Genomic DNA, 55,534 nt, shown 5'->3' with positions numbered 1-55,534 from the left:
CCAGGCCCGATTTCATGGCGCATTCCCATTCCCACGGTCACGACCACTCCCATGGTCACGCGCAAGGCCATGGTCATACCCACAGCCACGGCCCGGCAAGCCCGCATCCGGCCCAGCCAGCGCCCTGGTCGATCCTGCGCATGACATTGCCGGCACGGCTCGGCGCCGCACTGGCGGTCTCCGCAGCGCTCTGGGCGGTGGTTCTGCTGGCAATGAGGCCGTCATGAGCGCGCAGCTGTCATTTCGCAACGTCACGCTGGGCTATGACCGGCATCCGGCGGTGCATCATCTCAATGGCGAGATCGCGGCCGGCAGCCTGCTGGCGGTGGTCGGGCCGAATGGCGCCGGCAAGTCCACGCTGTTTCGTGGGATCGTCGGCATTCTGAAGCCGCTGACGGGCGCGATCACGCTTGGCGGGCTGAAGCCGCGCGAGATCGCTTACCTGCCGCAGAGCGTCGATATCGATCGCACATTCCCTATCTCGGTATTCGATTTCGTCGGTACAGGCCTGTGGCGCACGACGGGCATATTCGGCGGCCTCGGCAAGAAGGCGCGTGAACAAATCGGACAGGCGCTCGCCTCCGTCGGCCTCAATGGATTCGAGAACCGCAATATCGGCACGCTGTCCGGCGGCCAGATGCAGCGCATGCTGTTCGCGCGCGTGCTGCTGCAGGATGCGCGGGTGATCGTGCTCGACGAACCGTTCAATGCGATCGACACCAAGACATCGGCGGACCTGATTACCCTGGTGCGCCACTGGCATGCCGAAAAGCGCACGGTGCTGGCGGCGCTGCACGATATGGACATGGTGCGCGCGCATTTTCCGGAAACGCTGCTGCTCGCCCGCGGCTCCGTGGCCTGGGGGCCAACCCAACAGGTGCTGACATCGGATAATCTGCTCGAAGCCCGGCGCATGTGCGAGGCCTTCGACGACGGCGCGGGCACCTGCGTTGTCGATGCCGCACAGTCGCGCGCGGCCTGATCGCCATGCTTTACGACGCGCTGATCGCGCCTTTCCTCGAATTTGAATTCATGCGTCGTGCACTGGCCGGTGTGGTCGCGCTTGCATTGGGCGGCGCGCCGATCGGCGTGTTCCTGATGCTGCGGCGGATGAGCCTTGTCGGTGATGCCATGGCGCATGCGATTTTGCCGGGCGCTGCAATCGGCTTCCTGTTCTCCGGGCTCAATCTGTTTGCGATGACGTTTGGTGGCCTGATTGCAGGCTTTTCCGTCGCACTGCTCGCTGGTCTCGTGTCGCGCGTGACGGTTATCAAGGAGGATGCGTCGCTGGCGGCGTTCTATCTCGTCTCGCTGGCAGTGGGCGTCACCATCGTCTCGATGCGCGGCACCAATATCGATCTGCTGCATGTGCTGTTCGGCAACATCCTCGCGCTCGACGATCAGACCCTGCTGGTGATCGCCTTCAATGCGACCATCACGCTGGTGGTGATGGCGGTGATCTATCGTCCGCTGGTGATCGAATGCGTCGATCCGGTGTTTTTGCGCACGGTCTCGCGCGCAGGTGCACCCGCGCATCTGGCGTTTCTCGCGCTGGTCGTCGTCAATCTCGTCAACGGCTTTCACGCCCTCGGCACGCTGCTCGCGGTGGGGCTGATGATCCTTCCGGCGGGCATCGCGCGGTTCTGGTCGCGCGATATCACGGGGATGATGATGATCTCCGTCGCGAGCGCGATGATCTCCGGTTACTTCGGTCTGGTGCTGTCATTCCAGACCAAGGTGCCGTCCGGCCCCGCGATCATTCTGGTCGCCGCGGTGCTCTATGTCTTTTCGGTTTTGTTCGGCAATGTCAGTGGCTTGGTGAGGCAGTTGTTCCCCGGCCGGCATCTTGAGGCGTAGCTGTGTCAGTCATGCGGAAATCTTGCGTTTTGCTCCTTTGCGCCGTGACGTCGCTGATCACTGCGATCCTTCCGGCGCGTGCACAGGACAGGATCGATGTGGTCGCCAGTTTCTCCATCCTGGGTGACTTCGTGCGCAATATCGGCGGCGAGCGAGTCGCTGTCACGACCCTGGTCGGTCCGAATGGCGATGCGCATGTCTACACGCCGACGCCGCGTGACGCGAAAAAGATCGCCGACGCCAAGCTCGTGGTGGTCAATGGCTTCGGCTTTGAAGGCTGGCTGCCGCGGCTGGTGAAGTCCTCCGGCGGCAAGGCGACGGTGGTCACCGCAACCCAGGGCATCGCACCGCGCAAGCTCGGCTCGCACGAAGACCCCCATGCCTGGCAGTCGGTGGCCAATGCCAAAGTCTATGTCGCAAACATTCGCGATGCACTGGCCAAGGCCGATCCGGCCGGGGCCGACATCTACAAGGCGAATGCCGAGACCTATCTCGTGAAGCTGACGGCCCTCGACAATGATGTAAAGGCCGCTGTCGCCACCATTCCCGCGGCCCACCGCAAGGTGATCTCGACCCATGACGCCTTCGGCTATTTCGCGGCGGCCTATGGCATCGAATTTATTGCGCCGCAGGGCGTTTCGACGGATTCCGAGCCCAGCGCGAAGGATATCGCCGTCATCATCACCCAGCTCAAGCTCTCGAAAATTCCGGCTGTTTTTCTGGAAAATATTGCCGATCCGCGGCTGATGCGCCGGATCGCTGCCGAGACCGGGGCAAAAATCGGCGGAACGCTGTTTTCGGACAGTCTGACGGCCGAAAACGGCGATGCACCCACTTACATTGATATGGTCAGGCACAATATAAAGGCGCTGACGAGCGCGCTGACCAGTTAGCGCAGGGGCACCCCTGCTGCCGGCGCTGCACAAGACCCCGCCGGAGTGATCATGTCTGAAGCGACTGCCAACAAAATTCCTGTGACCGTGCTGACCGGCTATCTCGGCGCCGGCAAGACCACGCTGCTCAACCGCATCCTGTCGGAAAATCACGGCAAGAAATACGCCGTGATCGTCAACGAATTCGGCGAGATCGGCATCGACAACGATCTCATCATCGGCGCGGACGAAGAAGTGTTCGAGATGAACAACGGCTGCGTCTGCTGCACAGTGCGCGGCGACCTCGTGCGCATCCTCGACGGCCTGATGAAGCGCAAGGGCAAGTTCGACGCCATCATCGTCGAGACCACGGGTCTCGCTGATCCGGCCCCGGTGGCGCAGACCTTCTTCGTCGACGAGGACGTGCAGGCCCATGCGCGGCTCGACGCGGTGGTGACCGTGGCCGATGCCAAGTGGTTGAGCGACCGTCTCAAGGATGCGCCGGAAGCCAAGAACCAGATCGCCTTCGCCGACGTCATCGTACTGAACAAGATCGACCTTGTGTCGAAGCCTGAACTGGCCGAAGTCGAGGCGCGCATCCGCGCGATCAACCCCTATGCCAAGCTGCACAAGACCGAGCGTGCGCAGGTCAAGCTGTCCGACGTGCTGGAGCGCGGCGCCTTCGATCTCGATCGCATTCTCGAGATCGAACCGGACTTCCTCGAGGCCGGCGACGGTCACGATCATCACGGCCATGATCACGATCACGGCCATCATCACCATGATCACGATCATGGCGGGCTGAAGCACTATCATGACGAGGACATGCACTCGATGTCGCTGCGCACCGACAAGGCGCTCGATGCCTCGACCTTCATGCCGTGGCTGCAGGACCTGATGGCCAAGGAGGGCGGCAAGATCCTGCGTTCCAAGGGCATCCTGTCTTTCTCCGGCGATGACGACCGCTACGTGTTCCAGGGCGTGCATATGATGCTGGAAGGCGATCATCAGCGGCCGTGGAAGGATGGCGAGAAGCGCGAAAGCCGTCTCGTCTTCATCGGTCGCGATCTGCCCGAGCAGCTGATTCGCGACGGCTTCGAACGCTGCATCCCGTCCTGATGTCCGACTTCAATCCACTGCAGGAGCAGGAATCCATCGTCTCGGTCACCGACCGCGTGTTGCCGGTGGCCATCGGTGCGTCGGTCACATCAGTGCATTTCCTCGGCGACAAGGCGGCCTTCGTCGGTGTCGAGGAAAAAGTCACGCTGGTCGATCCGGCAGGCGCCATGTCGCCGGTCGAGGTCGCCTTCGGCGGCATCCTGTGCTCGACCTCGGATGGCAAGCGCATCGTGATGGGCTGTGACGACGGCAAGGTCGTCGTGCTCGATCGCGACGGCGCAGTCTCGACCTTCGCGACCGACGCCAAGCGGCGCTGGATCGACAGCGTTGCGCTGCATCCCGACGGCGCGGTGGCGTGGTCGGCGGGCAAGACGGCTTTCGTGCAGGCGCCGAAGGGCGAGGTGAAATCCTTCGAGGTGCCATCGACCGTCGGCGGCCTCGCATTCGCGCCCAAGGGCCTGCGGCTTGCAATCGCCCACTACAACGGCGTGACCCTGTGGTTTCCCAACATGGCCGGCAATGCCGAAGTGCTGGAATGGGCCGGTTCGCATCTCGGTGTGACGTTCAGTCCTGACAACAAGTTTCTGGTCACCGCGATGCATGAGCCGGCATTGCATGGCTGGCGTCTCGTCGACGGCAAGCACATGCGCATGACCGGCTATCCGGCGCGCGTGCGCTCGATTTCCTGGAGCGCCGCCGGCAAGGGTCTGGCGACCTCGGGTGCCGATACGGTCATCATCTGGCCGTTTGCCAGCAAGGATGGCCCGATGGGCAAGGAGCCGGCCATGCTGGCGCCGCTCAAGGCCAAGGTCACCATGGTCGCCTGCCATCCCAAGCAGGATATTTTGGCCGCCGGTTACAGCGACGGCACCATTTTGATGGTGCGGATAACCGACGGCGCGGAAATCCTGGTGCGTGCCAACAAGGGGCAGCCGGTGACCGCCCTGGGCTGGAACGCCAAGGGTACGCTGCTGGCCTTTGCGGACCAGGACGGCGATGCCGGGCTGCTGGAGCTCTGATCCTCAGACCTCATCCTGAGGAGGCGCCCTTGCGCCGTCTCGAAGGACGGCCGCAGGCTCAGGCTGAGACACCTCGGCCTCATGGTTCGAGACGGCGCTGAAGAAGCGCCTCCTCACCATGAGGGGGTGGCTTGGTTGGTCGTTCCAATCCACATTGTCATCCGCCCGTCACTTCCTGTACGCATGCAGGTATCATGCGATTTTTGGCGACATTCCAGACCTACGACTTTCTCGACACGCTGCTCAGCCTGGCCACGGCCTTTGTGCTGGGCACGCTGATCGGTGCCGAGCGGCAATATCGCCAGCGCACGGCCGGCCTGCGCACCAATGTGCTGGTGGCGGTGGGCGCGGCCGCCTTCGTCGATCTGGCGATGCAGCTCGCCGGTGCGGACGGCGCGGTGCGTGTGATTGCCTATGTGGTGTCGGGCATCGGCTTCCTCGGCGCCGGTGTCATCATGAAGGAAGGCACCAATGTCCGCGGGCTCAACACGGCGGCCACACTGTGGAGTTCCGCTGCGGTGGGGTCCTGCGCCGGTGCGGATATGATCGCGCAGGCGGCCGCACTCACGATCTTCGTGCTCGCCGGCAATACGCTGCTGCGGCCGCTGGTCAATGCGATCAACCGGGCTCCGCTCGACGCGAGGTCGTCGGAAGTGACCTACTATGTGAGGCTAACGGTTTCGCCCGAGGTTGTCTCCGATATGCGAGAGCGGCTGCAGGACGCGCTGGAAGCGGCGAAATATCCGGTCGGCGATGTCGACGTCGTCGAATTGAGCGAGACCCAGCAGGAGATCGTGGCAACGCTGGTCTCGACCGCGGTCGATCCCAAGGAGCTGGATGCCGTCATGGCCCGGCTCGAAACGTATCCGGGCGTCCGCAACGCCACGTGGGACGTCAGCACCAAAGACTAGCGCATTCTGGCGAGGGAACCTTTGTGGCAGGGCTCCCGTTGGTCCCCCGAGCAATTTCAGGGTGGATCCGATGACCCCGGCCAGGAAGCCGCGTGTATTTCGAAAAGATATGTTGATCGCGGGTATGATGGTTGTGGGCGGTCTGGCGCTGTCCGCCGCCGCGGTGGTGCAGCTTGCCCCCACGCATCACCAGATGATGGTGCAGGCGACACCGCCGTTGCAATCCACGCCCGGCGCCGAAAGCAAGCCATCTGCACCGCTGGAGCCCTCGACCACGGGCCAGCGCCCGCAGGCTACCCCGCCGCAGCCGGCGCGTCCCGACGCGGAAGCGCAGGATTCAGGTGCGAAGCCCGCCTTGCCGCCGGCTCCGGCCGAGAAGGTCGCCCCGCCGATCCCGACGAAATAGCTGGGCTTTCCGGGCTGTTGCAGAAGTCCCTCATGGTGAGGAGGCCTTGCGGCGCCATTGCGCCGCTGGTTTGCGCAGTCTCGAACCTGAGGCTGGATTCGCCCGATGCGCCGCCATCTTTCGAGATGCGCGCGACGAGCGCGCTCCTCAGGATGAGGACGCTGTTTGTTGATGTTGCCCGCAATCTGGTCTCGCTCATTTCACATGCCGCGCCCATACTCCCTGGCAACGAGACCACAGGGGACTGCAGATGAAGATCGAAGACGTCCGACGCAACGCCTATTCGATGCCGCTGACCAATCCGTCGTTTCCGCCCGGCCCATATCGCTTCTACGACCGCGAATATTTCATCATCAGCTATCGCACCGACATGGAAGCGCTGCAGGCCGTGGTGCCGGAGCCTCTGGAAATCGTCGATAATATCGTCAAATACGAATTCATCCGTATGCCGGATTCAACCGGCTTCGGCGACTATACCGAAACCGGGCAGGCGATCCCGGTTCGCCTCAATGGCGTCGAGGGAGTTTACATCCACTCCATGTATCTCGACGACGATGCGCCGATTGCCGGCGGCCGCGAGCTCTGGGGTTTTCCGAAGAAGCGCGCGACGCCGAAGATCGTCGTGGAGAGCGATGTACTGGTCGGCACGCTGCATTACGGTTCGGTGCTCTGCGCGTCAGGCACCATGGGCTACAAGCACCGCCCGGTGGATCATGACACGGTGATGCATGCGCTCAAGGTGCCGAATTTTATTCTGAAGATCATCCCGCACGTGGACGGCACGCCGCGGATCTGCGAACTGGTGCGCTATCATCTGGAAGAGATCAATCTGAAGGAAGCCTGGACCGGCCCCGCCGCGCTCGGCCTGTTTCCGCATGCACTCGCGGACGTGGCGCGGCTGCCGGTCCGCGAGGTGGTCTCGGCACTGCACTTCAAGTGCGACCTGACGCTGGGGCTGGGCGAAGTGGCGTTTGATTATTTGGCGAAGTGACAGCAACTGCTTCCACACGCACTGTCGCCAGACCCTCATGGTGAGGAGGCGCCTTTTCTGGCGCCGTCTCGAACCATGAGGCCACGGTGTTGCAGTTTGCGGCCATCCTTCGAGACGCCGCGCAAGGGCGCGGGCTCCTCAGGATGAGGGTGGAGTGTGGGGCTTCGAGAAACTGGAAGATTTTCGTCTCGCCAAACTCTGCAGCAACGCGAAGTCACCGCGAATGAGCGCTTCTTTCTTCGCGCGACTCCAGCACTTGAGCTTGCGCTCGCTCTCGATAGCGTCCGTGATCCGCTGGAACCATTGCGAGTACACAAGCTCAACCGGTCTGCGTAAGAACGTGTAACCCGGGAAGGTCCCGGCGTTGTGCTGGGCTATTCTGATGTCGAGCGAGGTGCGTGTGATGCCGATATAATAACTCCCGTCGGCACACTTCACGATGTAGAGGAACGCACCGTCCAACACGGATCGGCTCCATTCTCGGAGAAACTGAAAGTTTCAACCTCGAGAATGGCGTAGTCGTTCGCACTGTCAAGCTGCCCTGCGGCCCAACCCTCGTGGTGAGGAGGCGCTTCTTCAGCGCCGTCTCGAACCATGAGGCCACGGTGTCGCAGTTTGCGGCCATCCTTCGAGACGCCGCACAAGGGTGCGGCTCCTCAGGATGAGGGCGCAGGCTGAGGAAAATACGGCGAATGCGCGACAGCCAGGCCCTCATGGTTAGGAGGCGCTTCTTCAGCGCTGTCTCGAACCATGAGGCCCAAAACGCCGCCGCCTGCTGCTATCCTTCGAGACGAAAATGGCGGCTGCGAAGATGCAGCCGCCATTTTCTCCTCAGGATGAGGGCTGAGTGCTAATTACCGCACCAGCACGTTCTTGAACTGCCACGGATCCGACGTGTCGAGGTCTTCCGGGAACAGGCCCGGGCGGCCTTCCAGCGGGGTCCAGTCGGTGTAATAGCCCTTCACCGGGCCGAGATAGGGCCCCTGGATTTCCAGCAGGCGATGGAAATCCATCTCGTCGGCCTCGACGATGCCTTCGGTCGGGTTTTCCAGCGCCCAGACCATGCCGCCGAGCACGGCGGAGGTTACCTGCAGGGCGGTGGCGTTCTGATAGGGCGCGAGTTCACGTGTCTCTTCGATGGAGAGCTGCGAGCCGAACCAGTAGGCATTCTTGCCGTGGCCATAAAGGAGGACGCCGAGTTCGTCGATGCCGTCGACGATTTCGTCCTCTTCAAGGATGTGGTGCTTTACCTGCATCTTGGCCGCGCGGCCGAACATTTCGTGCAGCGAGAGCACGGCGTCATCCGCGGGATGATAGGCATAGTGGCAGGTTGGCCGGTACACCGCCGTGCCCGATGCGTCGCGCACGGTGAAATAGTCGGAGATCGAGATCGACTCGTTATGGGTGACGAGAAAGCCGTATTGCGCGCCGCGCGTCGGGCACCAGGTGTGCACGCGCGTGTTGGCGCCGGGCTGCATCAGGTAGATCGCCGCACCGCAGCCGGTCTCGTGGGTGTGGGCGTTCGCCGGCATCCATTTTTCATGGGTGCCCCAGCCGAGCTCGGACGGCTGCACGCCTTCCGACAGGAAGCCCTCGACCGACCAGGTGTTGACGAACACGTCCGGCTCTTTCGGTTTCTTGGAACGCTGCGTGTCGCGCTCGGCGATGTGGATGCCCTTGACGCCGGTCTGCCGCATCAGGTCCGCCCATTCCGCCCTCGTCTTGGGCTCGGGAGCGTTGAGCTGCATGTCAGCGGCGACATTCAGCAGCGCCTGCTTGACGAAGAAGGAGACCATGCCGGGATTGGCACCGCAGCAGGAAACGGCCGTGGTCGAGCCGGGTTTACGCGCCTTCTTGGCAGCCAGCGTTGCCTCGCGCAGTGCGTAGTTGGAGCGCGCGGCCGCGCCCTTCGACGAGTCGAAATAGAAGCCGAGCCAGGGCTCGTTGACCGTGTCGATGTAGAGCGCGCCGAGTTCGTTGCACAGCTCCATGATGTCCTTCGAGCCCGTATCGACCGACAGGTTGACGCAGAAACCCTGGCCACCGCCCTCTGTAAGCAGCGGCATCAGCAGCTCGCGATAGTTCTCCTTGGTCAGTCCCTGCTGGATGAAGCGGACATTGTGCTTCTCGCAATGCGCCTTGCGGCCCTCATCCTTGGGATCGAGCACGGTGATGCGCGACTTGTCGTAGTCGAGATGCCGTTCGATCAGCGGCAGCGTGCCTTTGCCGATCGAGCCGAAGCCGACCATCACGATGGGGCCGGTGATTTTCGCATAGATTTGCGAGGGGGGGGATGACGGCATTAGTGAGACACTCCGGACAGGGATCGAGATGGACGCGCTGCTTCGCGCGCGGTTGAGAATGGACAGTGACGATGTGACATCGGAATGAATCCCGCGAATGAATCTTGGGGCCGAAATCTCGATGTCAGTATTATCTTACGCTCAAATCCGTGCGCTGACCTCGAGCACGGTCAGCGAACGCGGTTCCCCCGAGGGCGTCTCGAATGTGATGGACTGCCCTGCAGAAAGGCCGATAAGCGCGGCTCCGATCGGGGTCAATACCGAAATTCGGCCGGCGTCGACGTCAGCCGCAGTCGGATAGACCAGTGTGACATGCTTTTCCTGCCCGCTGATATCGTCGCGGAACGTCACGTCGGACTCCATGCCGACGATCCCCGGCAACGGGTCTGCGTCCGGCACAATCGTCGCGCGCTCAATCTCGCCGGCCAGAAAGTCGGCGGTCACAGGGTACTTCTCTGCAGCGGCCTCGGCCAGCACGCCGAGACGCTCACGGTCGCTGCGGCGGAGTGTGATGGGCGGCAGCTCAGTGCGAAGGGAATGAATCATGGGTTTCACAGCCAAATGACGCCCGGCGCGCAAAGCGCCCGAGCATGCAAAAATGATGAGGATGCTGAAATCGAACAAGCCCGGACGGCACGCACGCGTGCGCCCGGGTCACATTCCTGCTTGAAGGTGACCGGCGCGGAGCAGTAAGCGGTTGCGGGGCAGGTTCGTCATGATGAGCGAAACCTATGTATCCTGCGGTGAAAGTCAACCGGCGATAGTGCAGCACGGTATGCTGGAACGCCCGGCGGGGATGCGTGAGGCGTGCCTGACGATCAGTTGCGGCGCTTCGCGGTGACTTCGATTTCGATCTTCATTTCGGGTTTGTAGAGCCCGGCGACCACGAGGAGCGTGGCGGCGGGTCTGATCTCGCCGAGATGTTCGCCACAGACGGCGAACACGGCGTCGGCGTCCCGGGCGTCGGTGATGTAGTAGGTTGCGCGCACGATATCGGCCATGGCGAAGCCGGCTTCGGTCAGCGTCGCGCCGATGGTCTTGAAGCAGTTCTGTGCCTGCGCGGTGATATCGGCGGGCAGCGTCATCGTGGTGTAGTCGTAGCCGGTTGTGCCGGCGACGAACACGAAGTCGCCATCGACCACCGCGCGGCTATAGCCGGCGGTCTTCTCGAATGGCGATCCGGTGGAAATCAGGCGACGGGTCATCGTGAATGTCTCCCGGTCAGACAAAGCCGCGCGGACGGCCTTGTGGATGATCAGATCAGGCTGCGTGTGCCGCGTTGACTGCGGCTCCCCCGGCCGGTTTCGCGGATAGGGTCTTGCCGGTCGCCATGATCACACCGTTAGCGCCATCGAGCGCACCCGGGTGCAGCTCAAGGCCGAGCAGACGGTCCTTTTCAAATGGGCCGGGCAGCGCCAGCGCGGCCATGTTGTCGGGCATGAAGCCGAAGCGGGCATAATAGGGCGCATCACCGAGCAGGATGATAGCGCCGTGGCCGCGCGCCGAGGCCTCGGCGATCGCGTGATTCATCAACGCGGCGCCAAGGCCAAGGTCGCGGACTCCCGGATCGACCGCCAGGGGGCCGAGCATCAAAGCGGCTCGGCCCCCGGCATCGACATGCCAAAGCCTGATCGTGCCGACCAGCCGGCCCTGATGCACCACCGAGAAGGCAAGTCCTTCAGCGGGCAGTCGTCCGTCACGCAGTCGCTGGCAGGTGCGGGCATGGCGCGAAGCGCCGAAGCACACATCCAGCAGAGATTCACGGGCGGCGACGTCGGAGCCGCGTTCCGCACGGATCTCGTACGAAGGGGCTGCGATGGGCAGGGCAACAGTATTGTTAGTGGCGGTCTCGTGCAGATCGGTCATGGCATGTCGGTCCCCACTCCGTTTTTCACACGGAGTGTTGTCATCCAGAATTGGAAGGTGACGGGATGAGAGCCGGCGAGCCGGCTCTCCGATTAGTCATATCCGGGGCAGGGTCCGGATATAGTGAGCGAGCTCAGATATGCAACGCTCAGATATGGAAGGTGCGCAGCGGCGGGAAGCCGTTGAATGCCACCGCCGAATAGGTCGACGTATAGGCGCCGGTGCCCTCGATCAGCAGCTTGTCGCCGATCTCGAGAGTCACAGGCAGCGGATAAGGCAGCTTCTCATACATCACGTCGGCCGAATCGCAGGTCGGGCCGGCGAGCACGCAGGGCGTCATCTCGGCACCGTCATGCGGCGTCTTGATGGCGTAGCGGATCGACTCGTCCATGGTCTCGGCGAGACCGCCGAACTTGCCGATGTCCAGATACACCCAGCGTACCTCGTCCTCGTCGCTCTTCTTCGAGATCAGAACAACTTCGGCTTCGATGATGCCGGCATTGCCGACCATGCCGCGACCTGGCTCGATGATGGTCTCCGGAATCGCGTTACCGAAATGCTTACGCAGTGCGCGGAAGATCGAACGGCCGTACTGCACGACCGCCGGCACTTCCTTGAGGTACTTGGTGGGGAAGCCACCGCCCATATTGACCATGGACAGGTTGATCCCGCGCTCGGCGCAATCACGGAACACCGACGAGGCCATCGCCAGCGCACGGTCCCATGCCTTCACCTTGCGCTGCTGCGAGCCGACATGGAACGAGATGCCATAGGGCTCCAGGCCAAGACGCTTGGCGAGGTCCAGCACGTCGACAGCCATTTCCGGATCGCAGCCGAACTTGCGCGACAGCGGCCACTCGGCGCCGGCGCAATCGTAGAGGATGCGGCAGAACACCCGGGCGCCGGGAGCGGCGCGCGCGATCTTCTCGACCTCGGCGGCGCAATCGACCGAGAACAGGCCGATGCCCAGCGCGTGGGCGCGCGCGATGTCGCGCTCCTTCTTGATGGTGTTGCCGAACGAGATGCGGTCCGGGGTGGCGCCAGCGGCGAGCGCCATCTGGATTTCCTGCACCGACGCGCAGTCGAAGCACGAGCCCATCGAGGCCAGCAGCGACAGCACTTCCGGCGCCGGGTTTGCCTTCACCGCGTAGAACACGCGGCTGTCGGGCAAAGCCTTCGCAAAGCTCTGGAAGTTGTCGCGCACGACTTCGAGATCGACGACGAGACACGGCTCGACATCGGTGCCCTCGTTGCGGCGGGCGCGGAGGAATTCCTGAATACGTTCGGTCATAGCACTCTCCCAAACGGCCCGACTCGGGAACACGTTCAAAAAATGATGACGGTTCAGCGCTTTCGGACCCGGGCACGCGATGGAGGCGTGACAAAGCCAAAAGTACCGACCGTAAGTGCTGCCGTGGATTGGTTGGGGGTGACCCTACCGCACACCTGGCAATGAAGGACAAGCCTCTTCGGTATTCGCGCTGGCTGTTGGAAAGCCAGCAGAGACCAAAAAAGCCCGATCCGTCGTTGCTTTAAGTCGCGTCCCCCGTTGAGAGCGGGGTGCGCCGGTTCGCCTCCGGCTGCCAGTCACGGTTGCAAGGAGAGAAGTCACCTTCAACGGCATCCCTTGAGAGAGATGCTGGCCTCTTCAGTCTCACGACTTAAGCGACCCTCGGTTCTTCTTCCCCTTGGCGGCTGTCCGGCCTCTTGTCCGGATACCTACCGACTGACACACGACCACAGGCACGTGCGAAATTGGGCAAGACCGGAAATAGGTTCTTTGACCCTGCTACGCAACAATTTTTTTAGGCTGCAGGGCATTTTATTCAACACCTTCTCGCGGCGTTGCACACGAGACCCACCCAGCGCGCTCAACATGAACGGATGTTAAGTTCGGTTAAGGAATTGGAGCTGTCTGAAGCTGGCGCGGAGCGCTGAACTACACCAGCGTCATGGCTCTGTAGTCGTCCTCTCGTCCTGCTGTCATCTCCGCTCTCCTTGTCGTCCTCCGCGAAAGCGGAGAATCCGAAAAGCGCTGTCTTCAGCGACGAATCGCGAACCGTGCGTGTATCGGGGCGCCTGGCTCAAACTCGCAACGGCGCGTCTGGCAGGGCGATGACAGTTGAGGTGAAGACAGCCGGAAAGTGGAGCAGTTGCGCGCGCAGCGCTCAGCCGCGGCGGGTGAACGGCTCGACGCGTTGCGCAGTGCGCAGGAAGGCCACCATGATGGCGACGCCGCCCAGGAACAGGCAGACCTGCAGGATGTGCTCGCCAGTGGTGGAGAGGCCGAACAGGATCGACAGCGCCCAGCCGCCCGCAAAGGCGGCGCCGAACACTTCCGCGCCGATCAGGATCGCCGCCGAGATGACGGTGATGACGCTGGGCCAGTAGATGCGGCGGGGGGCGGTGGAGGTGGTCATAATCTCAAGGTCCTGTTTCGGGCCGCAATCTCTCCGAAAAAGCCTGCTGCGGCAAGCACTAAAGGGCCCAAAAAAGCCCTATCGCGTGGTATAGATCGACGCATTCTCTGGGCTTCAAAGCAGGATTTCTTATGTCAGGAACGTCGGTCTCGCCGGTTGCGTCGAAAGGTCTCGAAAATCCGCTTCTGAAGGCGAATCCTTTGTTGAAGGCATGGCAGACGCCGTTCGAGACCCCGCCGTTCGACGAGATCAAGCCCGAACACTTCATGCCGGCCTTCGAACAGGCGTTTTTCGACCATTCAGCGGAAATCGCGGCGATCGTGAACGATCCGGCCGTGCCCGACTTCGCCAATACGATCACGGCGCTGGAGCGTTCCGGCAAGCTGCTCAGCCGTGTGGCCTCGGTGTTCTACGATCTGGTGTCGGCGCATTCCAATCCGGCGATTCTGGAGATCGACAAGGATGTGTCGTCGCGGATGGCGCGGCACTGGAATCCGATCATGATGAATGCCGTGCTGTTCGGCCGCATCGTGGCGCTGCACGACAGGCGTGCCGAACTCGGCCTCACCACCGAGCAGATGCGCCTCCTGGAGCGGACCTATACCCGCTTCCATCGCTCCGGCGCCGGCCTCGATGAGGACGCCAAGGCCCGGATGGCCGAGATCAACGAGCGGCTGGCGCATCTAGGCACCACTTTCAGCCATCACCTGCTCGGTGACGAGCAGGAGTGGTTCATGGAGCTGGGCGAAGGTGATCTCGATGGGCTTGCCGAGAGCTTCGTTGCCTCGGCCAGGGCGTCGGCGGACGAGCGCGGCATGACCGGTAAGGCGATCATCACTACGTCGCGGTCCTCGATGGAGCCGTTCCTGAAAAGCGCGGCGCGGCGCGACCTGCGCGAGAAGGCGTACAAGGCCTTCATCCAGCGCGGCAACAACGGCAATGCCAATGACAACAACGACACCATCGTTGAAATCCTGAAGCTGCGCGAGGAGACAGCCAAGATCCTGGGCTTCCCGACCTTCGCGGCCTATCGCCTCGAGGACTCCATGGCGAAGACGCCGGAGGCCGTGCGCGGGCTCCTGGAGCGCGTCTGGAAGCCGGCACGCGCACGCGCGCTCGCCGACCGCGACGCCTTGCAAGAGCTGATCGCGGAAGAGGGCGGCAACTTCAAGCTCGCCGCCTGGGACTGGCGTTACTACGCCGAGAAACTGCGCCAGCGCCGCGCCAATTTCGATGATGCGGCGATCAAGCCGTATTTGACCCTCGACAACATGATTGCCGCGCAGTTCGACACCGCAACGCGGCTGTTCGGCATCACTTTTGCGGAGCGCAAGGATATCCCGGTCTGGCATCCGGATGTGCGCGTCTGGGAGGTCAAGGATGCCTCGGGCGCGCTCAAGGCCATCTTCTACGGCGACTATTTCGCGCGGCCGTCGAAGCGTTCCGGCGCCTGGATGACCTCGCTGCGCGACCAGCAGAAGCTCGATGGCGATGTGGCGCCGCTGGTGCTGAACATCTGCAATTTCGCCAAGGGCACAGACGGCCAGCCGTCATTGCTGTCGCCGGACGATGCGCGGACGCTGTTCCATGAATTCGGCCATGGCCTGCACGGCATGCTGTCCAACGTCACCTATCCCTCGCTGTCGGGCACCTCGGTGTTCACCGACTTTGTCGAACTGCCGTCGCAGCTCTATGAACACTGGCAGGAGCAGCCGCAGGTGCTGCAGACATTCGCCAGGCACTACCAGACCGGCGAGCCGCTGCCGGACGATCTGCTCAAGCGCTTCATCGCCGCTCGCAAGTTCAACCAGGGCTTTGCCACGGTGGAATTCGTTTCCTCGGCGCTGATCGATCTGGAATTCCATACCCAGCCTGCTTCGGCGAGCGCTGACGTGGCTGCCTTCGAGAAGAAGGAGCTGGAGAAGATCGGCATGCCCGAGGAGATCGCATTGCGACATCGCCCGACCCAGTTCGGCCATATCTTCTCTGGGGATCATTATGCCTCCGGCTACTACAGCTACATGTGGTCGGAAGTGATGGATGCCGACGCCTTCGGCGCCTTCGAGGAAGCCGGCAACATCTTCGATCCTGCGGTGGCCAAGCGGCTGCATGACGATATCTATTCGTCGGGGGGCTCGGTCGATCCGGAAGCCGCCTATATCGCGTTCCGCGGCCGTGCCCCGGCGCCGGATGCGCTGCTGCGGCGGCGTGGATTGCTGGAAGAGCCTGAGGCGGCGTGAGGTGATACTTCTGATGAACCGCTTTTTGGGTCTGATCGCGATCCTGGCTGCGCTGGCCGGCGGCATCACCGCTGCCTCTGCTCATCCCCACGTCTTCGTCACCGCATCGAGCGAGCTGATCTACGCGCCGGACGGCACCATCACCGGCGTGCGCCACGCCTGGGTGTTCGATGACATGTTCTCGACCTATGCGCTGCAGGGCATCGAGAGCAAGACCAAGGGCGTCTATACGCGCGAGGAGCTGGCGCCGCTGGCCCAGACCAATGTGGAGTCGCTGAAGGAATTTGCCTTCTTCACCTTCGCCAAGGTGGAGGGCAAGAAGCAGCGCTTCAACGATCCCGTCGATTACTATCTGGAGAAACGCGACGCGGCGCTGGTGCTGCACTTTACGCTGCCGTTCAAGACTCCGTTCAAGGCTAAAAAGATGGAGCTGGAGATCTTCGATCCGAGCTTCTTCGTTGATTTCGGTCTGGAGAAGAAAGACCCCATCAAGCTGGCGGGCGCACCCGCTACCTGCACCATGGCGATCCAGCGCCCGAGCGATGGTGCAGCCAAGGCGCAGACCATGAATGAAGACACCTTCATGAATGGCGAGAACAGTAATTACGGCGCCATGTTCGCCAACAAGATCACGGTCGATTGCCCATGATGTTCCGGAAAACGACGATTCGCCGCCTGCTGCTGGCTTGCGGTGTGCTGGCAGCCATGTCGGTGGTCGCCGATGGCGCGCTGCATGACGTGTTGGCGCAGAATCCGTTCGGCGCCCCGAAGGGCGTGCCGGACTCGCAGATCGGCGGCATCATCGGCTGGCTGCTCACCAAGCAATCCGAATTCTATCGGGCGATGTCCTCGACCATCCGCGCTGCAAAGTCCGACGGCAGCGCCGTGTGGACGCTGCTGGCGATCTCGTTCGCCTATGGCATTTTTCACGCTGCCGGCCCGGGCCACGGCAAGGCAGTGATCTCGTCCTATCTGGTTGCCAATGAAGAGACCGCCAGGCGCGGCATCGCGCTTTCCTTCGTCTCGGCGCTGATGCAGGCGCTCGTCGCGGTGCTGATCGTCGGTATCGGCGCATGGCTGCTGAATGTCACGGCCAAGACCATGTGCAGCACCGAACGCTGGGTGGAGATCGCCAGCTACGGCCTGATCGCGGCCTTTGGCGCCCGGCTGGTCTGGAGCAAGGGGCGCGGCTTTGTTCGTGCCTTGCGGCCGTCGCTGCCGGCTCCCGGGCCGCAGCTCGCAATAGCGCATGCCAGCGCGTCCGCGCATGCGCACGATGATGGGCACGCGCATACTCATGCCCATGCGACGCATGCCGAGGCGACGGCCTCAGCGCACGCGCATCACGATCATACCCACCATGATCATGGTCACGTCCATGACGAGCATTGCGGCCATTCCCACGGCCCGACGCCCGATCAACTCGCCGGTCCCGGCGGCTGGGCGCGCGGATTGTCGGCGGTGTTCACCGTAGGCATTCGCCCGTGTTCCGGCGCGATCCTGGTGCTGGTGTTTGCGCTGGCGCAGGGCATGTTCTGGGCCGGCATCGCCGCCACCTTCGTCATGGGCCTGGGAACCGCGATAACCGTGGCCACCATTGCGGTCATCGCCGTTTCCGCCAAGGGCCTCGCCGGTCGTCTGGCCGGCGGCCGCGACGGCAGCGGCGCGCTCGTGATGCGCGGGATCGAATTCGGTGCCGCAGCGCTGGTGCTGCTGTTCGGCGTCGGCCTGCTGCTGGGCTATGTCGCGGCTGAACGCGTCACCTGTTTCTGATCGCTGTCCTGCCCCTCATGGACAGTCCGTCGTATTGACAAGGTCCGGCCAAAGCGCGAAGCAACCGGCATCATGACAAATGTCGTTTCCCTTGAGCAGCCACCGACCTCCGTCGCGGAGACGCCGGAGCGCGTCGGCGTCCTGCTGGTCAATCTGGGAACTCCCGATACCGCGGACACCCGCGGTGTGCGGGTCTATCTTCGCGAGTTCCTGTCCGATCCGCGCGTGATCGAGAACCAGGGCCTGCTATGGAAGCTGATCCTCAACGGCATCATCCTGACCACGCGGCCGCGCCGCAAAGCCAAGGACTATCTCAAGATCTGGAACACGGAGAAAAACGAGTCTCCGTTGAAGACGATCACCCGCGCGCAGTCCGACAAACTTGCGGCGTCGCTCGATAGCCATACCCATCTCGTGGTGGACTGGGCGATGCGCTACGGCAATCCGTCCATTCGCTCGCGCATCGCTGAACTCACCGCAAAGGGCTGCGACCGGATTCTGGTGGTGCCGCTCTATCCGCAATATTCGGCGGCGACCTCTGCGACCGTCTGCGACGAAGTGTTCCGCGTGCTCGGCACCATGCGTGCGCAGCCGACGCTACGTGTCACGCCGCCTTATTATGACGAGCCGGATTATATCGGCGCGCTGGCGATCTCGATCGAGAAGCACTTGGCGACGCTGTCATTCGTGCCGGAAATGATCGTGGCCTCGTTCCACGGCATGCCGCAGAAATATATCGACAAGGGCGATCCCTATCAGGCGCAGTGCGTGGCCACGACCGAAGCGCTGCGCAAGCGGCTCGGACCGGACGCACCGAAGCTGCTGCTGACGTTCCAGTCGCGTTTCGGCTTCGATGCATGGTTGCAGCCCTATACCGACAAGACCATCGAGCAGCTGGCCAAGGACGGCGTGCGTCGCATTGCCGTCGTAATGCCAGGCTTCTCGGCCGATTGCCTGGAGACGCTGGAGGAAATCGCGCAGGAGAACTGCGAGATCTTCATGCACAATGGCGGCGAGCAGTTCTCTGCGATCCCCTGCCTCAATGACAGCGACGAGGGCATGGACACGATCCGCCAGCTGGTACTGCGCGAGCTGCAGGGCTGGATTTGACGGCCTGATTTAGAGAGCTTCCGGGCATCATTCCGGCGCGCTCTCGCTTTCCCCGATTTCGAACCTTAAAATCCTCCATGCCGACAAAACAACGAGGCGCCATGTGTTGCGCGTCCATTTTGCCGCAGGGAGACTTTGATGTCCGGTTACGACATTTTCGCCATCACCGTTGTGCTGCTGATCATTTTCACGCTGTTTGCCGGCGTGAAGACCGTGCCGCAGGGCTACGACTGGACCATCGAGCGCTTCGGCAAGTTCACGCGCACGCTGTCACCGGGGCTCAACCTCATCATTCCGTATTTCGATCGCGTCGGTCGCAAGATGAACATGATGGAGCAGGTGATCAGCATTCCCGAGCAGGAAGTGATCACCAAGGACAACGCCACCGTGACCGTGGACGGCGTCGCGTTCTATCAAGTGTTTGATGCGGCGAAGGCAAGCTACGAGGTCTCCGATCTCAATCAGGCGATCATCGTGCTGACCATGACCAATATCCGTTCGGTGATGGGCTCAATGGATCTCGACCAGGTGCTGTCGCATCGCGATGAGATTAATGAGCGTTTGCTGCGCGTCGTCGATGCCGCCGTCTCCCCATGGGGCCTCAAGGTCAACCGCATCGAGATCAAGGATATCGTGCCGCCGGCCGACCTCGTCGAAGCCATGGGCCGGCAGATGAAGGCCGAGCGCGTCAAGCGCGCCGACATTCTGCAGGCCGAGGGCCAGCGCCAGTCGGAGATTTTGCGTGCTGAAGGCGCCAAGCAAGGCCAGATCCTGCAGGCCGAAGGTCGCCGTGAGGCTGCGTTCCGTGACGCAGAGGCCCGCGAGCGTTCTGCAGAGGCCGAAGCGCGTGCGACGCAGATGGTCTCGGAGGCCATTGCCAAGGGCGACGTCGCGGCGCTGAACTACTTTATCGCCGACAAATACATCAAGGCGTTCGGTCAGCTCGCGGAATCGCCGAACCAGAAGGTCATCATGCTGCCGGTGGAAGCCATGAGCATGCTAGGCTCGCTGGCCGGTATCGGCGAGATTGCCAAGGCGACCTTCGGCGAGAACTCGACCTCGGCGCAGGCCGCTGCGGCACGCCGCGGCGGATCGGTGCCCCCGGCGGGTACAACGCCGCCGCGCAGCTAGGGATTCCGCAATGGCCGAGATGTTCGTCACCTTGGGTAGCTGGAACTGGCTGATCTTCGGCGTGCTGCTGATGGCGCTGGAGCTGCTGGCGCCCGGCGTCTTCATGTTCTGGCTCGGGTTGTCCGCATTTCTCGTTGGCGTGCTGTCCTTCGTCGTCACGCCGTCTTGGCAAGTACAGATGCTGCTGTTCGGAGTGTTCGCCGTCGCCGCCGTGCCGCTGTGGCGACGGATCGCGCGTCAGAAGCCCGGCGCCAATCCCAACCCGTTCCTCAACAAGCGCTCCGATGCGCTGGTGGGCCGCGTCTGCACGCTGGATCGGCCGATCATCGACGGCGAGGGCATCGTGCGCATCGACGACACGGTCTGGCGCGTCAGCGGGCCTGATACGGCTGCGGGGACAAAGGTGAAGATCGTGAAGGCCGATGGTGCGAGCCTGACGGTCGACGTGGCCTGATCAGCCAGCCGCCAGCGACTTGCTCCACCGCTCCGCAAAACGGTGCAACGGCAGGAAGGTGTCCTGCAACTCCCGGCCTGTATCCGTCAGCCCATAACCGTCCGGCCCCAGCGCAATCAGACCCGCGTCCCTGAGATCGCTCAGGCGTGCCTGGAGAACAGTAGGGGAGGCGTCGTCGCAGGCCTCGCGCAGCGCCCGCGAGGTCAGCGACCGCTCACGCAACTCCCAGAGAATGCGCAAGGTCCAGCGCCGGCCGAGCAAGTCGAGCAGCGCCATAATCGGGCGGCCGGAGGTCGAGCCGCGGACGGCGCGTTTGGGCGGCTTGGAAACGGACTTTGCCATCACATTCTCTCTTGCAGGTCGCTACATAATATGTAGCATATCGCTACGATTATTGTAGCGCAGGAGTTCGCTATGTCACGTATCGCGCCACTGCAGCCGCCTTATGATCCTGACATTCAGGCGCAATTCGATGCGATCATGCGCGGCGCGCCGCCGCTGACACTGTTTCGCGTGATAGCGGGTCATCCGAGGGCATGGAGCAAATTTCGCGCAGCGAGCCTGCTCGATCGTGGGCCGCTGTCGTTGCGGGAGCGCGAAATCGTCATCGATCGCACCTGCGCGCTGACCGGCTGCGAATACGAATGGGGCGTCCATGTTGCGGCCTTTGCAGACGCGGCGAAATTGACGGATGCAGAAGTGAGGGCGACCGTAGAAGGCGACGCAAAAGCGACATGCTGGTCGTCAGCCGAGCGGGCTCTGATCGCGACAGTCGATGCCCTGCATCACCGCGCCACGCTTAGCGATGGGGAATTCAAGACGCTGGCCGCTCATTACGACGACGCGAAGATCTTCGAGATCATCCTGCTGTGCGGATTCTATCGCACGGTGTCGTATATCGCGAACGGCCTGGCATTGCCGCTTGAGCCCGATGCGGTCCGATTCCCGCGGGCTCCTGGTTGACGTTGCTTAAGCCACGCCCGCCCGCAGCAGATCATGCAGATGCACGATGCCGACGGGCTTTCTGGCGTCCGTCACCAGCAGCGCGGTGATCTTCGACGAGTTGAGGATTTCCAGCGCTTCGCCGGCGAGCAGATCGCGGCTGATGGTCTTGGGATTCCTGGTCATGACCTCGTCAACCGAGACGGTCATCAGGTCGGCGCGCATGTGACGACGCAAATCGCCGTCGGTGACGATGCCGACCACATGGCCGTTGCCGTCGGTGATGCCGACGCAGCCAAAACCCTTCGACGACATTTCCACCAGCGCATCGGACATCTTGGTGCCGAGCGGCTTGAGCGGCACGGCGTCGCCCGAATGCATGAGGTCGCGTGTATATTTCAGCATCGCACCCAGCTTGCCGCCGGGATGCAGCACGCTGAAATCCACCGAGGTGAAGCCGCGCCCTTCCAGGAGCGCGATCGCCAGCGCATCGCCCATCGCCAGCATCATCAGCGACGAGGTCGTGGGGGCGAGATTGTGCGGACAGGCCTCGCGCGCCTTCGGTAGCGTCAGCGCGACATCGGCGGCCTCGGCCAGCGTCGAGGTGGCCTCGGAGGTGATCGCGACCACGCCGATCCTGAAGCGCTTGGCATAGGTAATGAGGTTCTTCATCTCCGGCTGCTCGCCGGACCACGACAGCGCCATGATGACATCGTCGGGTGTGATCATGCCGAGATCGCCATGGCTGGCTTCCGCGGCATGGACGAAAAAAGCTGGTGTTCCCGTCGAGGCGAAGGTCGCGGCGATCTTGCGGCCGATATGGCCGGACTTGCCGAGGCCGGTGATGATCAGGCGGCCCCGAGCCTTGAGGATCAGGTCGGCGGCGGCAACGAAGGCCGGGCCGAGATCGGATTGCAGCGCGGCGGCCAGCGCGGTGACGCCGCTGGCTTCAGCCTCCAGCGTACGGAGCGCCGAGGCAATCGCTTCAATGGCCTGATCGCTCATCGCTGCCGTCGTTTTCGTCGGAAGGCCGGGTGTCTTGGAGAGGGGCATCAATCGCATCCTGGGGCCGGAAATTGCCCGGCTGTATCGCCCTCCTCTTAGCACGGCAGGGCGGTCCTCGTGAAACCCCGCCGATGACGATCTCAACGGGCCATTAACCATAAGCGTTTTAACTCCCTTAACCATGAGTTGTCGTGCGCGCCTCCGGCGCAGTTTTGCTGACCGCTTTTAAGAGTTTGATGGCGTTGGAGTTTTTCTGATCGTGAGGACAGGTCGAGCACGCGACCGCCGGAACCGCGCCTGGGCCAACGGCGCGGTGTCGGCTTGCCTGTGCCTGTGCCTCCTCGCGCCTTCGCCGGTTTTCGCACAGGCGCTGACCTCCGACCTGCTGGCGCCGGTCCCCGGTGGTTTTGTGTCGCCGCAGAATCTGCCGACGCGCCGGACGACCGATGCGCCGCTCCAGCCAAATGGAACGCTGCAGACCAGTCAACTGTCGCCGGATCGCATCCCGCAGTCGATCATCACGCCGCCGGTGCCCGCTGCATCGGGCGCCGCCGGCACCGGTTTCGACGCGCTCAACCGCAAGCGCAAGCAGACCAAATATTATCCGGGCGCGAAGAAGCCGAAACGACCGGTGGGGCCCGGCAGTCCGCCGCCGCCGCTGGTGCCCGAAACTCGGCCGTCACCGCCGTCGGCCAAGGCTGCGAAGCCGCCTGTCGCGCCGTCGGTTGCCGGCACCGTGGTGGGGCAGCCGCCGCGTCGGCGATTGCCGGTCGATCCCGATCCATATGCCCCGACCGGCGTTCGCGTCGGCAGCTTCCTTGTGAAGTCGGCCGTGGAAATCTATGGCGGCTATGACAACAACCCGGCGCGCTTCGTGCAGCCGAAGGGGTCGTCGTTCTACAAGGTTGCGCCAGAGCTGCTGGCCGCAACCGACTGGACGCGGCACTCGATCATCGTTGATTTGCGTGGCTCCTTTACCGGTTACGAAAGGCGATTTCCCGCGGACTTCTCCCAGATTTCACCATCGCCGGAGAATGTCGATCGCGCCGAACTCAACGGCAAGATCGCCGGTCGGCTTGATGTCGCACGCGACCTGCGACTCAACAGCGAGGCGCGCATACGCGTGGGTTCCGACAATCCGGGCAGTCCAAACCTTCAGGCCGGGCTGAAGGATCTCCCGCTGTTCACCACCATTGGCGGTTCGTTGGGGGTCGAGAAGGACTTCAACCGCCTTCAGATCAAGGTCGACGGTCTCGTCGACCGTACTGCCTATCAATATTCGAAGCTGACCGATGGCAAAGAGACCGACAACAACGATCGCAATTTCAACCAGTATGGCGGAGTCGGCCGCGCCACCTATGAGGTTCTGCCGGGTCTCAAGCCGTTTGCCGAAGTCCAGGGCGACGTGCGTGTACATGATGAGCAGAAGGATCGCTTCGGCTACCTCCGCGATTCCAGCGGCGGCTATATCAAGGCCGGCACGACGTTCGAATTCACGCGTCTGCTGACGGGCGAAGCCTCGATCGGCTATGCGGCACGCAGCTATACGGATACGCGGCTGGAGGTTCTCAAGGGCCTGCTGACCTCAGCGTCGCTGATCTGGACAGCCACGCCGCTGACGACCGCGAAATTCGTCTCGACCACGTCTCTTGACGAGACGACCGTGCCCGGCGTTCCCGGCATTCTCACGCGTACCTATACGATCGAGGTCAACCACGACTTCCGGCGCTGGCTCACGGCCACGGGCAAGTTCACTTACATCACGCAGGACTATCAGGAGAACTTCCGCTTCGATAAGATCTATTCGTTGCAGGGCGATCTCGTTTACAAGCTGAACCGCGAAATCCAGCTCAAGGCACAGGTGCGCCGCGATATCCTGGATTCCAACATTCTCGGTGCGAGTACCGCATCGACGGTGGTGATGCTGGGCGTGAGACTGCAGCGATAACCGCCGGGAGCCGCGTCGCTCGTCTTAATTCCACTTCCGCATGAATTTGGCCGTCTTCCGGCGAAATTTCACACCGGAGCCATCGGGCAATCGCGTGGCGATAAAGCCGGCTGCGATACAGGCCTCGCGTTGCGGCATGTGCTCGTCGGGCGCGCGTTCGGTTTCCCACCACGAGGCCCGGTGCGATGCGCGCGGCAGTGCATCGTCGATGATCTCCTCGATCGCATCCATCGTCAGCACGAATTCATCCTTGGTCTGGCTGGCCAGGTAGGCGCGGAGCAGGTCGTAGTCAGGCACGGAATTGTCCTCGGAATAATCTCGCAATCGTCTTACGCGCCCTGGCGATCCGGCGCTACAGGGCGCATTCGGTAAATGAGCACCGGGAGCGCCTCATCCGAGGATTTTCCGCAACCGTTCGTTAACGCCGTGGGGAACCCAAAGGCGGTACTTAAGCGCTCGGCAAGCATTCGCGTGCGATCCGTGGGGTACGGAGCACATGATGAAGTTGGGGAATGCGAGCACGGGAATTCGACGCTGGCCGTTATCGGCCAGGCTGTTGATTCTGTCGTCGCTGGTCACGATCCTCGGTTTCTCGGCCGTTTGCGGCAGTGTGATGTTCGACATGCGCCGCGGCGAGGAAGCGCTGGCGCAGCAGACCGCCGAGAACCTCGCCACCTCAATCGATTCCGATATTGGCCGGACCGTCGAACAATATGATCTGTCGCTCCGTGCCGTCGTCTCCGGCGTCAACACGCCCGAGATCGGACAGCTCAGCAAGGAAATACGCCAGCTGATCCTGTTCGACAACGCGGCGTCGTCACGCCAGTTCGCCGCCATTCAGGTGTTCGATGCCCATGGCGATCTCACCATCGATGCGGCGTCGCTGGATCCGGTCAAGCAGAACAGCGCCGAAGAAGAGTTCTTTCAGGTGCACAAGCTCGACGGCGAGCGCGGATTGTATATCAGCAAGCCGATGCTGCATCGGGGCGCCTATTCCGTCGTGCTGAGCCGACGCATCACCGACAGCGACGGCAATTTTGCGGGTGTCGCGGTGGGCGCGATCCGGTTCGCCTATTTTCACGAGCTGTTCGGCCGTCTCAAGCTGAACAAGGACGACAACATCACGGTGATCCGCCGCGACGGTGTCATCATCATGCGCACGCCGTTCGATCTCGATGTGATTGGCAGGGATCTGAGCAAGAGCGCGGGGGTGATGCGTGTGCTGAAGCGCTCCAGCGGGTCGTATTCAGGCGTCGGCGTCGTCGACAAGATCGAGCGTCTGTATGTCTGGCGCGACAGCGGCCGGCCGCTGGTCGTGATCGTTGGCCGGCCGTGGTCCGGCATCTACAGCCTCTGGTATCAGCAGGCGATCAAGATCGGCGGCATCATGCTGGCGCTGATCGTCTTCATCACGGCAGTGACGCTGTTCCTGGCCCGCGAAATCGGGCGCCGTGCACGCGCCGAACACAAGCTCGAGGAACTGGCCACCACAGACGGTCTCACCGGGCTGCGCAACCGCCGCAAATTCGATACGGCGATGGAGCTGGAGTGGCGTCGTGCAATCCGGCATTCACGGCCGATGGCGCTGCTGCTGATCGACGCTGACCATTTCAAGGTTTTCAACGACAGCTTCGGCCATCAATCCGGAGACACGGCCCTGATCGCGATCGCCAACTGTATCGCCGCCTCGGCGAAGCGGGCAGGTGATTGCGCTGCGCGCTATGGCGGCGAGGAGTTCGCCGTGCTGCTGCCCGGTGCAACGGCGCAGGATGCCCATGAGGTTGCCGAGACCATTCGGCGGCGCGTCGAGCAGGTGCCGGCCGATCCTGCGATGCTCACGGTCAGCATTGGCGTCGCCAGCATGAAGCCGCTGGTGACGATGGAGTGGACGGGGCTGGTGGAGGCGGCCGACAAGGCGCTCTATGCGGCGAAGGCCGCGGGCCGCAACCAATGCGTCATCGCATGCGATGCGCACCTGTCGATTGCGGCCTAGCGCCTATTTTCCGAGATAACGCAGCATTTCGGCGCGCAGGCCCTCGCGAAGATCGGGGCGCTGCAGGCCGAACGCGATATTGGCGCGCAGGAAGCCGGACTTCGAACCGCAATCGTGACGCTCGCCTTCGAATTCCACGCCGTAGAACGACTGGCTCTTGGCGAGGCCGATCATCGCATCGGTGAGCTGGATTTCGCCGCCCGCGCCCCGCTCCTGGGTCTCCAGGATCTTGAATATCTCCGGCTGCAGGATGTAGCGGCCAGTAATCGACAGGTTGGACGGAGCCGTGCCCTTTGGTGGCTTCTCGACCATGCCGTCGATGGCGAAAGCAGCTCTGAGGGTCGGGTGGCGCTCGCCGACGCCGCAGATGCCGTATTGATGTGTCATATCCATCGGGACTTCCTCGACGGCGACGAAGTTGGATTTGCCGCCGAGGGCATTGGCGATATCGACCATCTGCTTCAGGCAGCCCGGGGAATTCAGCACCAGTTCGTCCGGCAGCACAACGGCAAAGGGCTCATTGCCAACGATATCCCGGGCACACCAGACAGCATGGCCAAGCCCGAGCGGCGCCTGCTGGCGCGTGAAGCTCATGGCGCCGGCGGCTGGCTGTGACAGCGCCAGCTGTTCGATCTCGGCAGACTTGTTGCGGCTCTTCAGTGTCTCGTCGAGCTCGAACATGCGGTCGAAGTGATCTTCGATGACGCCCTTGTTGCGGCCGGTGACGAAAATGAAGTGTTCGATGCCAGCCTCGCGGGCTTCGTCGACCACATACTGGATCAACGGCCGATCGACGATGGTTAGCATCTCCTTCGGCATCGCCTTGGTGGCGGGAAGGACTCGGGTGCCGAGACCGGCGACCGGGAAGACAGCTTTGCGAATTTTCATCAGGAACTTTGCAATGACCTTGGAGGGGAACGATGCAGGCTAGCAAACGAAGATTGCGCTTGCTGGTTCCGTTTGCAACCGGGAACAAAGGCGGATGTGTGGTGTCGGGCTACGTGTCTGCAATTATCCTGTCGGGCCCGGATGCCGCATTCGCCGGGGTGGCTGAAATTGGATAGTGTTAAGCGGATGGAAACCCCGACCGGGCCTCCTGTCATCGCACAGTCATGGCCGGATTCCGGCCGGCCTCTTGAGATGGATCATGATGAAATCTGCGACGAAGATGGCGCGTGGCCTGACATGCGGTGTAGCGGCTTTGGGCGTGGTTTTGCTCGCGGGCGGATGGCCCGATGCGGCGCGGGCGCAAGGCAAGAGCGGCCCTTTCAGCTTGTTCGACAACATCTTCATGGGATCGTCCCAGACCCAGGATCCGCCGCCGCAGGCGGCCGTGCCCGGAGCACAGGGTGTGCAGCCTTGGAGCGGCGAGGATGGCGCATCCGGCCATCCGCTGATGACCGCACAGGCGATCCGCGAAGCTGCCAATAACTTCGACAACTGTATTGCCGGACTGTGGCCTGATGCCGCACGCCGTGGCATCTCGCAGGACAGCTATCAGCGCTTCACGGCCGGGCTGACCCCGGATCTGCGAATCATGGATCTGATGGATTCGCAGCCGGAATTCACCAAGGCGATCTGGGACTATCTCGACATCCTGGTGAACGACAACCGCATGGCCAAGGGCCGCGAGGTGCTGGCGAAGTACAAGACGATCTTCGATGGGGCGGAGAAGGCCTATGGCGTCGATCGCTACATCATCGCGTCGATCTGGGGCATTGAGTCCAACTACTCGACGATGATCGGCGATCGCAGCGTGCTGCGTTCGACGGCGACGCTGGCCTGTGTTGGTCGCCGTCAGGCCTATTTCAAGGACGAGTTTCTGGTCGCGCTGGAAATCCTGCATCGTGGCGATCTGAGGCCCGAACAAATGCGCGGTTCGTGGGCTGGCGCATTCGGTCCGACCCAGTTCATGCCGACCGCGTTCAAGCGTTTTGCGGTGGACGGTGACGGCGACGGCCGCCGCGACGTGGTCGACAATCCGACCGACCTGATTTTCTCGACCGCCAACAATCTGAAGAAGGATGGCTGGCAAAGCGGCCAGACCTGGGGCTACGAAGTCGTGGTTCCGCAGGGCTTCAACTACATGCTGGCCGACAAGGCCAAGGCGATGACGCTGCCGCAATGGGAGCATCTCGGCCTCAAGCGGGCCAACAACCAGCCATTTCCGAAGATGGCGGAGAAGGCCTATCTGCTCGCACCCGCCGGCGCGCAGGGGCCAGGCTTCCTGATGCTGACGAATTTTCGCGTCATCATGAAATACAATCCGGCTGAAGCCTACGCGATGGCCATCGGCCATTTCGCCGATCGGTTGCGCGGCGGTCCGCCCTTCGTGCAGCCATGGCCGCGTCAGGAGCGCGTGCTGTCCCGCGCCGAGCGGCTCGAGCTACAGCAGCTGCTGGCACAGCGCGGCTTCTACAAGGGCACACCGGACGGCCAGTTCGGCGGCCAGACCCGCGAAGCCTTGCGTAGTTTCCAGGCTTCCGTTGGCGCGCCCGCCGACGGGTTCGCTTCGTCGGAGATGTTGGACCGGCTGCGGGGCAGATAATTGGTGGCGCGTGTTGGCTCCCGCTTGACAAGTGTAGTTCGAGAGGCGCACTTTGAGGTTATGAATAATCGCGCCGCTCGTCTCAATAGCAAACGTCGTGCCTCTTCGGGGGACGGAGATTTGTGCGCGATAGATTGATGTAGCTTCCGCATATTCACCATGACCCCGCCGGTTTCGACGGGGTTTTTTTATGCGTCTCCGTCTCCGTCGCCGGCCCAGACAGGAGACACGCTTATGCTTGCCGCTTCCGGACCGCCCAGCGGTCTATGGTTGCCTCTCGTCACGCCATTTCGCGATGGCGCTCTTGATGAGGCGTCGCTGCGCCGGCTGATCCGCCACTATGCTGACAAGCCGATCGACGGACTGATTCTCGGCGCAACCACCGGCGAGGGATTGACGATCGGCGAAGACGAACTTGCGCAGCTTGTGACCGTGACAGCGCAGGCGTTGCATGAATTCGGCATGCGGTGCCCGCTTTATCTCGGCCTCTCCGGCAGCGACACGCGCCGGCTTGTCGCCGTGATGGCGCGGACCGCGAGCTGGCCGGTCGACGGCTACCTGATCGCCAGCCCATACTACTCGCGGCCATCGCAGCGTGGCCTGTTGCAGCATTTTGGGGCACTGGCCGATAGCACCGAGCGACCGATCATGCTCTACAACATTCCCTACCGGACAGGCGTCAATCTCGACAATGAGACGATCCTGCGACTGGCTGAACGTCCCAACATTATTGGCGTCAAGGATTGTTCGGCGAATACGCTGCAGTCGGTAGAATTGCTGCATCGGCGGCCGCCCGGCTTCGCCGTGCTGACTGGTGAGGACTCATTGTTCTACGGTGCTTTGATCCGCGGCAGTGACGGCGGCATTCTGGCCTCGGCGCATGTCCATACCCGGGACTTCGCCGCGCTGCGGTCAATCATCCTGTCCGGCGACGCATTGCGGGCCTCCATGCAATGGCGGGAGTTATCGGACATCGCGCGCCTGCTGTTTGCCGAACCGTCTCCCGCGCCATTGAAGCATTGGCTGTGGCGCTGTGGGTTGATCGACAGTCCGGAAGTTCGTTTGCCGATGACAGCGATCGACAGCGCCCTAGCAACGTTGATTGACCAGCGCATCGCTTGTTCGAAAGTGGAGCTGTAGCATCCGCCTCAAAGATATGGATTGACCGCGCTACAAGGGCCAGCAGTTGCGGCCTGACGGCCGGAGGAAGCTCGGCTACGCGCTGTAGCCGGGCTTCCTGGATAGAGCAGGCTCTACTCCGCGGCCTGCTGCTCCACGGTCGGCGCATTGCCGGCGACGGTGGCGCGGCGCATGTCGCGCGGCTGCGACTGGTCGTAGCGGCGGACGCGATGCATGGTCTGGCGATTGTCCCACATCACGAGATCATGCAGCGTCCATTTGTGGACATAGACGAATTGCGGCTGCGTGGCGTGCTCGTTGAGATCGCGCAACAGCACGCGGGCTTCCGGCACCGACATGCCCCGGATCGCGCCGGCATGGGATGACAGATACAGCGACTTGCGACCGTGCACCGGATGCGTGCGCACCAGTCGCTGCAGCACCGGTTTGAACATCTCCTTTTCTTCATCGGTGTAGTCGAGAAAGCCAAGGGCGCCGCGCGAGGTCATCAGCGAATGTTCGCAGATCATGTCCTCGATCTCGGCTTTGGTATCATCGTCGAGCGCATCATAGGCAGCGCGCATGTCGGCGAATTCGGTATTGCCGCCCTTCGGGTTGACCACGCGCGCCGACAGCAGCGAGAATTTCGCAGGGATTGGCCGGAAAGAGCTGTCCGAGTGCCACAGGCAGTTGCCGAGGTTGAACAGGTGCGCCCGGCTGTCTTTCGGCAACGGCTTGCCGTCCTTGCCGAGATTGGACACGTCGGCCAGACCCGATGTCAGCCGGTAGTCTTCCTTCTTGGTGACGGAGCCGCCTTTTCGATTTTCGCGTTCGCCAAAATTCTGCGCGAAAGCGAGTTGCTGTTCGTCGGTGATATCCTGCTTCGGAAATATCAGGACCGCGTAGTCATCCATGCCGCGCTCGATGGCTGCGGCGTCGTCGGGGCTGACCGGCTTGGTCAGATCCACGCCGGTCACCTCGCCGACGAACAAGGGGTGCAGTTTGCGGATCGTCACGGGCATTGCAAATTTCCTCCGTGTGGAATGGTTGACCCATTCGATTGCGGCGTCCGATCATCGCCGTGCCGCTTGAGAAAAATGCTACGCCCGAAAGCTGCGAAGTCAACCGGCGCAAATGCCGTTACGCATTGCGTGTCATCAGCCCGCCATCGACAGGGATCACCGCGCCGGTGATGTAGGACGCCGCCGGCAGGCACAGGCTGAGCGTGACATGCGCGACCTCTTCGGGATCGCCATAGCGCCGCAGCGCGGTGCGGCGCTTGGCGAAGATCACCTTGTGCTCGTCGCTGATGCGCTCGGTGATCCCCGTCGTGATCGGTCCGGGACAGATGCAGTTCACCGTGATGCCGTCACGGCCGAGTTCCACCGCGAGCGAGCGCGTAAGTCCGGTGACCCCAGCTTTCGCTGCGGAATACGGACTGTGCAATGCGGTCGCGCCCAGCGCTTCGGTGGAAGCAATATTCACGATCCGCGGCGAGGGTGATTTACGCAGGTGCGGCAGCGCGGCGCGGATGATGCGTTGATGCGAAGTGAGCATCACGGCGATGGCGCGATCCCACGCGGCGTCGTAACCGTCCTGGTCGATCGCGGTGCTCACCGAGATGCCGGCATTGTTGACGATGATGTCGAGGCCGCCGAAATGCCCGGCGACGGCGTTGACTACCGTGCGGATGCGATCGGGATCGGCGACGTCGAGCGTCCATGCATGTGCGCTGCCGCCGCCTGATGTGATCGCGCTCGCGACTGCTGCAATCCCGTCCGCCGAAATATCGGTGACGGCGACATTGGCGCCTTCGTCGCCGAACACGCGCGCCGTCGCCCGGCCCATGCCGCTTGCGGCGCCGGTGACGAGTACCGTGAGGCCGCGCACCGAGCGGCTGAGCTGTTTGAAATCCGACAAGGCTTCCTCCGAATTGTGCGCCTTCATGATGAGGCTTGATTGAAGGCTTGCACTGATCGCCGGCGCGGTCAAACATGCGTTGATAAAATCAAGAAGGACAATCAGGGATGAACGAACTCGATTTCAGCGGACAGCAGGTGCTGATCGTCGGCGGATCCAGCGGCATCGGCAACGGCATGGCGCAGGCGTTTCGTGCGCGCGGTGCACGCGTGCATGTGTGCGGTACGCGCGCGAAGGCCCGCGACTATTCCATCGATGAGGGCTCCGATCTCGACGGGCTCGGCTACAGCCAGCTGGATGTCAGCAGTGCATCGGCGATCGAGGCGTTCGATCCGAAGCTCGACCGGGTCGATGTGCTGATCCTCGCGCAGGGTGCGGTGATCTATCGCCGCGGCGAATTCGAAATGGACGGCTTTCGCAAGGTGATGGAAGTCAACCTGATGAGCCTGATGGGCTGCGCGACTAAGTTTCATGCGCAGCTGAAAGCAAGCAACGGACGCCTGATCATTGTCAGCTCGACCGCGGCCTATCACGCTACCAAGGGCAATCCATCCTACAATGCGTCGAAGACCGGTGCGGTTGGCCTCACGCGTACATTGGCGCAGGCGTGGTCGGAAGACGGCATTCGCGTCAACGGTATCGCGCCGGGGCTCGTTGACACCAAGATGACTAGGGTCACGACCGCCAATCCGAAGCGGCTGGAAGGCGCGATTGCGCGGATCCCGCTGCAGCGTCTCGGCACGCCTGCCGATATGGCCGGCGCTGCATTGTTCCTGGCGTCGCCGCTGTCATCCTATGTTTGCGGTCACACGCTGGTCGTCGATGGCGGTTTGATTCTTTAAAATCATCGCATCCGTATCTTGACGGAACCAGTACTGGCTTCAGGCATTACACCGGCGAGAATTTCCTCACGGAGTAATGGACATGGACAAGGACCGTATTGCGGGCGCAACCAAGGATGCAGCCGGCAAGGTTGAAGGTGCGATCGGCCGAGCCACGGGCGACGAGCGGACTGAAGCCTCGGGCCGCGCGCGCGAAGCGGCGGGCACCGTGCAGAACCTGTACGGCCAGGCGAAGGACGCCGTGCGCGATGCATCGGAAGCCGCCACCAGCTACGCCAAGGATGCGCTCGATAGCGACGTCTATCGCGACGGCACGCAGGCGATCACCGACAAGGTCCGCGAGAATCCACTGGGCTCGCTGCTGATCGCAGGCGGCATCGGCTTTGCGCTGGCGATGCTGATGACGCGTCCACCGCGTCGTCGTCCGAGCCGTTTCGGCTATTGATTGTGTATCGCGGCTGACGAACAGGCGCCGCAGAAGCATCAACAGTCGTGTTCGAGAAAACGTTCTTGAAAAGATCAAAGAGCAAAATCCCTCGTCCTGAAAAGGCTGAGGGATTTTTTTGTCGTTGGGTTTTCACGCGGTTAGCGCGTGAAGAAACCGGAGGGGGCGGAGGCGGCGGGGCCGACATTGACCGGCGGGCGCGGACCGGGTGCCTGGGCCGGGCGGGGCCGCTGCGGCGCCAGCTGGACGGGCGCGCGGCGCGGCTCGTCGAACCCGAAGAAGCTACCGAAGGATGACGGAGTTTCGGTGGCGATGACGGGCTTCGGCTTTTTCTTCGGCGCGGTCGGCGGCGCCGTGACGGGAACAACGCCATCCGGTCCGGTCGCCGCAGCAGTTGTGCCGCTGGTGCCTGATGTGGCCGGGGTAACCGCGGCCACGGGCACATCGCCCTTGGCCTGTTCGCGGCCGATCTCGCGGCGCGGCCAGGCGAAGTCATCGGCGCGGCCGGCGGGTGCGGCCAGCGGCTCGCCCTTCACCAGCACGCGTGCCACCAGCGCATCGACACTCACCGGTTTGACGCCGGGGCCGCCGAGCAGCTGATCGGTGCCGACGGAGGAGGCGACGAGCGGCACGATGGGCCCGGCCAGCGGACGCGGCGGCGGCGCGCCGGGCACGGCATTGAGGTCGGGCGTCGCAGGCTCGCTCGGCAGCGCGATCGGCGCGGAGCGGCCGGAGAGCAAGCGGGTAATCTCGCGCTCGACGTAATGCGCCATCTTGCGGGCGCCGGCCTTGGTGAAATAGACGCCGTCGGCCGAGCGCAGTCGGCGGATCTGGCCTTCAAAATCCGGGCCCTGCTGCAGGAAGCGGCCGGCCTCGTCGACGAAACCATCCCAGATATCGACATAGGTGATGCCAGCCTTGGTCGCGGCGTCGCGATAGAGATTGTCGAGATAGAGCATGTCGGCGGTCGCCTTGGTGCCGCGCACCGCCGGCAGGCCGACCCACAGCACGGGCACGCCCTTCGCCTTCACGACATTGATCATCTCCTCGATCTTCTTCGAGTACAGGTCGCCCCAGCGCTCGTCGCGGAAATCGACCATGCCGCCGGTGCGCGCGCCGCGCTCGGTGACGATCGAGCCGGGATCGGGAATGTCCGCATCGTCAGCTTCCGGTTCCACCGGCTTGTCGCCGGGCTTCACCTCGGCAGCGCTGTCTTTCTTTTCGTCCTTCTTGGCGCTCTTCTTCTCGACGGCCTTGTCGGGCTCGCGGATCGCGACACGGTCATTGAGGCCGAGCATGACGACGATGGCATCGGGCTTCTCGGTGGCAAGAATGCCCTTGGCCGCCGCTGCCCAATCTGCGGGATCGCCCTTCGGTTGATAGCGCAGCAGGCCGGAGACGGTCTTGTGCTTGCGGATCACGCCCATATCGGGCTGTTCGGCATAGGCGTCCTCGAGGCCGTAAGCGAGCCAGTCGGCCATGCTGTCGCCGAGCACCAGCACGTTACGCTCGGCCGGGGCATCGCGTTTTTCCGGCGATGGCGCGCGCGAATAGTCCTCGCGCGGAGCGGCCCGCTTCGGCGCCTGTTGCTGCTGGAACGGCGCAAAGAACGGGCTGTCATTGCCGCCGCCGAACCAGCCGAAGCCGCCACCGCCGCCTTGCGGCACGTTGCGCTGCGGACGCGGCGGAGGCTGCTGCGGACCGCCGAACCCGAAAAATTGCGCCGACGCGGGAGCCACGATGCCGATCAGCAGGCCCAATGCCACGGCGAGCACCGTCAGCGTGCCCTTTTCGGCACGCCAGTGGTCGATCCGCCATCTCGGCATATTGGGCTTCTGTGACATGCGCCTCGACCGCAATCGCAGGGTCCGCAGACCCGGGTTCCCCAAGGAACCTATTCAACGGACATACTACCGGATTCGGGCCGCAAGCGGGCAGCCGCGATTCCGCCATCAAGCGCCGCCCGGCGTTAACGTCAAGCAAATCCCGGAGGCAGGGTGAACGCCGGACGGCCTGGATTACTTCCAGAGCCCTAAAGACTGCCATTTCGCCGGCGGAATCGCCGTGCCCGTCTTGTAGGTGAAATCCAGCACCGTCTTGTGGTCCGGCGTCGCCTTGCAGGTGAAGGCGACCTGCATCCATTTGCCGCCTGCGCGATAGGCGCCGCCCTTGGCGATCAGCGTATTGCCGAGATGCTGCGGCGGTATCAGCGCATCGGATTTGGCACGCTCGACGCGCGGGCCGCCCTTGCTGATCCGGCGCATGGCCTCGAAGTCGCAGACCTGTTCCAGCCGGGTCTTGGGATCGAGCTTGCCGAGGGCCGCCATGAAGCGGGCATCGCTGGCATGAGCCTGTGGGACAAGCGCCACGAGGCCGAGCGGAAGAAGCAGGAATTTCATGCGGGAGGGTGCAACACGTTGGAAGGTCAGATCGGCGGGATGATACCGCTTAGCGTCTCTGCAGGTTGCTGGCTACCCACTCTGGGATGCGCCGCGCGTCCGGTCGCGCTGTGCGAGTCCCGGTCGTGTCGGATCGATGCTCGCACGCGCCGTTTGTCCCGCGTCCCGCCGAACGGAATGCCATTCATGCTTTTCGGGAGGGAAGCGGCCGTACTCAGTCCGCATTTCTGGCACTGTTGACCGCAGAGGCTGGTCATGACTTCGACTATGAGAAGCTTGTCCCCGACGAATGGCTCGAGGTTATGATTGCGAGCTTCGATAGCGAGAGGCCGCTCGCTTCGGCGATCGAGCGTCTGTTGACCAATTGAAGTTCGAGCCGCCGGGCCAGAGGCTGACGACAAGAAAAAGGCTCCGACACATAAGTGCGGAGCCCTTCAAAATTTGGCGATGTTGATGCCCTTACCTCGGCAGCGTCGTCGTTCCCATCAGCGCCTGATCGATGGCGCGGGCGCACAGGCGGCCTTCGCGGATCGCCCAGACCACCAGTGACTGGCCGCGGCGCATGTCGCCCGCGGAGAACACCTTCGGTAGCGAGGTCGCGAAGTCGGTCGTCGCGGCGCGAACGTTACCGCGCTGGTCGAGGTCGACGCCGAGGGTCTTCAGCATGCCTTCATGGACGGGATGGACGAAGCCCATCGCCAGCAGCACGAGGTCGGCCTGCAACGAAAATTCCGAGCCGGGGATCGGCTTGAACTTGTCGTCGACCTGTACGCAGTTCAGCTTGGTGACCTTGCCGTCCACGCCTTCGAAGCTTTGCGTCAGCACGGCGAATTCGCGCTTGGCGCCTTCGGCCTGGCTCGATGAGGTCCGCATCTTCAGCGGCCAGTTCGGCCAGGTCAGGCCCTTGTTCTCATGCTCCGGCGGAGCCGGCATGATTTCGAGCTGGGTCACGGACAGCGCGCCCTGGCGCAGCGAGGTGCCGATGCAGTCGGAGCCGGTGTCGCCGCCGCCGATGACGACGACATGCTTGCCGCCGGCGAGAATCTCTTTCACGTCGCCAAGCGGCTCGTTGGCGACGCGGCGGTTCTGCTGCGGCAGGAAATCCATCGCGAAATGGATGCCGTCGAATTCGCGGCCGGGGATCGGCAGGTCGCGGCCGTGCTCGGCGCCGCCGGTCAGCGCGATCGCCTCATATTCCTTGAGCAGTTCGGCGGGATCGATGGCGCCGGGCGACGTGCCGCCGACAGCTTTGCCGTAATGGAAGGTGACGCCTTCACCTTCCATCTGCGCGACGCGCCGATCGATGATGTGCTTTTCCATCTTGAAGTCGGGAATGCCGTAACGCATCAAGCCGCCGGCCTTGGCGAACTTCTCATAGACATGGACGTCGTGTCCGGCACGGGCGAGCTGCTGCGCGCAGGCCATGCCGGCGGGACCTGAGCCGATCACGGCGACCTTGCGGCCGGTCTTCACGGCGGAGACCTGCGGCTTCAGCCAGCCATGGTCCCATGCCTTGTCGACGATGGCGCATTCGATGGTCTTGATGGTGACCGGGTTGTCATCGATGTTCAGCGTGCACGACGCTTCGCACGGCGCCGGGCATATGCGGCCGGTGAATTCCGGGAAGTTGTTGGTCGAGTGCAGGTTGCGCGAGGCTTCTTCCCAGTTGCCGGTATAGACGAGGTCGTTCCAGTCCGGGATCTGGTTGTTGACCGGGCAGCCGGGCGTGCCGGGCTCAACCGAGCCGGTGCCGTGGCAATAGGGAATGCCGCAATTCATGCAGCGCGCAGCCTGATCGCGGGTGTCTTTCTCGCTGAGCGGAATGACGAACTCTTTATAGCCCTTCAGACGCTCGGCCACCGGCGCATACTTGCGGTCGTGACGATCGATTTCCAGAAAACCCGTGATCTTGCCCATTACAACTGACGCCTCTGCAGTCTGTCCCACCATCATCCCGAGCGTTACGCATTGGCGCGCCTCGAAGGATGATTTGCTTGTTTCGATCTCCGTCCCCGCCGCCTGATGAGGCGGCGGTTCAGTCTGTGTCTTACGCGCCGATCGCGATCTGCGGTTCGGCCTCGGCGCCTTTCGCTTTCAACTCGCGCAGCGCACGGCGATACTCGACCGGCATTACCTTGCGGAATTTCGGCAGCCAGGTTTTCCAGTCCGCGAGGATCATCGCAGCCTTGGCCGAGCCGGCATATTTCGCGTGACGCGTGATCAGCACATGCAGGCGCTCGATATCGGAGTCGAGCAGGTTGGCGAACACGTCGACCTTGCCATGAGCTTCGAGATCGCCGGAGTGGTGATAGGTGTTCTCGGCAATCATCTCTTCCGAGAGGACGGGCTCGAGCTCGACCATCGCCATGTTGCACAGCTTCGGGAAGTCGCCGGTTTCGTCGAGCACGTAAGCCACGCCGCCGGACATACCGGCTGCGAAGTTACGGCCAGTCTTGCCCAGCACCACGACGATGCCGCCAGTCATATATTCGCAGCAGTGATCGCCGGCGCCTTCGACGACGGCCACCGCACCTGAGTTACGCACGGCGAAGCGTTCGCCGGCGACGCCGCGGAAGTAGCATTCGCCTTCGATCGCGCCATACATCACGGTGTTGCCGACGATGATCGACTCTTCCGGAACGATGGCGGAATGAGCCGGCGGACGCACGATGATCTTGCCGCCCGAGAGGCCCTTGCCGACATAGTCGTTGCCTTCGCCTTCCAGATCGAAGGTGATGCCCTTGCACAGCCAGGCGCCGAAGGCCTGACCGGCGGTGCCCTTCAGCGACACCTTGATGGTGTCGTCCGGCAGGCCGGCATGGCCGTAGATCTTGGCCACCGAGCCCGCCAGCATGGCGCCGGCCGAGCGGTTGGTGCTGTTGATCTTCGTGTCGATCTTCACCGGCGCGCCGCGGTCAAGCGCGGGCTGCGCCTGCTTGATCAATTCGCGATCGAGTACGGCTTCCAGGTGATGGTCCTGATCCTCGGTGTGATAGATTTTCTGGCCGGGCAGTTCTGGCTGGCGCACGAACAGCTTGGAGAAGTCGAGACCCTTGGCCTTCCAGTGCGACACGAGGGCCGACTGGTCGAGCATCTGCACCTGGCCGACCATCTCGTCGAAGGTGCGATAGCCGAGCTGCGCCATGATCTCGCGAACTTCCTCGGCGACGAAGAAGAAGTAGTTGATCACGTGCTCGGGCTGGCCGGTGAAGCGCTTGCGCAGGACGGGGTCCTGCGTCGCGACGCCGACCGGGCAGGTGTTGAGATGGCACTTGCGCATCATGATGCAGCCCGCTGCGATCAGGGGCGCGGTGGCGAAGCCGAATTCATCGGCGCCCAGCAGCGCGCCGATCACCACGTCGCGGCCGGTGCGGAAGCCGCCATCGACCTGGACCACGATGCGGCTGCGCAGCCGCTCGCGCACCAGGGTCTGGTGGGTTTCGGCGAGGCCGACTTCCCACGGGCTACCGGCATGCTTGATCGAGGTCAGCGGGCTCGCGCCGGTGCCGCCTTCGAAGCCGGAAATGGTGACGTGATCCGCGCGTGCCTTGGCGACGCCGGCGGCAACCGTGCCGACGCCGATCTCGGAGACCAGCTTGACCGACACCTGGCCGTCCGGATTGACGTTCTTCAGATCGTAGATCAGCTGCGCGAGATCCTCGATCGAATAGATGTCGTGGTGCGGCGGCGGCGAGATCAGGCCGACGCCGGGCGTCGAATGGCGCACGCGGGCAATAGTCGCGTCGACCTTGTGGCCGGGCAGCTGGCCGCCTTCGCCGGGCTTGGCGCCCTGCGCCATCTTGATCTGCATCATGTCGGAGTTGACGAGATATTCCGTCGTCACCCCGAAGCGGCCGGAGGCCACCTGCTTGATCGCCGAGCGCATCGAATCGCCGTTCGGCATCGGCTTGAAGCGATCGGCTTCCTCGCCGCCTTCGCCGGTGTTGGACTTGCCGCCGATGCGGTTCATCGCGATCGCGAGCGTGGTGTGGGCCTCGCGCGAGATCGAGCCGAACGACATCGCGCCGGTGGCGAAGCGCTTGACGATCTCCTTCGCCGGCTCGACCTCGTCGAGCGGCACCGGCTTGCGCTTGTCTTCCTCCGCGCCCTTGATGCGGAACAGGCCGCGCAGCGTCAGCAGCTTTTCGGATTGCTCGTTAAGCACCTTGGCGAAGGCGCGATAACGGTCCTGCGAGTTGCCGCGCACCGCGTGCTGCAGCAGCGACACGGTTTCAGCGTTCCAGGCATGGTCCTCGCCGCGCGAGCGGAAGGCGTATTCGCCGCCGACATCGAGCGCGGTCTTGTAAACCAGCGAATCCCCGAATGCCTCGGTGTGACGGCGCGCGGTTTCCTCGGCGATTTCGGCGAGGCCGACGCCTTCGATACGGGTATGCGTGCCGGCGAAATACTTCGCGACGAAATCCGCCTTGAGGCCGACCGCGTCGAAGATCTGCGCGCCGCAATAGGACTGGTAGGTCGAGATGCCCATCTTCGACATGACCTTGAGCAGGCCCTTGCCGATCGACTTGATGAAGCGCTTGACGATTTCATAGTCGTCGAGCTGCACCGGTAGCCGGTCCTTCATGGCGATGATGGATTCGAAGGCCAGATACGGGTTGATCGCTTCCGCGCCATAGCCGGCGAGGCAGGCGAAGTGATGCACTTCGCGCGGTTCGCCGGATTCGACGACGAGGCCCACCGAGGTGCGCAAACCCGTGCGGATCAGGTGGTGATGCACCGAGGCGCAGGCCAGCAGCGACGGGATCGGAATGCGATCCGAGCCGGCCATGCGGTCCGACAGGATGATGATGTTGACGCCTTCGCGCACGGCAGCTTCCGCGCGGGCGCAGAGCTCGTCCAGCACCTGTTCCATGCCCGCCGCGCCGAAACCGGCATGGAAGGTGGTGTCAAGGGTGCGCGAGACGAAGTGCGACTCGGCGACATCCGTGATCGAGCGGATCTTTTCGAGATCTTGGTCGGTCAGGATCGGCTGGCGCACTTCAAGGCGCTTGGTGGTGGCGACGCCCTGCAGGTCAAACAGGTTCGGCCGCGGTCCGATGATCGAGACGAGACTCATGACGAGCTCTTCGCGGATCGGATCGATCGGCGGATTGGTCACCTGCGCGAAGTTCTGCTTGAAATATGTGAACAGCGGCTTCGGCTTGCTCGACAGCGCCGAGATCGGCGTGTCGGTGCCCATGGAGCCCGACGCTTCCTCGCCCTGCGACGCCATCGGCGTCAGCAGGATGGTGACGTCTTCCTGGGTGTAGCCGAAGGCCTGCTGGCGATCGAGCAGCGGCAGGTTGGAGCGCTGGCCCTTGGCCGGCGCGTCCGGGAGTTCTTCCAGAACGATCTGGGTGTGTTCGAGCCACTCGCTGTACGGATGGCTTGCGGCCAGCGTCGCCTTGATTTCGTCATCGGGGATCAGACGGCCCTGGACGAGGTCGACCAGCAGCATCTTGCCGGGCTGCAGGCGCCACTTGGTGACGATGTCTTCTTCCGGAATCGCCAGCACGCCCATTTCGGACGCCATCACGATGCGGTCGTCCTTGGTGACGAGATAACGCGCGGGGCGCAGACCGTTACGGTCCAGCGTCGCGCCGATCTGGCGACCGTCGGTGAAGGCGAGCGCGGCAGGACCGTCCCACGGCTCCATCATCGCGGCGTGATATTCGTAGAAGGCGCGGCGCTGCTCATCCATCAAGGGATTGCCGGCCCAGGCTTCCGGAATCATCATCATCACGGCGTGAGGCAGCGAGTAGCCGCCCTGAACCAGGAATTCGAGCGCGTTATCGAAGCAGGCGGTGTCGGACTGGCCTTCATAGGAGATCGGCCACAGACGGCTGATGTCCTTGCCATACAGCTCGGACTCGATGGAGGCCTGACGCGCCGCCATCCAGTTGACGTTGCCGCGCAGCGTGTTGATTTCGCCGTTATGCGCGACCATGCGGTAGGGATGCGCCAGCGACCAGGTCGGGAAGGTGTTGGTCGAGAAGCGCTGATGCACCAGCGCCAGCGCGCTTTCGAAGTCCTCTTCGTGCAGGTCGGCATAGTAGCTACCGAGCTGGTCGGCGAGGAACATGCCCTTGTAGATGATGGTGCGGCACGACATCGAACACGGGTAATAGCCCGCGAGGCCGCGCTCGCGGCGCTGATAGATCGCTTGCGAGATCGACTTGCGGAGGATGTAGAGACGGCGCTCGAATTCGTCCTCGTCGGCGATCTTGGCTTTGCCGATGCCGATGAAGACCTGCATGTTGGCGGGCTCGGTTGGCTTCACGCTCTCGCCGAGCGACGAATTGTCCGTCGGCACCTCGCGCCAACCGAGCAGCTTCAGGCCTTCGGCCTTGATCTGATCACCGATGATGCCCTGAATAACTTTCCGCCACGCGGTATCACGCGGCATGAACAGCGCGCCGATGGCGTATTGGCCGGGCGCGGGCAGGCTGAAGCCGAGTTCCGATGCCTTGCGTGTGAAGAACTTGTGCGGGATCTGCACCAGAATACCAGCGCCGTCGCCAAAACGCGGATCCGCGCCGGTCGCACCCCGGTGTTCGAGGTTGCAGAGGATGTTGATCGCGTCAGACACGATCTGATGCGACTTGTGACCCTTGATGTTGGCGATGAAGCCGACGCCGCAGGCATCCTTCTCCTGCGACGGGTCGTAGAGGCCCAGCGCCGGCGGACGGTAGGTATGAAGTTCCGGTTTGATGGCGGTGTCTTTCACGTGAGCCGATTTGATAGCCGGGGCCGCCGAATGCGTGCCGGTTTCGATCAATTGGCGCTCGTGCTCTGATCCGCTCATCTTCGTCCTCTCAACCCCAACCGGGGTTCTGCCACCCTTGTCGGCGCACTTTTGGCGCAAGCGGAACCCTAAGGGTCACCGCTCGCGCATAGCGCGCCTCGATTTCAGAATTCAGACTGGTGGTGCCCGTCGTCCCCGGCGGCCGCCCCATGTCTTGCCTATAAGGATCCTGCCTTATTCGGCTCGCGTCGTAGCAGGCGTGTTTTTGGTCGCGACGCCTGCTTATGTTGCAAACCCCGTGCCGGATTTGCCACCAAAAATTGCGACAGTGATGCTGTCCTAACCAAGACTTTGCCAAATTTTTATCTAGCACACAAGCGCGTGTGAGTCCGTCGTCGCATGGCAACAACGCATGCCAAATCGTCCATGCCGCGAAGACACATTCAGGCGGGTGGTGCCGTGATCCGGCCCAAGGCCGGCCAAAGGCTGGCCCAAGGGCTGCCGGATTCAGCGGTGAGGTTGCGCATTGTCCGTTAACGCCTGTGGCAGCGGTGGTTGCTGTGGCGGGACGGATGAGAGCGTGAGGTTCAGGGTGCTGAACACACTCCGGGCGCGGGGGCGTCGAAGGAGCATGCAATGAAGGTACTTGTGGGATGTCTAGCCTCGGCCGGGCTGTTGCTGGCGAGTGGCGCTGCACAGGCACAGGCACTGCCGCCGATGCGCGGCGACGTTGCCGCTGTGGCACGCGTATCGGATGTCGGCGGTCCCTATGCGGCCATGCCGCCGGTGGAATATGCGGAGCCGCGGCCCTATGGCGTCTTGCGGCGCGGCTATGATCTGGCGGTGCTGCCGCTGCGGGAGGTCTATTCGATCCTGCGCGAGGCCGGCTTCTCGGCCCTCGGCATGCCCCAGCAGCGCGGCCTCATCTACACGGTGTCGGCCATCGACCTCGACGGTGAGGACGGCCGATTGGTGATCGATGCGCGGAGTGGACGCATCCTGCGCTTCATCCCGGCCTATCGCATGGGCGACCGGATGAGCGAGGAAATCGACACACGCTACGGCCCGCAGACCGCAGTGCCGACCCTGCCGCAATATCGCCGCCCGCCGTTCACGGCCGGGACGGCAACACCCGCGCCAAAAGTTGCCAGCCGAGCGACGAGCGTGCCGCTGCCGAAGCGGCCGCCGGTGCGCGCGGTCGCGGCGCCCGCGAAGCCTGTGGCTCCGGCCGAAACCAGGCCCGTCGCCGTCAAGCCACCCGAAACGCCGCCGGCCGCAGCGCCGGTGCAGCAGTCGGCCGTGACGGAGCAGAAGCCGGCCGAGACGAAACCGCCGGAAACGTCCGGGACCGCTCCGGCAACACCGGCTGCGCCCGAGAAGAAGGACACTGCCGCACCGACGGTGGCTCCGCCGGCAATAGAAGCAAAGCCCGCCACGCCGCCTGCTGCAGAAACGCCGCCGCCTGCCCAGGGGCTGGAATAGTCGGCGATGAAGCCAATGGCTTTCCTCCTCACGCAAGCGCGGGGAGGGACCAGGAAGCAACCATCGTCACATAACAAAACGCCCCGGATTGCTCCGGGGCGTTTCGCATACAGCTACACTTACTTTACAAAGTCCCACTTACGCGGCGACTTTCTCGGCCGAGCCGTCGACCACCTGCGGCGCGCTGACGGCGCTGGTGGAAATCGGAATGCTGCGTGGCTTCTTGGCTTCCGGAATCTCGCGAACAAGATCCACATGGAGCAGGCCGTTCTCGAGCGAGGCGTTCTTCACCTGCACGAAGTCGGCAAGCTGGAAGGCGCGTTCGAAGGCACGGGCGGCGATGCCGCGATAGAGTACCTCGGCCTTGCTGCCGTTTTCGTTGGCGGCTTTCTCGCCCTTGATCGTCAGCGTATTTTCCTTCGCGACGATGGAGAGCTCGTTCTGCGCGAAGCCGGAAACGGCTACGCTGATGCGGTATTCGTTCTCGCCGGTGCGTTCGATATTATAGGGCGGATAGCCCGGCGCTGCGTCACCTGTGGTCTGATCCAGCAGACTGAACAGGCGGTCGAAGCCGACGGTGGAGCGATAAAACGGGGTGAGATCATAGCTACGCATTCGGTAGTCCTCCATTGAGCGACTGTTGCAATAACCCGCCCGCCACAGGGCCGGGCTTTCGTGTCATGCAGCCTAGAGAGGCCTGCACGAAACTGATATGGGAGGGGTCTGGCGGCTCGCAAGGGGGGCCGAAAGATTCGCGCTGATCTGTCTCCCGCCCTTGAAATCCCGCGTTTTTCGCCTAGCCGGTCCCCCGCCATGACGCTTGTCTCGATTCCCGCCAACCCTGTTCCCGAGGGTGCCGTGTCCGGCACCATCAAGACGCCGGACGGCGTCGACCTGCGCTTTGCGCGCTGGGCGCCGACCACCGGGCGCAAGGGCACGGTCTGCGTGTTCAGCGGGCGCGGCGAATATATCGAAAAGTATTTCGAGACCGTGCGCGACCTGCGCGACCGCGGTTTTGCGGTGGCGATGATCGACTGGCGCGGGCAGGGCCATTCGTCTCGGCAGTTGCGGGATGGCCGCAAGGGCTATGTGCGCAGTTTCTCCGATTTCGAGATCGACGTCGAAAGTTTCGTGCAGCAGGTGGTGATGCCGGATTGTCCGCCACCTTACTTCGCGCTGGCGCATTCGATGGGCGGCGCGGTGATGCTGCGCGTGGCGCATTCCGGCAAGCGCTGGTTCGACCGCATGGTGCTGTCGGCGCCGATGATCGATCTGCCCGGCCGCTCGACCTCGTTGCCGGCCCGCCTGTTGCTGCGCGTGATGCGCTTTACCGGGCAGGGCGGCAACTATATTCCCGGCGGCAATGGCGAACTGGTCGGTACCGCGTCATTCCCTAACAACAAACTGACCAGCGATCCCGTGCGCTATGCGCGCAACGCGGCGATTCTCGAAGAGGATCCGACGCTCGGCATCGGCTCGCCGACGGTGGCCTGGGCCGATACGGCGATCCGCGGGATGCACGGCTTTCGCGAGGCCAGCTATCCCGTGAAGATCCGTCAGCCGATCCTGATGCTGGCTGCCAGCAGCGATCAGGTGGTGTCGACGCCGGCCATCGAGGAATTCGCCTATCATCTGCGTGCCGGCTCGCATCTGGTGATCGCCGGCTCCCGCCACGAGATTCTGCAGGAGCAGGATCGCTACCGGCAGCAGTTCTGGGCGGCGTTCGACGCGTTCGTGCCGGGCACCCCTCTGTTCAAATAGCGAAGGACACTCATGCTCGGTATCCACGGCCTCTGGATCTTCATCCTGTCCGGCATCCTGCTCAACATCACGCCGGGACCGGACACGGCCTATATCGTCGGGCGCAGCGTGCAGATGGGCTGGCGCGGCGGCGTAGCGGGGGCACTGGGGATTAGTGCGGGATGTCTGGTCCATGTGTTCGCCGCGGCAGTCGGACTGTCGGCGTTGCTGGCGGCATCGTCCTACGCCTTCACCGCGGTGAAATGGATCGGCGCGGCCTATCTGCTCTATACCGGCTTCCAGATGCTGCGGGCGCGGCCGTCAGTGGCGACGGATGACCTTGCCGAAAGAGCGCCGCTATCGCTGCGGCAGGTGTTCTGGCAGGGCGTCTTCACCAATGCGCTGAACCCGAAAGTGGCGCTGTTCTTTCTCGCCTTCCTGCCGCAATTCGTCGACGTGGATGCGCCCAGCAAGGCGCTGGCCTTCATCGTACTGGGGCTGATCTTCATCAGCACGGGCACGATCTGGGGGCTTGGCACGGCCATTGTCGCGGCCAAGGCCGCCAGCCGCGTCCGGCAATCCAGTCAGGCGATGGTCTGGATCAACCGCGCGCTGGGTGGCGTGTTCATCTATCTCGGCATCCGCGTGGCAATGCTGGAGGCGCGTTAAGCGGAGGACGGTAGAGCGTCTTTGCGACATCACTGTTATGTTTCTTGGTGGATGGGTTTCGCTGCGCTCTGCCCATCCTACTTCAGCACCGTGAAGGTCGCGGTGACGGCAAGATAGATGCCGAGCAGCAGCATCGCGATCAGGAACCAGCGGCGGAACTGCTCGGGCTCCATGCGATCGCGCACCGCCTGACCGATGAACATGCCGGCAAAAGCGGTGATCATCGCGACGACGCCGGGCACCGCCGTGGCGGCGGTGAGCAAGCCGGCGCTGCTGAGGTTGAAGGCCTGAGCCATCGTGGCGACGGTGAAGTAAAGGCCGAGCGCCTGCACCAGCTCGTTCTTCTCCATGCCGATCGATTGCATGAACGGCATGGACGGAATGACCTGCACGCCGGTGGCGGCGGAGACCACGCCGGTCAGCAGGCCGGCGATGCCGCCGACCCATTTCTCGTTTTGCGGTGGCGTCTTGAACTGGAATTTCACCAGCGTCACCACGGCATAGATCACCAGCAGGACGCCGAGCACGATCGAACCATATTTGGCATAGGGCCCGGTCATCAGGCTGCCGCACAGCCAGATGGCGATCGCGGTGCCGAGCAGCAGCGGCCACAGCCGGCGGATGATGTCGCGCAGATAGGGACCGACAAAGGTCTGCCAGATATTGGTGACGATGGCGGGGACGATGACAATGGTCAACGCCTGCACCGGCGTCATGGTCACCGCCAGCAGGCCCATCGACACGGTGGGCAGGCCGAGGCCGATGACGCCTTTGACGAAGCCGGCGAGCGCAAAAACAGCAGCAATCAGAATGAGCATGGAATCGATCATGTGCGGCAGATTGACCGATCGGCGCGGCCGGCACAATGTGGAGGTTACGGAGATTGCCTTCGGTTTTAGCGAAGGCTGGAGGGCCAAGGATGCATGCCGATCTGGTCGATCTCAAACTCTTCGTGGCGGTCGCCGAAGCGCGCAGCATCACCGGCGGCGCAAATGCGGCCAATCTGGCGCTGGCCTCGGCAAGCGCCCGGATCAAGGGCCTGGAAGCGACGGTCGGTGTGCCGCTGCTGAAACGGGGCCGACGCGGGGTCACGCTGACGACCGCCGGCGAAAGCCTGCTCGGCCACGCCCGCATCATCCTGCAGAATATCGAGACCATGCGCGGCGACATGGCCGCCTATGCCAATGGCATGAAGGCCAGTGTGTCGATGCTGGCCAATACAGTGGGTCTGTCCGAACATCTGCCGAAGGCGCTGGCGAGTTTCCTGCGCGAGCACCCCAATGTCAGTCTTGAGGTCGAGGAGCGCGAGAGCGCCGATATCGCCCAGGCGATCGCCGCGGGCATCGCCGATTTCGGCTTCGCCGCCGAGCATACGCTGCCGGACAGCCTTGAACGCTTCACTTTCAACGAAGACCGCCTGATGCTGGTGACGGCGCCGCGCAGCGATCTGGCCGGCCGGCGTCAGATCGATTTCCATGAGATCATCGACCGTGACTTTGTCGGGCTGACCAACGCGACCGCGCTGCAGAACCACATCGGCAAATATGCGGCGCAGCTCGGCGCGCGGCTGCGTTATCGGGCACAGATGCGGGATTTCGATGCGATGTGCCAGATGGCGGCGGCGGGGGTCGGGATCGCGATCGTGCCGGAGGTCGCCGCACGGCGCTGCGCACGGTCGACGGCGCTGGCGCTGATCCGGATTCGCGATCCCTGGGCGAACCGCAAGCTGGCGATCTGCTTTCGCAGCCTGAAGACGTTATCCCGTCCCGCGCAGCAGATGATCGAGCATTTGCGAACCGCAGCGCGGGCGTAGCAGTGCCCGATCAGGCGTTCAGGATCTTCAGCGCGGCCTCATGCACGCGCGGGTCGCCGGCAGCGACGATGCGGCCGCCATTCTGCGCGGGCTTACCCTCCCAGGTGGTCACCACGCCGCCGGCGCCGGTGATGATCGGGATCAGGGCTGCGATATCGTAAGGCTTCAGCTCGGTCTCGATGACGAGATCGAGATGGCCCGCGGCGAGCATGCAATAGGAATAGCAATCGCCGCCGTAGCGCGTCAGCCGGACGTCTTTTTCGACCTCGTGAAACTTCGCGCGATCGGCATCGCCCATCAGCCGCGGGCTGGTGGTGAACAGTGTCGCATCCGTCAGCGAGGCACAGCGCCGGACGGCCAATTTGCGGCTGGTGTTGTTGGCGCCCTGGTAGCGCGCCGAGCCGCTGTCACCGCTGAAGCGTTCGCCGATATAGGGCTGGTGCATCATGCCATAGACCGGTGTGCCCCGATGCAGCAGCGCAATCAGCGTGCCCCAGATCGGAAAGCCGGAGATGAAGGATTTGGTGCCGTCGATCGGGTCGAGGACCCAGACATATTCAGCGTCTTCGCGTTCGGTGCCGAATTCCTCGCCGACAATACCGTGCTGCGGGAAATTGGCCTTGATCAGCCGGCGCATCACCGCCTCGGCCGCGCGGTCGGCTTCCGTGACCGGGTCGAAATCGGCGCTGTTCTTGTTGTCGACGCTCAGCGAGGTGCGAAAGAACGGCAGGATGGTCTCGCCCGACGAGGTCGCAAGGCGACCAATGAAGGCGTTGAAGTCGATGACCGTCACGGAGAGGTCCTTTGTTGCGGCGGCTGAATGGGCGCGTGTCGCTTCCTATACAGGGCGGGAGAACGACCCGCATCTGCGCTGATCGAATTCCCTCTGCGATTCCCTAAAGCACAGCGCTGAATCGGGTTGCGATTTCCCTAAGATTTCTGATGTCCAACATCAGAAATTGGACAATGAAATGAACGTAAGATCATTCCATAAATAGGTCAGATCTACTGTCGTTTTTGTATCGTATTGATTTTGCTTGCCAAAATTATGACGCCTATGCCTGAACGGTGCGGTCACCATGCGAAATTTGCATGGAAATTTGCCCGAAAACTCTTGCACTTGGTGCGTCGCGGCTGCATATTGTTGCGGTGCGGTAGCGCTTGCGCTATCGCTGCCCTCCTTGGGCGTTTCCTCCCTAGACTTGGGCCGCTTGCTATCGCAAGCGGCCCTTTTTTCTTGTCGGAGGAGTTTTTGCATCAAGCGGCCCGACGTGGTCACCGGCGATTGTCTTGTGTCGCCTGACCTGTTGGCCGTCTGGCACCCCGAGAGCTTCGGGCCCATGACGACGTCAGTCATCAAGCAAGACTTATTCGGCTGAGAACCTCAAGCCGGTGTCCACGTCGCGAAGGTTACTTCAGTGACGAGTTGATCTCGGTGAACTTGCCATTGAGGTTTGTGCCGAGGCCGTTGACGACGGCAATGATAGCCAGCGAGATGCCGGCGGCAATCAGCCCGTATTCGATCGCAGTTGCTCCCGATTCGTCCGACCAGAATTTCCTGATCATGCTCTTCATATTCTCTCCTGCCATGTTGCGCGGTTCCAATCCGCGGCATCACGCTGGTGGGAATAACCTAAAGTTGTATGAATCCCGGCGGCAAAACCCCGCCCTATCTCTGCGTCGGACAATAAATGCCAATATGCCGCAGCAAATAAGCACCTATGACTCTGCGGTCACGGTTCCAAAATACCACATCTGATTGAGTTGACGGTTTGAGTCCGGGCGGGGCTTTCGGGCCCGGCCTATTCGGCAGCGGCCTGGAATGGACCAAGGCTGTCCAGCGGGATCGTGGCCAATGCATCGGCCAGGACGGTAAAATCGGCAGCAATCTGATCGAAGCGCGCGGTCCTCTCGCGGCGGCGCTCATCCATATAGATCGCCCGGTTCAGCTCGATCTGGATAGCGTGCAGCCCGCTGGCCGGGTTGCCGTAATGCTCGGTAATGAAGCCGCCGGCATAGGGCTTGTTACGGCCCAGCGAATAGCCGAGGCCGCCGAACGTGTCTTCGACCACTTCGGCAAGGACGCTCGCGCAACTCGTGCCATAGCGGTCACCGACGACGACGTCCGGGCGGCGCGGCTCCTCGCGGGAAATTCCGATGGAGGGCATCGAGTGGCAATCCACCAGGATCACCGTGCCGAATGTCTGGTGCGCCTTGTTGATCAGGCGGCGCAGGGCGCGGTGGTACGGCTTGTACAGCGCCTCGATGCGGGTGAGGGCGTCATCGACGTCCAGTCGCTCACGGTAGATCTCCTGGCCGTCGCCGACCACCCGGGGAATCGTGCCGAGGCCGCCGGCCACTCGCATAGAGCGGGTATTGGCGAAACTGGGCAGCCGGCCGTTGAACATCCGCGGATCGAGTTCGTAGGGCTCGCGATTAACGTCCACATAGGAGCGCGGAAAATGCACCCGGACCACCGGGAAGCCGCGATCGCTCAATCCGGCGATCAATTCGTCCATGAACGAATCTTCGGAGCGGCGCAGCGCCGTCACGTCGATCCGGGAGGCGCTCAGGAAGTCTGCCGGATAGACCGAGCCGGAATGCGGGGAATTGAAAATGATCGGGGCGCGCCAGTTGGCAGGCTCGACGATCTCGAAGGGAGGCGACAGCTCACCGTCAAACTGGGTCATCGTCGCGCATCGTCCCTGCAGCCGCGTTCTTCGGTTTGCCCAGTCTGGCAGAAAACCGGCGCTTTGTGAGGCCGCATTGTCGATAACCGAAACAGGTCTGCCAAGTTAAAAACTTCCGCAGGCGCGGCGATCACGAGAAATGCGCTCATTTGTTGTGTTTCACGGCGTTCTGGCGCACCATCTTGAGACGCTTATGCACAGCCTGCGCTGATCACCTTCACCCGAAATTTACCAGACCTCGGGCTTAGTGGGCGAACAGGTCCTCTCATTCGGGTTCGACGTCCAACCGCCATGCACAAAATCCTTCTCGCCGAAGACGACAACGACATGCGCCGCTTCCTGGTGAAGGCGTTGGAAAACGCCGGTTTTCAGGTGTCGCACCACGATAACGGGATGTCTGCCTATCAGAGACTCCGCGAGGAGCCCTTTGAAATGCTTCTGACGGATATCGTGATGCCGGAGATGGATGGGATCGAACTGGCGCGTCGCGCCAGCGAACTCGACCCCGACATCAAGATCATGTTCATCACCGGCTTCGCGGCCGTGGCGCTGAATTCGGACTCCGAAGCGCCGAAAAACGCCAAGGTGCTGGCCAAGCCGGTCCACCTGCGCGAATTGGTCAGCGAAGTGAACAAGATGCTGGCGGCCTGAGGGCGGCTGGCTTCCTTGCCGAATTTCTTGGATTTTCCTGCAAATGAGGCAAGGATTGCCCCTCCGGCGTCCTTGCTTGTCCGGGTTTGACCCGTTATAGACCCCACACCCGTAACGACCGGTTCTTAGGGCGCGTAGCTCAGCGGGAGAGCACTTCCTTGACATGGAAGGGGTCACAGGTTCGATCCCTGTCGCGCCCACCATCTAAAACCGTCGCCTGACCTCTCCGAAACCGCTGAATTGACGCCTTATGGGTTCGAAGAGGCGTTTCTTTCTCAAATGTCATGCTTCGTGACAGTTTTGTTTCGGAACCAGTCGTGTTCACGCCGTGACTCGGCTATAGCTCAATGGTTCAGGACTTTTCGACCGGAAGCTGATGCCAACGAAGACCCGGCCGGTAATCGGCGTGATCGGCAACGCGTATCGCATTGAGAACAGGTTCTCCGTCCAGGCGGTCGGAGAAAACAACCTTCGTGCGGTTGCGGAAGTGGCCAATGCCTTGCCGATGATGTTTGCCGGCACCCCCGACATCACAGATGTCGGTCAGGTGCTCGATCTGGTCGACGGCATCCTGCTCACCGGCGCGCGGGCCAACGTCCACCCGACCCGCTTCGGCATGGAAGCGCATGTCCGTCACGAGCCCTACGACAATGACCGCGATGCGGTGGCTCTGGCCATGATCGAGGCCTGTGTCATGCGCGGGGTCCCGATCTTTGGCATCTGTCGCGGACTGCAAGAGATGAATGTTGCGTTCGGCGGTTCGCTGCATCCCGAGATCCGCGAGATTCCCGGCCGTATCAATCATCGTATGCCCAGGCTCGAGAGTGGCGAGATCCATCCCGATCCGGCCGTCGTGTTCGCCGATCGCCACGAAGTGCATCTGACCAGTAACGGCACCTTTGCCAGCCTGTTGGGCCGCGAGACCATCACGGTGAATTCCCTGCATGGCCAGGGTATCGACGTCCCCGGCGAGCGGGTGGTGATCGAGGGCATTGCCGAGGACGGTACCATCGAGGCCATCCGCATTGCCGATGCACCCAGCTTTGCGCTCGGTGTGCAATGGCACGCGGAATATGACCCGCAGATCAATCCGATCAATCGCACGCTCTTTCAGGCTTTCGGCGAGGCGGTAGCCGCTCGCAGGTAACGTGGTCTCTCACGATTGCGGTCGCGCCGCCATCAGCAGGAATGCGCTGAGCGCTGCTGCGATACAAAGCGCCGCACCTCCGATCGCCGCTGCTGCAAATGCGCTAATTAGCGCCGGTCCCTTTGCCGCTATGACCGATCCGATCAGCGCCGTGACCACAAGGCCTCCAGTGCGTGCGACCGCGCTGTTGAAACCGGAGGCAGACCCCGTGTGACGCGCATCGACTGACATCAGTACGGCCGTGGTCAGAGGTGCAACGGCGCCGGCCATGCCAATGGCGATGACGATCATGGCGGGGAGAACGCCGGTCCAGTAGCTGGTGTCGGAACCGATGCGGAGCGCGAGCAGAAAACCCGTCGCGACAATCACCGGTCCCAGCGTCAGCATGATCCGTGGGCCGGTTCTGGCAGCTAGCGAACCGGCGAACGGTGATATCAAAGAGATGACAAGTGGCAAGGGCAGCAGCGCGGCACCGGCCTGTGTCGCCGTGTAGCCGGCGGCTTCGATCAGGAGATAAGGTATCAGGACGAACAGCCCGCCGAGTGCGCCGTACAACAAGAATGTCAGCAGTGTCAGGCCGACGAAGCTGGCGGACCCGAACAGTGCAAGCGGCATCATCGCGCGTTCACCTTTGCGGCCTTCGACCCACACGAACACGAGCAAGAGCAGGAGGCCTGCCGCAAGCACGACAGGCGTGAAACCCGCCCAATCATGTGACGTCGCTTCGGTCAGGCTCCAGGTGGTCAGTCCAAGTCCCGCAGTCGCGAGGATGGCACCGAAACTGTCGAGCGGTTCATCGCCGTCGTGTCGATCGCGGGGGATGCCCAGGCCGGCAAGCGCCATCGCTGCCAGGGCGATCGGCACATTGATGAGAAAGATGAGATGCCAGCTGCCGATGTCGATCAGCCATCCACCCAGCACCGGGCCGAGCGCGCCCGCTGCGGCACCGCTGGCAGCCCAGATGCCGATGGCGCGCCCCTTGGCTTCGCCGGAAAATGTCTGGCCGAGGATCGCCAGACTGTTCGGCATCAGCATCGCCGCGCTGACACCCTGCAGAAAACGCGCGGCCAACAGCAAGCGCAGGCTGGGCGCCACAGCGCAGGCCAACGAGGCCAGCGCAAACAGGCCAACGCCCCAGATCAGAAGTCTGCGGCGACCGAAGCGGTCGCCTGCTGCACCGCCGAGCAAAAGAAGTGAACTAAGCGGCAATAGATACGCGTTGATCACCCATTGCAGGTCGCCGGCATCGGCCTGAAAACTCGCTGCAATGGCAGGAAGTCCGACATTCACCACGGATCCGTCGATGAAGGCCAGGCTGGAGGCCAGGATCGTGGCAGCGATTACCAGGCGGGGATGGCTGATATCATCAATCTTTTCCGTGGCGCCCGCGGCGCCTGCGTCACAAAGTGCGTGCAGGGCGTTGCTCATGACCGGGTTGTACGGGGAACGGGAGCTCAGAACAAACTGTTGTCGTCCGATCGGGCAATTCCGTTTTGGCCCCGATTGTGCAAGCATCCCGGGCGGTCGCGCCAGGGCGCTCGGAAAGAGAGTCGTTCGGCGTGAGATCGGACTGTGTTGAGGAGAGGGACTATGAAACGAATTTTTCTGTTGGGAACCATGATCGCCGCGGCGGTCTGCACGACGCAGGCGGGCGCTCAGGAGCTCACCGGCACGCTCAAGAAGATCAAGGACACCGGCGCCATCACCATCGGCTTCCGCGATTCTTCGGTGCCGTTCTCTTATCTCGACGACAATCAGAAGCCCGTCGGCTTCGCCATGGACATCTGCTACAAGATCGTCGATGCGGTGAAGAAAGAGCTGAAGAACGACAAGATCGAGATCAAGCTGAACCCGGTCACCTCGGCCACCCGTATTCCGCTGATTGCCAACGGCACCGTCGATCTCGAATGCGGCTCGACCACCAACAATGCCGATCGTCAGAAGCAGGTGTCCTTCACCAATACGCACTTCCTGACCGCCAGCCGCTTCGTTTCGAAGAAGGCCAGCAAGCTCGATAAGATCGACGATCTGAAGGGCAAGTCGGTGGTTTCGACGTCCGGCACCACCAACATCAAGCAGCTCACCGAGGTCAATGCCGCCCGCCATCTCGGCATCAACATCATTCCCGCCAAGGACCACGCCGAAGCGTTCCTGATGGTCGAGACCGACCGCGCCGTAGCCTTCGTAATGGATGATATCCTGCTCGCCAGCCTTGCCGCCGGTGCGCGCGATCCGAGCGCCTATGTGATCTCCAAGGATGCATTCTCCAAGCCTGAGCCTTACGGCATCATGCTGCGCAAGGACGATGCCCCGTTCAAGAAGGTCGTCGATGCCGCCACTGCCGAGCTCTACAAGAGCCCGGAAGGCGCCAAGATCTATGACAAGTGGTTCATGCAGAAGATCCCGCCGAAGGGCCTCAATCTGAACGTTCCGATGGGCGCCGAACAGAAGAAGGCGTTCGCCAGCCCGTCGGATTCGCCGGATCCGGACGCCTACACCGCCAATTAACTCTTGCTTGCCTCTCCCCGCCTGCGGGGAGAGGCAAGAAGCAATGGCCCGGCCATTGCATGGGTTTTTGCCGGAAGTTGTCTGGTTTTCGCGTGGGACGGCGCGTGGGGGTGAAGGCGTGAACTATAACTGGAATTGGGGGATCTTCTGGGACCAGACGCCTGATGCGACGGGAACCTATTTCGGCTCGCTGATGAGCGGCCTTGAGGTCACCATCCTGCTCGCACTCAGCGCCTGGTTCATCGCTTTTGTGATGGGCTCTCTGATCGGCATCATGCGTACGCTGCCTGCGCGCTGGGCGGTGTTTGTCGGCAATGCCTATATCGAGATGTTCCGCAACATTCCGCTGCTGGTACAGCTATTCATCTGGTTCTTCGTCGTTCCCGAATTGCTGCCCGGCGATCTCGGAATCTGGATCAAGCAGCTGCGCAACGGGCCGTTCATTGCCGCGATGCT

At 62.7% G+C, this 55,534-nt stretch carries 54 protein-coding genes and 1 tRNA gene (1 of these 55 cut by a window edge); 31 read left to right on the top strand and 24 right to left on the bottom strand.

Annotated elements, in window-relative coordinates; genetic code table 11:
• Nucleotides 1–14: 14 nt before the first annotated feature.
• The 9 genes from ACEK02_RS02195 (at nucleotide 15) to ACEK02_RS02155 (ending at nucleotide 7,175) form a co-directional block, all read left to right on the top strand.
• Nucleotides 15–227, top strand: coding sequence for a hypothetical protein (locus ACEK02_RS02195; RefSeq protein WP_371420213.1), 213 nt, complete (start codon nucleotides 15–17; stop codon nucleotides 225–227).
• On the top strand, nucleotides 224–982 hold the full coding sequence (locus tag ACEK02_RS02190) for a metal ABC transporter ATP-binding protein (protein ID WP_371420168.1): 759 nt from the start codon (nucleotides 224–226) through the stop codon (nucleotides 980–982). The genes ACEK02_RS02195 and ACEK02_RS02190 overlap by 4 nt, the downstream gene beginning before the upstream one ends.
• 5 nt (nucleotides 983–987) lie before the next feature.
• Nucleotides 988–1,857: a metal ABC transporter permease gene (locus ACEK02_RS02185; RefSeq protein WP_068729007.1), complete on the top strand. Its 870-nt coding sequence runs from the start codon at nucleotides 988–990 to the stop codon at nucleotides 1,855–1,857.
• 29 nt (nucleotides 1,858–1,886) lie between these two features.
• On the top strand, nucleotides 1,887–2,750 hold the full coding sequence (locus tag ACEK02_RS02180; RefSeq protein WP_371420167.1) for a metal ABC transporter substrate-binding protein: 864 nt from the start codon (nucleotides 1,887–1,889) through the stop codon (nucleotides 2,748–2,750).
• A 51-nt stretch (nucleotides 2,751–2,801) separates the two neighbouring features.
• Nucleotides 2,802–3,848 (top strand): GTP-binding protein, encoded by a 1,047-nt coding sequence (locus ACEK02_RS02175; protein ID WP_371420166.1) that lies wholly within the window; start codon nucleotides 2,802–2,804, stop codon nucleotides 3,846–3,848.
• Nucleotides 3,848–4,867 carry a WD40 repeat domain-containing protein gene (locus ACEK02_RS02170; RefSeq protein ID WP_371420165.1) on the top strand — a complete coding sequence of 340 codons (1,020 nt, stop codon included), beginning with the start codon at nucleotides 3,848–3,850 and terminating at the stop codon, nucleotides 4,865–4,867. The genes ACEK02_RS02175 and ACEK02_RS02170 overlap by 1 nt, the downstream gene beginning before the upstream one ends.
• Before the next feature lie 194 nt (nucleotides 4,868–5,061).
• Nucleotides 5,062–5,778 carry an MgtC/SapB family protein gene (locus ACEK02_RS02165; protein WP_371420164.1) on the top strand — a complete coding sequence of 239 codons (717 nt, stop codon included), beginning with the start codon at nucleotides 5,062–5,064 and terminating at the stop codon, nucleotides 5,776–5,778.
• Nucleotides 5,779–5,887: 109 nt separating this feature from the next.
• Nucleotides 5,888–6,184 (top strand): hypothetical protein, encoded by a 297-nt coding sequence (locus ACEK02_RS02160; RefSeq protein WP_371420163.1) that lies wholly within the window; start codon nucleotides 5,888–5,890, stop codon nucleotides 6,182–6,184.
• 250 nt (nucleotides 6,185–6,434) lie between these two features.
• On the top strand, nucleotides 6,435–7,175 hold the full coding sequence (locus ACEK02_RS02155; RefSeq protein ID WP_371420162.1) for an acetoacetate decarboxylase: 741 nt from the start codon (nucleotides 6,435–6,437) through the stop codon (nucleotides 7,173–7,175).
• Nucleotides 7,176–7,313: 138 nt separating this feature from the next.
• Here ACEK02_RS02155 and ACEK02_RS02150 read toward each other — a convergent pair whose 3' ends face one another.
• From ACEK02_RS02150 to ACEK02_RS02120, 7 genes are all read right to left on the bottom strand, one after another.
• Nucleotides 7,314–7,640 (bottom strand): GIY-YIG nuclease family protein, encoded by a 327-nt coding sequence (locus ACEK02_RS02150; protein ID WP_371420161.1) that lies wholly within the window; start codon nucleotides 7,638–7,640, stop codon nucleotides 7,314–7,316.
• Nucleotides 7,641–8,029: 389 nt separating this feature from the next.
• Entirely contained in the window at nucleotides 8,030–9,478 is a 1,449-nt protein-coding gene (locus ACEK02_RS02145) for a homospermidine synthase (RefSeq protein WP_371420160.1), read from the bottom strand.
• 141 nt (nucleotides 9,479–9,619) lie between these two features.
• Nucleotides 9,620–10,024 carry a nucleoside diphosphate kinase regulator gene (rnk, locus tag ACEK02_RS02140; protein WP_371420212.1) on the bottom strand — a complete coding sequence of 135 codons (405 nt, stop codon included), beginning with the start codon at nucleotides 10,022–10,024 and terminating at the stop codon, nucleotides 9,620–9,622.
• Between the two features lie 272 nt (nucleotides 10,025–10,296).
• Nucleotides 10,297–10,683, bottom strand: coding sequence for a RidA family protein (locus ACEK02_RS02135; protein WP_371420159.1), 387 nt, complete (start codon nucleotides 10,681–10,683; stop codon nucleotides 10,297–10,299).
• A gap of 55 nt (nucleotides 10,684–10,738) precedes the next feature.
• Complete coding sequence (locus ACEK02_RS02130) at nucleotides 10,739–11,344, bottom strand: GNAT family N-acetyltransferase (RefSeq protein WP_371420158.1); 606 nt, start codon at nucleotides 11,342–11,344, stop codon at nucleotides 10,739–10,741.
• Nucleotides 11,345–11,492: 148 nt separating this feature from the next.
• On the bottom strand, nucleotides 11,493–12,635 hold the full coding sequence (locus tag ACEK02_RS02125; RefSeq protein WP_371420157.1) for a type III PLP-dependent enzyme: 1,143 nt from the start codon (nucleotides 12,633–12,635) through the stop codon (nucleotides 11,493–11,495).
• Nucleotides 12,636–13,512: 877 nt separating this feature from the next.
• Nucleotides 13,513–13,764, bottom strand: coding sequence for a hypothetical protein (locus tag ACEK02_RS02120; RefSeq protein WP_371420156.1), 252 nt, complete (start codon nucleotides 13,762–13,764; stop codon nucleotides 13,513–13,515).
• Nucleotides 13,765–13,895: 131 nt separating this feature from the next.
• On the opposite strand from ACEK02_RS02120, the gene ACEK02_RS02115 reads away from it, so the two are divergent.
• From ACEK02_RS02115 to ACEK02_RS02090, 6 genes are all read left to right on the top strand, one after another.
• Nucleotides 13,896–16,004 (top strand): M3 family metallopeptidase, encoded by a 2,109-nt coding sequence (locus tag ACEK02_RS02115; RefSeq protein WP_371420155.1) that lies wholly within the window; start codon nucleotides 13,896–13,898, stop codon nucleotides 16,002–16,004.
• 13 nt (nucleotides 16,005–16,017) lie between these two features.
• Nucleotides 16,018–16,653, top strand: a complete 636-nt coding sequence (locus ACEK02_RS02110; protein ID WP_371420154.1) for a DUF1007 family protein — start codon at nucleotides 16,018–16,020, stop codon at nucleotides 16,651–16,653.
• Entirely contained in the window at nucleotides 16,650–17,777 is a 1,128-nt protein-coding gene (locus tag ACEK02_RS02105; protein WP_371420153.1) for a nickel/cobalt transporter, read from the top strand. Before ACEK02_RS02110 ends, ACEK02_RS02105 begins: the two co-directional genes overlap by 4 nt.
• A gap of 72 nt (nucleotides 17,778–17,849) precedes the next feature.
• Complete coding sequence (gene hemH, locus ACEK02_RS02100) at nucleotides 17,850–18,887, top strand: ferrochelatase (RefSeq protein ID WP_371420152.1); 1,038 nt, start codon at nucleotides 17,850–17,852, stop codon at nucleotides 18,885–18,887.
• Between the two features lie 138 nt (nucleotides 18,888–19,025).
• Nucleotides 19,026–20,018: an SPFH domain-containing protein gene (locus tag ACEK02_RS02095; RefSeq protein ID WP_371420151.1), complete on the top strand. Its 993-nt coding sequence runs from the start codon at nucleotides 19,026–19,028 to the stop codon at nucleotides 20,016–20,018.
• 10 nt (nucleotides 20,019–20,028) lie between these two features.
• A complete protein-coding gene (locus ACEK02_RS02090) occupies nucleotides 20,029–20,472 on the top strand; it encodes an NfeD family protein (RefSeq protein ID WP_371420150.1) in 444 nt (147 codons plus the stop codon).
• On the opposite strand, the gene ACEK02_RS02085 is transcribed toward ACEK02_RS02090, so the two are convergent.
• Nucleotides 20,473–20,814, bottom strand: a complete 342-nt coding sequence (locus ACEK02_RS02085; protein WP_371420149.1) for a winged helix-turn-helix transcriptional regulator — start codon at nucleotides 20,812–20,814, stop codon at nucleotides 20,473–20,475.
• 72 nt (nucleotides 20,815–20,886) lie between these two features.
• On the opposite strand from ACEK02_RS02085, the gene ACEK02_RS02080 reads away from it, so the two are divergent.
• Nucleotides 20,887–21,435: a carboxymuconolactone decarboxylase family protein gene (locus ACEK02_RS02080; RefSeq protein WP_371420148.1), complete on the top strand. Its 549-nt coding sequence runs from the start codon at nucleotides 20,887–20,889 to the stop codon at nucleotides 21,433–21,435.
• A 6-nt stretch (nucleotides 21,436–21,441) separates the two neighbouring features.
• On the opposite strand, the gene ACEK02_RS02075 is transcribed toward ACEK02_RS02080, so the two are convergent.
• Complete coding sequence (locus ACEK02_RS02075) at nucleotides 21,442–22,467, bottom strand: SIS domain-containing protein (protein ID WP_371420147.1); 1,026 nt, start codon at nucleotides 22,465–22,467, stop codon at nucleotides 21,442–21,444.
• Between the two features lie 211 nt (nucleotides 22,468–22,678).
• Here ACEK02_RS02075 and ACEK02_RS02070 point away from each other — a divergent pair, with 211 nt between their 5' ends.
• Complete coding sequence (locus ACEK02_RS02070; protein WP_371420146.1) at nucleotides 22,679–24,367, top strand: outer membrane beta-barrel protein; 1,689 nt, start codon at nucleotides 22,679–22,681, stop codon at nucleotides 24,365–24,367.
• A 24-nt stretch (nucleotides 24,368–24,391) separates the two neighbouring features.
• Here ACEK02_RS02070 and ACEK02_RS02065 read toward each other — a convergent pair whose 3' ends face one another.
• Entirely contained in the window at nucleotides 24,392–24,664 is a 273-nt protein-coding gene (locus tag ACEK02_RS02065) for a hypothetical protein (protein ID WP_116663138.1), read from the bottom strand.
• Nucleotides 24,665–24,863: 199 nt separating this feature from the next.
• Between ACEK02_RS02065 and ACEK02_RS02060 the strand changes: the two genes are divergently transcribed.
• The gene (locus ACEK02_RS02060) at nucleotides 24,864–26,360 is read left to right on the top strand and encodes a diguanylate cyclase (protein WP_371420145.1); all 1,497 of its coding nucleotides are present in this window, start codon (nucleotides 24,864–24,866) and stop codon (nucleotides 26,358–26,360) included.
• A 3-nt stretch (nucleotides 26,361–26,363) separates the two neighbouring features.
• On the opposite strand, the gene ACEK02_RS02055 is transcribed toward ACEK02_RS02060, so the two are convergent.
• Nucleotides 26,364–27,248: a UTP--glucose-1-phosphate uridylyltransferase gene (locus ACEK02_RS02055; protein WP_371420144.1), complete on the bottom strand. Its 885-nt coding sequence runs from the start codon at nucleotides 27,246–27,248 to the stop codon at nucleotides 26,364–26,366.
• A gap of 259 nt (nucleotides 27,249–27,507) precedes the next feature.
• Here ACEK02_RS02055 and ACEK02_RS02050 point away from each other — a divergent pair, with 259 nt between their 5' ends.
• Together ACEK02_RS02050 and dapA are read left to right on the top strand one after the other, a co-directional pair.
• Nucleotides 27,508–28,908, top strand: coding sequence for a lytic murein transglycosylase (locus tag ACEK02_RS02050; protein WP_371420143.1), 1,401 nt, complete (start codon nucleotides 27,508–27,510; stop codon nucleotides 28,906–28,908).
• A 234-nt stretch (nucleotides 28,909–29,142) separates the two neighbouring features.
• Complete coding sequence (gene dapA, locus ACEK02_RS02045; RefSeq protein WP_371420142.1) at nucleotides 29,143–30,048, top strand: 4-hydroxy-tetrahydrodipicolinate synthase; 906 nt, start codon at nucleotides 29,143–29,145, stop codon at nucleotides 30,046–30,048.
• Nucleotides 30,049–30,161: 113 nt separating this feature from the next.
• Here the strand turns inward: dapA and ACEK02_RS02040 are convergent, their stop codons facing one another.
• The gene (locus ACEK02_RS02040) at nucleotides 30,162–31,049 is read right to left on the bottom strand and encodes a TauD/TfdA dioxygenase family protein (RefSeq protein WP_371420141.1); all 888 of its coding nucleotides are present in this window, start codon (nucleotides 31,047–31,049) and stop codon (nucleotides 30,162–30,164) included.
• Nucleotides 31,050–31,167: 118 nt separating this feature from the next.
• Nucleotides 31,168–31,947 (bottom strand): SDR family NAD(P)-dependent oxidoreductase, encoded by a 780-nt coding sequence (locus tag ACEK02_RS02035; RefSeq protein WP_371420140.1) that lies wholly within the window; start codon nucleotides 31,945–31,947, stop codon nucleotides 31,168–31,170.
• 107 nt (nucleotides 31,948–32,054) lie between these two features.
• Here ACEK02_RS02035 and ACEK02_RS02030 point away from each other — a divergent pair, with 107 nt between their 5' ends.
• Nucleotides 32,055–32,789, top strand: a complete 735-nt coding sequence (locus ACEK02_RS02030; protein ID WP_371420139.1) for an SDR family NAD(P)-dependent oxidoreductase — start codon at nucleotides 32,055–32,057, stop codon at nucleotides 32,787–32,789.
• Nucleotides 32,790–32,871: 82 nt separating this feature from the next.
• Nucleotides 32,872–33,234: a CsbD family protein gene (locus tag ACEK02_RS02025; RefSeq protein ID WP_371420138.1), complete on the top strand. Its 363-nt coding sequence runs from the start codon at nucleotides 32,872–32,874 to the stop codon at nucleotides 33,232–33,234.
• A 140-nt stretch (nucleotides 33,235–33,374) separates the two neighbouring features.
• Here the strand turns inward: ACEK02_RS02025 and ACEK02_RS02020 are convergent, their stop codons facing one another.
• The 4 genes from ACEK02_RS02020 to gltB form a co-directional block, all read right to left on the bottom strand.
• Nucleotides 33,375–35,078, bottom strand: a complete 1,704-nt coding sequence (locus tag ACEK02_RS02020) for a GDSL-type esterase/lipase family protein (RefSeq protein ID WP_371420137.1) — start codon at nucleotides 35,076–35,078, stop codon at nucleotides 33,375–33,377.
• Nucleotides 35,079–35,252: 174 nt separating this feature from the next.
• A complete protein-coding gene (locus ACEK02_RS02015) occupies nucleotides 35,253–35,633 on the bottom strand; it encodes a DUF930 domain-containing protein (protein ID WP_371420136.1) in 381 nt (126 codons plus the stop codon).
• A 459-nt stretch (nucleotides 35,634–36,092) separates the two neighbouring features.
• Entirely contained in the window at nucleotides 36,093–37,550 is a 1,458-nt protein-coding gene (locus tag ACEK02_RS02010; protein ID WP_371420135.1) for a glutamate synthase subunit beta, read from the bottom strand.
• A gap of 130 nt (nucleotides 37,551–37,680) precedes the next feature.
• Nucleotides 37,681–42,438: a glutamate synthase large subunit gene (gene gltB, locus ACEK02_RS02005; protein ID WP_371420134.1), complete on the bottom strand. Its 4,758-nt coding sequence runs from the start codon at nucleotides 42,436–42,438 to the stop codon at nucleotides 37,681–37,683.
• Between the two features lie 576 nt (nucleotides 42,439–43,014).
• Here gltB and ACEK02_RS02000 point away from each other — a divergent pair.
• On the top strand, nucleotides 43,015–43,860 hold the full coding sequence (locus ACEK02_RS02000) for a hypothetical protein (protein ID WP_371420133.1): 846 nt from the start codon (nucleotides 43,015–43,017) through the stop codon (nucleotides 43,858–43,860).
• 138 nt (nucleotides 43,861–43,998) lie between these two features.
• Here ACEK02_RS02000 and ACEK02_RS01995 read toward each other — a convergent pair whose 3' ends face one another.
• Nucleotides 43,999–44,475, bottom strand: coding sequence for an Hsp20 family protein (locus ACEK02_RS01995; RefSeq protein WP_371420132.1), 477 nt, complete (start codon nucleotides 44,473–44,475; stop codon nucleotides 43,999–44,001).
• A gap of 198 nt (nucleotides 44,476–44,673) precedes the next feature.
• On the opposite strand from ACEK02_RS01995, the gene ACEK02_RS01990 reads away from it, so the two are divergent.
• Together ACEK02_RS01990 and ACEK02_RS01985 are read left to right on the top strand one after the other, a co-directional pair.
• Nucleotides 44,674–45,621 (top strand): alpha/beta fold hydrolase, encoded by a 948-nt coding sequence (locus ACEK02_RS01990; protein ID WP_371420131.1) that lies wholly within the window; start codon nucleotides 44,674–44,676, stop codon nucleotides 45,619–45,621.
• Between the two features lie 12 nt (nucleotides 45,622–45,633).
• Nucleotides 45,634–46,269 carry a LysE family translocator gene (locus ACEK02_RS01985; RefSeq protein WP_371420130.1) on the top strand — a complete coding sequence of 212 codons (636 nt, stop codon included), beginning with the start codon at nucleotides 45,634–45,636 and terminating at the stop codon, nucleotides 46,267–46,269.
• A gap of 77 nt (nucleotides 46,270–46,346) precedes the next feature.
• Here the strand turns inward: ACEK02_RS01985 and ACEK02_RS01980 are convergent, their stop codons facing one another.
• On the bottom strand, nucleotides 46,347–47,099 hold the full coding sequence (locus tag ACEK02_RS01980; RefSeq protein WP_371420129.1) for a sulfite exporter TauE/SafE family protein: 753 nt from the start codon (nucleotides 47,097–47,099) through the stop codon (nucleotides 46,347–46,349).
• Nucleotides 47,100–47,188: 89 nt separating this feature from the next.
• On the opposite strand from ACEK02_RS01980, the gene ACEK02_RS01975 reads away from it, so the two are divergent.
• A complete protein-coding gene (locus tag ACEK02_RS01975; RefSeq protein ID WP_371420128.1) occupies nucleotides 47,189–48,082 on the top strand; it encodes a LysR substrate-binding domain-containing protein in 894 nt (297 codons plus the stop codon).
• 10 nt (nucleotides 48,083–48,092) lie between these two features.
• On the opposite strand, the gene hisN is transcribed toward ACEK02_RS01975, so the two are convergent.
• From hisN to ACEK02_RS01955, 4 genes are all read right to left on the bottom strand, one after another.
• The gene (hisN, locus tag ACEK02_RS01970; protein WP_371420127.1) at nucleotides 48,093–48,875 is read right to left on the bottom strand and encodes a histidinol-phosphatase; all 783 of its coding nucleotides are present in this window, start codon (nucleotides 48,873–48,875) and stop codon (nucleotides 48,093–48,095) included.
• A 159-nt stretch (nucleotides 48,876–49,034) separates the two neighbouring features.
• Nucleotides 49,035–49,439, bottom strand: a complete 405-nt coding sequence (locus ACEK02_RS01965) for a hypothetical protein (protein ID WP_371420126.1) — start codon at nucleotides 49,437–49,439, stop codon at nucleotides 49,035–49,037.
• A 53-nt stretch (nucleotides 49,440–49,492) separates the two neighbouring features.
• Nucleotides 49,493–49,657: a Flp family type IVb pilin gene (locus tag ACEK02_RS01960; RefSeq protein WP_371420125.1), complete on the bottom strand. Its 165-nt coding sequence runs from the start codon at nucleotides 49,655–49,657 to the stop codon at nucleotides 49,493–49,495.
• A 227-nt stretch (nucleotides 49,658–49,884) separates the two neighbouring features.
• Nucleotides 49,885–50,772 (bottom strand): N-formylglutamate amidohydrolase, encoded by an 888-nt coding sequence (locus ACEK02_RS01955; RefSeq protein ID WP_371420124.1) that lies wholly within the window; start codon nucleotides 50,770–50,772, stop codon nucleotides 49,885–49,887.
• A gap of 291 nt (nucleotides 50,773–51,063) precedes the next feature.
• On the opposite strand from ACEK02_RS01955, the gene cpdR reads away from it, so the two are divergent.
• From cpdR to ACEK02_RS01940, 3 genes are all read left to right on the top strand, one after another.
• On the top strand, nucleotides 51,064–51,423 hold the full coding sequence (gene cpdR / locus ACEK02_RS01950) for a cell cycle two-component system response regulator CpdR (RefSeq protein WP_092145876.1): 360 nt from the start codon (nucleotides 51,064–51,066) through the stop codon (nucleotides 51,421–51,423).
• A gap of 128 nt (nucleotides 51,424–51,551) precedes the next feature.
• A tRNA-Val gene (locus ACEK02_RS01945) sits at nucleotides 51,552–51,626 on the top strand.
• A gap of 173 nt (nucleotides 51,627–51,799) precedes the next feature.
• Nucleotides 51,800–52,570: a gamma-glutamyl-gamma-aminobutyrate hydrolase family protein gene (locus ACEK02_RS01940; protein ID WP_371420123.1), complete on the top strand. Its 771-nt coding sequence runs from the start codon at nucleotides 51,800–51,802 to the stop codon at nucleotides 52,568–52,570.
• A 9-nt stretch (nucleotides 52,571–52,579) separates the two neighbouring features.
• On the opposite strand, the gene ACEK02_RS01935 is transcribed toward ACEK02_RS01940, so the two are convergent.
• Nucleotides 52,580–53,998: an MFS transporter gene (locus tag ACEK02_RS01935; protein ID WP_371420122.1), complete on the bottom strand. Its 1,419-nt coding sequence runs from the start codon at nucleotides 53,996–53,998 to the stop codon at nucleotides 52,580–52,582.
• 162 nt (nucleotides 53,999–54,160) lie between these two features.
• Between ACEK02_RS01935 and ACEK02_RS01930 the strand changes: the two genes are divergently transcribed.
• Together ACEK02_RS01930 and ACEK02_RS01925 are read left to right on the top strand one after the other, a co-directional pair.
• On the top strand, nucleotides 54,161–55,078 hold the full coding sequence (locus ACEK02_RS01930; RefSeq protein ID WP_371420121.1) for an amino acid ABC transporter substrate-binding protein: 918 nt from the start codon (nucleotides 54,161–54,163) through the stop codon (nucleotides 55,076–55,078).
• Between the two features lie 118 nt (nucleotides 55,079–55,196).
• Nucleotides 55,197–55,534 carry the 5' portion of an amino acid ABC transporter permease gene (locus tag ACEK02_RS01925; RefSeq protein ID WP_371420211.1) on the top strand. 394 nt of this gene lie beyond the right edge of the window, so 338 of the gene's 732 nt are visible here — the first part of the coding sequence; it begins with the start codon at nucleotides 55,197–55,199; its stop codon lies beyond the right edge, outside the window.

Origin of the sequence: Tardiphaga sp., from assembly GCF_041424195.1 — a bacterium.
Classification (GTDB): domain Bacteria; phylum Pseudomonadota; class Alphaproteobacteria; order Rhizobiales; family Xanthobacteraceae; genus Tardiphaga.
This window is presented reverse-complemented; position numbering and strand designations above follow the sequence as displayed.

What these genes read in the sequence shown, in the direction of transcription:
- ACEK02_RS02120 (WP_371420156.1), bottom strand. Translation starts at nt 13,764, where the DNA reads ATGACCACCTCCACCGCCCCCCGCCGCATCTACTGGCCCAGCGTCATC.
- hemH (WP_371420152.1), top strand. Translation starts at nt 17,850, where the DNA reads ATGACAAATGTCGTTTCCCTTGAGCAGCCACCGACCTCCGTCGCGGAG.
- ACEK02_RS02105 (WP_371420153.1), top strand. Translation starts at nt 16,650, where the DNA reads ATGATGTTCCGGAAAACGACGATTCGCCGCCTGCTGCTGGCTTGCGGT.
- ACEK02_RS02085 (WP_371420149.1), bottom strand. Translation starts at nt 20,814, where the DNA reads ATGGCAAAGTCCGTTTCCAAGCCGCCCAAACGCGCCGTCCGCGGCTCG.
- ACEK02_RS02025 (WP_371420138.1), top strand. Translation starts at nt 32,872, where the DNA reads ATGGACAAGGACCGTATTGCGGGCGCAACCAAGGATGCAGCCGGCAAG.
- ACEK02_RS02060 (WP_371420145.1), top strand. Translation starts at nt 24,864, where the DNA reads ATGATGAAGTTGGGGAATGCGAGCACGGGAATTCGACGCTGGCCGTTA.
- ACEK02_RS02175 (WP_371420166.1), top strand. Translation starts at nt 2,802, where the DNA reads ATGTCTGAAGCGACTGCCAACAAAATTCCTGTGACCGTGCTGACCGGC.
- ACEK02_RS01935 (WP_371420122.1), bottom strand. Translation starts at nt 53,998, where the DNA reads ATGAGCAACGCCCTGCACGCACTTTGTGACGCAGGCGCCGCGGGCGCC.
- ACEK02_RS02010 (WP_371420135.1), bottom strand. Translation starts at nt 37,550, where the DNA reads ATGGGCAAGATCACGGGTTTTCTGGAAATCGATCGTCACGACCGCAAG.
- ACEK02_RS01990 (WP_371420131.1), top strand. Translation starts at nt 44,674, where the DNA reads ATGACGCTTGTCTCGATTCCCGCCAACCCTGTTCCCGAGGGTGCCGTG.
- ACEK02_RS02190 (WP_371420168.1), top strand. Translation starts at nt 224, where the DNA reads ATGAGCGCGCAGCTGTCATTTCGCAACGTCACGCTGGGCTATGACCGG.
- ACEK02_RS02155 (WP_371420162.1), top strand. Translation starts at nt 6,435, where the DNA reads ATGAAGATCGAAGACGTCCGACGCAACGCCTATTCGATGCCGCTGACC.
- ACEK02_RS01960 (WP_371420125.1), bottom strand. Translation starts at nt 49,657, where the DNA reads ATGAAGAGCATGATCAGGAAATTCTGGTCGGACGAATCGGGAGCAACT.
- ACEK02_RS02170 (WP_371420165.1), top strand. Translation starts at nt 3,848, where the DNA reads ATGTCCGACTTCAATCCACTGCAGGAGCAGGAATCCATCGTCTCGGTC.
- ACEK02_RS01985 (WP_371420130.1), top strand. Translation starts at nt 45,634, where the DNA reads ATGCTCGGTATCCACGGCCTCTGGATCTTCATCCTGTCCGGCATCCTG.
- ACEK02_RS02030 (WP_371420139.1), top strand. Translation starts at nt 32,055, where the DNA reads ATGAACGAACTCGATTTCAGCGGACAGCAGGTGCTGATCGTCGGCGGA.
- ACEK02_RS02080 (WP_371420148.1), top strand. Translation starts at nt 20,887, where the DNA reads ATGTCACGTATCGCGCCACTGCAGCCGCCTTATGATCCTGACATTCAG.
- ACEK02_RS02090 (WP_371420150.1), top strand. Translation starts at nt 20,029, where the DNA reads ATGGCCGAGATGTTCGTCACCTTGGGTAGCTGGAACTGGCTGATCTTC.
- ACEK02_RS02185 (WP_068729007.1), top strand. Translation starts at nt 988, where the DNA reads ATGCTTTACGACGCGCTGATCGCGCCTTTCCTCGAATTTGAATTCATG.
- ACEK02_RS02145 (WP_371420160.1), bottom strand. Translation starts at nt 9,478, where the DNA reads ATGCCGTCATCCCCCCCCTCGCAAATCTATGCGAAAATCACCGGCCCC.
- dapA (WP_371420142.1), top strand. Translation starts at nt 29,143, where the DNA reads ATGCTTGCCGCTTCCGGACCGCCCAGCGGTCTATGGTTGCCTCTCGTC.
- ACEK02_RS02160 (WP_371420163.1), top strand. Translation starts at nt 5,888, where the DNA reads ATGTTGATCGCGGGTATGATGGTTGTGGGCGGTCTGGCGCTGTCCGCC.
- ACEK02_RS01995 (WP_371420132.1), bottom strand. Translation starts at nt 44,475, where the DNA reads ATGCGTAGCTATGATCTCACCCCGTTTTATCGCTCCACCGTCGGCTTC.
- rnk (WP_371420212.1), bottom strand. Translation starts at nt 10,024, where the DNA reads ATGATTCATTCCCTTCGCACTGAGCTGCCGCCCATCACACTCCGCCGC.
- ACEK02_RS01965 (WP_371420126.1), bottom strand. Translation starts at nt 49,439, where the DNA reads ATGACTGACGTCGTCATGGGCCCGAAGCTCTCGGGGTGCCAGACGGCC.
- ACEK02_RS02125 (WP_371420157.1), bottom strand. Translation starts at nt 12,635, where the DNA reads ATGACCGAACGTATTCAGGAATTCCTCCGCGCCCGCCGCAACGAGGGC.
- ACEK02_RS02165 (WP_371420164.1), top strand. Translation starts at nt 5,062, where the DNA reads ATGCGATTTTTGGCGACATTCCAGACCTACGACTTTCTCGACACGCTG.
- cpdR (WP_092145876.1), top strand. Translation starts at nt 51,064, where the DNA reads ATGCACAAAATCCTTCTCGCCGAAGACGACAACGACATGCGCCGCTTC.
- ACEK02_RS02110 (WP_371420154.1), top strand. Translation starts at nt 16,018, where the DNA reads ATGAACCGCTTTTTGGGTCTGATCGCGATCCTGGCTGCGCTGGCCGGC.
- ACEK02_RS02075 (WP_371420147.1), bottom strand. Translation starts at nt 22,467, where the DNA reads ATGCCCCTCTCCAAGACACCCGGCCTTCCGACGAAAACGACGGCAGCG.
- ACEK02_RS02000 (WP_371420133.1), top strand. Translation starts at nt 43,015, where the DNA reads ATGAAGGTACTTGTGGGATGTCTAGCCTCGGCCGGGCTGTTGCTGGCG.
- gltB (WP_371420134.1), bottom strand. Translation starts at nt 42,438, where the DNA reads ATGAGCGGATCAGAGCACGAGCGCCAATTGATCGAAACCGGCACGCAT.
- ACEK02_RS02135 (WP_371420159.1), bottom strand. Translation starts at nt 10,683, where the DNA reads ATGACCCGTCGCCTGATTTCCACCGGATCGCCATTCGAGAAGACCGCC.
- ACEK02_RS01980 (WP_371420129.1), bottom strand. Translation starts at nt 47,099, where the DNA reads ATGATCGATTCCATGCTCATTCTGATTGCTGCTGTTTTTGCGCTCGCC.
- ACEK02_RS02040 (WP_371420141.1), bottom strand. Translation starts at nt 31,049, where the DNA reads ATGCCCGTGACGATCCGCAAACTGCACCCCTTGTTCGTCGGCGAGGTG.
- ACEK02_RS02050 (WP_371420143.1), top strand. Translation starts at nt 27,508, where the DNA reads ATGATGAAATCTGCGACGAAGATGGCGCGTGGCCTGACATGCGGTGTA.
- ACEK02_RS01930 (WP_371420121.1), top strand. Translation starts at nt 54,161, where the DNA reads ATGAAACGAATTTTTCTGTTGGGAACCATGATCGCCGCGGCGGTCTGC.
- ACEK02_RS01975 (WP_371420128.1), top strand. Translation starts at nt 47,189, where the DNA reads ATGCATGCCGATCTGGTCGATCTCAAACTCTTCGTGGCGGTCGCCGAA.
- ACEK02_RS02130 (WP_371420158.1), bottom strand. Translation starts at nt 11,344, where the DNA reads ATGACCGATCTGCACGAGACCGCCACTAACAATACTGTTGCCCTGCCC.
- ACEK02_RS02115 (WP_371420155.1), top strand. Translation starts at nt 13,896, where the DNA reads ATGTCAGGAACGTCGGTCTCGCCGGTTGCGTCGAAAGGTCTCGAAAAT.
- ACEK02_RS02195 (WP_371420213.1), top strand. Translation starts at nt 15, where the DNA reads ATGGCGCATTCCCATTCCCACGGTCACGACCACTCCCATGGTCACGCG.
- ACEK02_RS01940 (WP_371420123.1), top strand. Translation starts at nt 51,800, where the DNA reads ATGCCAACGAAGACCCGGCCGGTAATCGGCGTGATCGGCAACGCGTAT.
- ACEK02_RS02095 (WP_371420151.1), top strand. Translation starts at nt 19,026, where the DNA reads ATGTCCGGTTACGACATTTTCGCCATCACCGTTGTGCTGCTGATCATT.
- ACEK02_RS02015 (WP_371420136.1), bottom strand. Translation starts at nt 35,633, where the DNA reads ATGAAATTCCTGCTTCTTCCGCTCGGCCTCGTGGCGCTTGTCCCACAG.
- ACEK02_RS01955 (WP_371420124.1), bottom strand. Translation starts at nt 50,772, where the DNA reads ATGACCCAGTTTGACGGTGAGCTGTCGCCTCCCTTCGAGATCGTCGAG.
- ACEK02_RS02020 (WP_371420137.1), bottom strand. Translation starts at nt 35,078, where the DNA reads ATGTCACAGAAGCCCAATATGCCGAGATGGCGGATCGACCACTGGCGT.
- ACEK02_RS02055 (WP_371420144.1), bottom strand. Translation starts at nt 27,248, where the DNA reads ATGAAAATTCGCAAAGCTGTCTTCCCGGTCGCCGGTCTCGGCACCCGA.